Origin of the sequence: Pseudescherichia sp. (genome assembly GCF_032052675.1) — a bacterium.
GTDB lineage: Bacteria > Pseudomonadota > Gammaproteobacteria > Enterobacterales > Enterobacteriaceae > Pseudescherichia.
The window spans coordinates 1-56,190 of sequence record NZ_DAMBWA010000019.1; the positions used below are offsets into that span (position 1 = coordinate 1).

Consider the following 56,190-nt stretch of genomic DNA (forward strand, 5'->3'; position numbering starts at 1 on the left):
ACGACCTTGCCAAGGTCGGGGTCGCGAGTTCGAGTCTCGTTTCCCGCTCCAAATTTTCTCTTCTGAATTAATTATCCACAGCGCAAACGCCTGCTGGCATCGTTTTATTTCGATGTTGTCATATTCTTGTAAACAGAGTTATCCACAAGGCTACCGCTATCTCCCCCTGCGCTTAAATGTTAACAATGTAAATAATATATTTATAACTATATGAATTTTATAGATAAAACTTTATTTCAAAATGTTAATGCGATCGCTTGACGAATTTTTCCGTATTGAATCGCAATAGATTTTTATTTTTATGCACACCCTGTGGAAAGCTTAGGCGTCCCACGGTAGCCCCTTTTCGATCACCCTGACCAGCCTTAACTTCTGCGGGAGCTGTACCTCCACCACGCAGGCGTTACGCTTCTCAATCTGCTGCGCAATCGCCCACTCTATGTGCTCATCAAGAAGTGGGTGCTCACCTCGGCGTTGCTCAAGGGCCTGGATATTGGCCTCGTCCCAGGGCGCGTTACCCAGCGCTACCGCAACGTTTCGTAGCCAGCGTAGATGACCGATACGGCGAATGGCCGACCCCTCCGTGACCTTCAGGAAATGCGCCTCGCTCCAGCCAAACAGCGCGATCAGCTCCGGGGCGTGCAGCGCCTTACGCGGGCTAAAATCCTCTTCGTCAGTGAGCTGCGAAAAGCGGTTCCACGGGCAGATCAGCTGGCAGTCATCGCAGCCGTAGATGCGGTTGCCAATCAGCGGCCGGAACTCGGGAGGAATCGATCCCTCCAGCTCAATCGTCAGGTAGGAGATGCAGCGTCGGGCATCAACGGTATAGGGCTCAACAATGGCCCCGGTCGGACAGATCGTCATGCAGGCGACGCACTTCCCGCAGTTCTCCTCGACCGGTTTGTCGACCGGTAAGGGGAGGTCAATCAGCAGCTCGCCGAGGAAAAAGAATGAGCCCGCCTCGCGGTTGAGGATAAGTGAGTGCTTACCTGTCCACCCCAGGCCCGCTTTTTCTGCCAGCGGGCGCTCAAGCAGCGGCGCGGAGTCGACAAAGGGTCTAAAATTCAGCGAAACGCAGTGCTGCTGGATAGTTTCACCCAGTTTTTTGAGGCGATTGCGCAGGAGCTTGTGGTAGTCACGGCCCAGCGCGTAACGGCTAACGTAACCGAGCGCAGGATTTTTTAGCGTGCTGGCAAAGGCGGCATTGGCTGGCAGGTAGTTCATGCGCACGCTAATCACCCGCAGCGTGCCGGGTAACAGCTCATGCGGCCGGGCGCGCATCATGCCGTGACGCGCCATCCATGCCATTTCGCCATGATACTGCTTATCCAGCCATGCCTGGAGTTTGGGTTCACTGGCGCTGAGATCGGTATCGGTAATGCCGACCTGTTGAAACCCCAGTTCGGTGCCCCACTGCTTAATGTTTTGCGCTAGCTGATTGAGATCGAGGGGCTGTGACATGACGGACCATACGTTGAAAAGTAGACTGAATAAAAACCGTACCACTATACCACACTCTGTGTGGCCTGCGCAGGCGCTGCGCGAGGCTGAAAAAGAGGCGGCGGATAGCCTGGGTATTACGCTGTTTGAGCTGATGCAGCGCGCCGGGGAGGCGGCGTTTAGCGTAGCGCGCGCGGCGTATCCCCAGTCTCGCCGCTGGCTGATCCTCTGCGGCCACGGTAATAACGGTGGCGACGGCTACGTGGTGGCGCGGCTGGCGAAGGCGGCGGGCATTGAGGTGACGCTTCTCGCGCTGGAGAGCGATAAGCCGCTGCCGGAGGAGGCCGAACAGGCGCGTAACGGCTGGCTGGACGCCGCTGGGGAGATCCATGCTGCGGACAGCGCCTGGCCTGAGGAGATCGATCTGATTATCGATGGCCTGCTGGGCACCGGCCTGACCGACGCCCCGCGTGAGCCAGCCGCGAGCCTTATTGCGCATGCCAATGCGCATGCCGCGCCGGTTATCGCTCTGGATATCCCCTCCGGGCTGAATGCCCAGACCGGCGCGACGCCTGGTGCGGTAATCAATGCCACGCATACGGTGACCTTTATCGCCCTCAAGCCTGGCCTGCTTACCGGCAAAGCCCGGGACGTCACCGGCACGCTTCACCATAACGCGCTGGGGCTGGAGGGGTGGCTGGCGGCACAGGAGACGGCGATCCACCGCCTGGAGGCATCACAGCTTGCGCAGTGGCTGCCGCCGCGTCGTCCCACATCCCATAAAGGTGATAACGGGCGGCTGGTGATTGTCGGCGGCGATCACGGTACCGCCGGGGCTATCCGCATGACCGGCGAAGCGGCGCTGCGTTCAGGCGCTGGGCTGGTACGCGTGCTGACGCGCGTTGAGAATATCGCCCCGCTGATCGCCGCCCGTCCCGAGCTGATGGTGCACGAGCTCACGGAAAAGCTATTGGAAGAGAGCCTTGCGTGGGCGGACGTGGTGGTGATCGGTCCCGGCCTCGGCCAGCAGCCGTGGGGCAAAAAGGCGCTGCAAAAAATTGAGAATTTTCGTAAACCCATGCTGTGGGATGCAGACGCGCTGAACCTTCTGGCAATCAATCCCGATAAACGTCACAATCGCGTTATCACTCCGCACCCTGGTGAAGCTGCACGTCTGCTTAACTGTAGCGTGGCAGAAATTGAAAGCGATCGCTTACTTTCTGCTCAGCGTCTGGTAAAACGTTATGGTGGCGTGGTCGTACTGAAAGGCTCAGGTACTATCGTCGCCAGCGCCGACGATGACATCGGCATCGTGGATGCCGGCAACGCCGGGATGGGCAGCGGAGGGATGGGAGATGTGCTCTCTGGCATTATTGGTGCCATGCTGGGGCAGAAGTTCTCTCTGTATGAGGCCGCCTGCGTGGGCTGTGTGGCGCACGGTGCGGCAGCTGACTACCGTGCGGCGCGTTACGGCACCCGCGGGATGCTGGCAACCGATCTTTTTTCCGCGCTGATGCGTGTTATTAACCCGGATGTGATTGACGTAGACCATGATTAATCGAGTGATCCCTCTGCCCGACGAGCAGGCAACCTTAACGCTGGGCGAGCGCGTCGCGCAGGCCTGTAACGGCACAACCGTCATCTACCTGTACGGTGATTTAGGCGCGGGTAAAACAACACTGAGCCGGGGCTTCCTGCAGGCGCTGGGCCACCAGGGGAACGTAAAAAGTCCAACCTATACGCTGGTTGAACCCTATACCCTCGATAAGCTGATGGTGTACCACTTTGATCTCTATCGCCTTGCCGATCCTGAAGAGCTGGAATTTATGGGCATTCGTGACTATTTTGCCAACGATGCCATCTGCCTCGTCGAGTGGCCGCAGCAGGGTTCGGGCGTGCTGCCCGATCCGGATATCGAAATCCATTTAGAATACCAGGCCCAGGGGCGAGAGGCGCGCATTGCGGCCGTCTCCTCTGCGGGTGAGTCTTTACTGACGCGTTTGTAACTATGCATTTGTAACTACATATTTGTAACTACAGGATGACGGGATGATCAGTCGCGTAAAATGCTGGGCCCTGGCCGCGCTGGTCGCGCTAAGCGCGCAGGCCACCGCCGCAAGTCTGTCGGATATTCAGGTCTCCAATGGCGATGACCAGGCCCGTATCACGCTGAGTTTTATGGGCGATCCGGAGTATGCGTTTACCCAGGAGGGCAAACGCAGCGTGGCGCTGGATATCAAACAGACCGGCGTGATTCAGGGCCTGCCGCTGCAGTTCAGCGGCAACAATCTGGTAAAAACCATTCGTTCCGGGACGCCGAAAGATAACCAGTCGCTGCGGCTGGTGGTCGATCTCACCGAAAACGGCAAAGCCCGGGCGGTAAAACAGCAGAACGGCGCCAACTATACGGTGGTGTTTACTATTGATGCCGATGCGCCGCCACCGCCGCCGCCGGTTGTAGCGAAACGCGTCGAAACCCCGGTTGTCGCGCCGCGGCCAGCAGAGCCTGCCCGTAACCCGTTTAAGAACGAAAATGACCGGGTGACCAGCGTCACCAGCAGCAATACCGTGACGCGTCCGGCCATGCGTGCCAGCACCGCATCGGGCGACAAGGTGATTATTGCCATTGATGCCGGGCACGGCGGTCAGGATCCGGGCGCTATCGGCCCCGGCGGCACGCGTGAGAAAAACATTACTCTCTCCGTAGCGCGCAAGCTGCGCAAGCTGTTGAACAGCGACCCGATGTTTAAGGGGGTGCTGACCCGTGACGGCGACTACTTTATCTCGGTGATGGGCCGCTCGGACGTGGCGCGGAAACAAAACGCCAATTTCCTTGTCTCTATCCACGCCGACGCCGCGCCAAACCGTGACGCCACCGGCGCCTCGGTGTGGGTGCTCTCTAACCGCCGGGCTAACAGCGAGATGGCGAGCTGGCTGGAGCAGCATGAGAAGCAGTCTGAGCTGCTGGGCGGAGCGGGTGACGTGCTGGCGAACAGCCAGTCCGATCCCTACCTAAGCCAGGCGGTTCTCGATTTGCAGTTCGGCCATTCCCAGCGCGTCGGGTATGATGTAGCGACCAATATGCTCAGCCAGCTGTCGCGCATCGGTTCACTGCATAAGCGCCGCCCGGAGCACGCCAGCCTTGGCGTGCTGCGTTCGCCGGATATCCCGTCGGTGCTGGTGGAGACCGGGTTTATCAGCAACCGCAGCGAAGAGCGCCTGCTGGACAGCGACGACTATCAGCAGCAGCTGGCGGAAGCCATTTATAACGGGCTGAAGAGCTACTTCGAGGCGCATCCAATGCAGTCAGCGCCGCAGGGCGGGGCCGCCCAGACCGCCAGCGCCGGCTCGCCGGGGAGCAGTTTTATTAACTAAGGAGATTTCATGCCGATTCAGGTCTTGCCGCCGCAGCTAGCGAACCAGATCGCCGCTGGCGAAGTGGTGGAGCGCCCTGCGTCGGTGGTGAAAGAGCTGGTTGAAAACAGCCTTGATGCGGGCGCGACCCGCATTGATATCGACATTGAGCGCGGCGGGGCGAAGCTGATCCGCATCCGGGATAACGGCAGCGGCATCGGTAAAGATGAGCTGGCATTGGCCCTCGCGCGTCATGCCACCAGCAAGATCGCCTCGCTGGACGATCTGGAAGCCATTGTCAGCCTGGGCTTTCGCGGCGAGGCGCTGGCCAGTATCAGCTCGGTATCCCGGCTGACGCTAACCTCCCGCACCGCCGACCAGCCTGAGGCCTGGCAGGCCTATGCCGAAGGGCGGGAGATGGCGGTGACGGTGAAGCCCGCCGCTCATCCGCCTGGCACGACGCTTGAAGTGCTCGATCTCTTCTATAACACCCCTGCGCGCCGCAAGTTTATGCGCACTGAAAAGACCGAATTCGGCCATATCGATGAGGTGATCCGCCGCATCGCGCTGGCGCGCTTCGACGTCACGATCACCCTGAACCACAACGGTAAGATGGTGCGCCAGTACCGGGCCGTACCGCCGGGTGGGCAACGTGAACGCCGTCTGGGGGCGATCTGCGGCCTGCCGTTTATGGAGCAGGCGCTGGCGATTGAGTGGCAGCACGGCGATTTAGCCATGCGCGGCTGGGTCGCCGATCCGCAAGCCACTACGGCGGCGCTGGCTGAGATCCAGTACAGCTATGTTAACGGCCGCATGATGCGCGACCGACTGATCAACCATGCTATCCGCCAGGCCTGTGAAGACAAGCTGGGGGCGGACCAGCAGCCCGCGTTTGTGCTCTATCTGGAGATCGATCCGCATCAGGTTGACGTTAACGTTCATCCCGCCAAGCACGAGGTGCGCTTCCACCAGTCACGGCTGGTGCATGACTTTATCTACCAGGGCGTAGCCAGAGTATTGCAGCAGCAGCTCGCTGCGCCGCTGGCGCTGGCGGACGAACCCGCACCGCGCCAGGTGCCGGAGAACCGCGTCGCCGCCGGTAAAAACCAGTTTGCGCAGCCGCCGGTGGCGCGTGAGCCCGCCGCGCCGCGCTCCGCCGAGCCTGGCACCGCGCCGCGCAGCCACGGCGGAGGCGCGTCGAGCAGCGCGGGCGGGGCAGGCTGGCCGAACGCCCAGCCGGGGTATCAAAAGCAGCAGGGGGCGCTCTACCGCAAGCTGCTGGAGACGCCGGAGGCCACGCCCGCGCCCGCTGCGCCAAAAGCCGCAGCGCCGCTGCCCACCGCCCGTAGCCAGAGCTTTGGCCGGGTGCTGACCATCGTCAATGACGACTGTGCCCTGCTGGACCGCGAAGGCCAGCTCTGTCTCCTGTCGCTTGCGGTGGCCGAACGCTGGCTTAAGCAGGCGCAGCTGGTACCGGTGGAGGGCACGCCGTGCAGCCAGCCGCTGCTGATCCCGGTGCGGCTGAAAGTCTCGACTGAAGAGCGGGCCGTGTTGACGCGGGCGGCCACTATGCTGAGTGAAATGGGCATTGAGTTTCAGTCAGATGCGCATCATGTGACCATTCGCGCAGTGCCTTTACCCTTACGGCAACAAAATTTACAAATCTTGATTCCTGAACTGATAGGCTACCTGGCGCAGCAGACGACCTTCAGCGTAGCAGAGAGCGCCCAGTGGATTGCCCGCCGGCTGGCCAGCGAACGTCCCCAGTGGAATATCGCCCAGGCCGTGGCGCTGTTAGCTGACGTTGAGCGGCTTTGCCCGCATCTGGTAAACGCGCCGCCGGGCGGTTTGTTACAATGTGTTGATATCACCCCGGCGATGAAAGCCCTGAAAGATGACTGACGTAAGTACTGATATAGCTAAGGCGAGCCTGCCTAAGGCAATTTTTTTAATGGGGCCAACCGCCTCCGGGAAGACGGCGCTGGCCATCGCGCTGCGTAAAGTTTTGCCAGTAGAGTTGATTAGCGTCGATTCTGCCCTTATCTATCAGGGGATGGATATTGGTACGGCGAAGCCGGACGCGCAGGAGCAGGCGGCGGCGCCCCATCGGTTACTGGATATTCTCGATCCGGCGCAGGCTTACTCCGCGGCTGATTTTCGCCGCGACGCGCTGGCCGAGATGGCGGAGATTACCGCCGCAGGCCGGATCCCCCTGCTGGTGGGGGGAACCATGCTCTACTTTAAGGCGCTGTTGGAGGGCTTATCGCCATTGCCCTCCGCGGATCCCGCAGTAAGAGCTAAAATTGAACAGATGGCGGCAGAGCAGGGGTGGGAAGCGCTGCACAAGCGGCTGGCAGAGGTAGATCCGCTAGCGAGTGCACGAATTCATCCGAACGACCCGCAAAGGCTTTCCCGGGCACTGGAAGTTTTTTTCATTTCGGGTAAAACTTTAACGGAACTGACGCAAACGTCAGGAGAAGCTCTGCCGTATCAGGTGCATCAGTTCGCCATCGCCCCGGCGAGCCGTGAACTGCTCCATCAACGAATTGAGCAGCGTTTTCATCAGATGTTGGCTTCAGGTTTTGAAGCAGAAGTGCGGGCGCTTTTTGCTCGTGGAGATTTGCATACGGACATGCCTTCCGTTCGTTGTGTGGGATACCGCCAGATGTGGTCATACCTTGAAGGCGAGATCTCATATGAGGAAATGGTTTATCGAGGTGTTTGCGCGACGAGACAGTTAGCGAAACGCCAGATAACCTGGCTTCGCGGTTGGGAGGGCGTTCACTGGTTAGACAGTGAAAAGCCGGAACAGGCGCGAAATGAAGTATTACAGGTTATTGGTGCTAACGCAGACTGAATGTGTACAATTACATCGGATCGTGCGCAAAATTTTACGCAGTTTTCAGGGCCTTCGGGTTCAAAGTACAAAACAAGCATATAAGGAAAAGATAGAATGGCTAAGGGGCAATCTTTACAAGACCCGTTTCTGAACGCGCTGCGTCGGGAACGCGTTCCGGTTTCTATTTATTTGGTGAATGGTATTAAGCTGCAAGGTCAAATTGAGTCTTTCGATCAGTTCGTGATCCTGTTGAAAAACACGGTCAGCCAGATGGTCTATAAGCACGCAATTTCTACTGTTGTCCCGTCGCGTCCGGTTTCTCATCACAGCAACAACACCGGTGGCGGCACCAGTAACTATCACCATAGCAGCAACGCGCAGGGTTCTTCTGCATCACAACAGGACAGCGAAGAGACCGAATAAGGTTTTTTGCTGTTTTCCATGTCGGGGAGCCAGGTGTTCCCCGCTGGTATTCTAAGAGGGTTTACGCTTGTTTGACCGTTATGATGCCGGTGAGCAGGCGGTGCTGGTACACATCTATTTTTCGCAAGACAAAGATATGGAAGATCTCCAGGAGTTTGAATCCCTGGTCTCTTCAGCTGGCGTCGACGCAATGCAGGTGATTACCGGTAGCCGTAAAGCACCGCACCCAAAATATTTTGTTGGTGAAGGTAAGGCAGTTGAAATAGCGGACGCCGTAAAAGCATCGGGTGCATCGGTCGTGCTCTTTGATCATGCCCTAACCCCAGCCCAGGAACGCAACCTGGAGAGACTGTGCGAGTGTCGTGTTATCGATCGCACCGGTCTGATTTTAGACATTTTTGCGCAACGTGCACGTACCCACGAGGGGAAACTGCAGGTTGAGCTGGCGCAGCTGCGCCATCTGGCCACGCGACTGGTGCGCGGCTGGACCCACCTTGAGCGTCAGAAGGGCGGGATTGGTTTGCGTGGTCCGGGTGAAACCCAGCTCGAAACCGACCGTCGTTTACTGCGTAACCGTATCACTCTGATCCTCTCGCGCCTTGAGCGCGTTAGCAAACAGCGCGAGCAGGGGCGTCGGTCGCGCGCGAAAGCGGATATCCCCACGGTATCGCTGGTAGGCTACACCAACGCCGGTAAATCGACGCTGTTTAACCAGATCACCGAAGCGCAGGTCTACGCTGCGGACCAGCTGTTTGCCACCTTGGATCCGACCCTGCGCCGTATTGACGTCGCTGACGTTGGCGAGACGGTGCTGGCAGATACGGTAGGGTTTATCCGCCATCTGCCGCACGATCTGGTTGCTGCCTTTAAGGCGACCCTGCAGGAGACGCGCCAGGCCACGCTGCTGCTGCACGTGATTGACGCCGCCGATCTCCGCGTCCAGGAAAACATTGAGGCGGTGAATACCGTTCTCGAAGAGATTGACGCGCACGAGATCCCGACCCTGCTGGTCATGAACAAGATCGATATGCTGGACGAGTTCGAGCCGCGTATCGACAGGGACGATGAAAACAGACCGATCCGGGTTTGGCTGTCAGCGCAAACCGGGGTGGGTGTACCACTGTTATTTCAGGCGCTAACCGAGCGTCTCTCCGGGGAGGTAGCCCAGCATACGCTGCATCTGCCTCCGCAGGAGGGGCGGCTAAGAAGCCGATTTTATCAGCTTCAGGCGATAGAAAAAGAGTGGACGGAGGAGGATGGCAGCCTGGGTCTGCAAGTTCGTTTGCCGATCGTTGAGTGGCGTCGCCTCTGTAAACAAGAACCTGCATTGGTTGACTACGTAGTCTGACCTGGCGGCTGGCCTGAAGACATTTCCCCTCCAGGGGATAACGAATAACAAATATGGAGCACATACATGGCGTGGAACCAGCCCGGTAATAACGGACAAGACCGCGACCCGTGGGGAAGCAGCAATAATCAAGGCGGCAACTCTGGGGGAAATGGAAATAAAGGCGGTCGCGATCAGGGGCCTCCTGATTTAGATGATATCTTCCGCAAGCTGAGCAAGAAACTGGGCGGCTTTGGCGGTGGAAAGGGAACCGGATCGGGCGGCGGCGGTGCCGCTCCCGGCCCGCGCAGCCGCATGGGTGGCCGCATTGTCACCATCGTGGCGGCAGCGGTAGTCATTATCTGGGCAGCCAGCGGTTTCTACACCATTAAAGAGGCGGAGCGCGGCGTCGTAACCCGTTTTGGCAAATTTAGCCATCTGGTGGAGCCAGGCCTGAACTGGAAACCGACCTTTATTGATAGCGTTACAGCGGTCAACGTGGAGTCCGTTCGTGAACTGGCGGCCTCCGGTGTGATGCTGACCTCCGACGAGAACGTGGTGCGCGTTGAGATGAACGTCCAGTACCGCGTCACCGATCCTGAGCGCTACCTGTTTAGCGTGACCAGCGCCGACGACAGTCTGCGTCAGGCTACCGACAGCGCCCTGCGCGGCGTGATCGGTAAATACACGATGGACCGTATTCTGACCGAAGGCCGTACCGTTATTCGTAGCGATACCCAGCGCGAGCTGGAAGAGACGATCCGTCCTTACAACATGGGTATTACCCTGCTGGACGTCAACTTCCAGGCTGCCCGTCCGCCGGAAGCGGTACAGGCCGCGTTTGACGATGCCATTGCCGCCCGTGAGAACGAGCAGCAGTCCATTCGTGAAGCAGAAGCCTACGCTAACGAAGTTCAGCCGCGTGCTAACGGCCAGGCGCAGCGTATCCTTGAGGAGGCGCGTGCTTACCGTACCCAGACTATCCTGGAAGCGCAGGGTGAAGTGGCGCGCTTTGCCAAGCTCCTGCCGGAGTATAAAGCGGCCCCGGAAATTACCCGCGAGCGTCTCTATATCGAAACGATGGAAAAAGTGCTGAGCCACACCCGTAAGGTGCTGGTTAACGATAAGGGCGGCAACCTGATGGTTCTGCCGTTAGATCAGATGCTGAAAGGCGGCGCGCCTGCGGCAAAGAGCGATACCAGCGGGGCGAATAACCTGCTGCGCCTGCCGCCTGCGTCAAGCACCACCAACAGCACCAGTAACGCACCGTCTGCTGGCCAGGGTGACATCATGGACCAACGCCGTGCTAACGCACAGCGTAACGACTACCAGCGTCAGGGGGAATAACGATGCGTAAGTCTGTAATTGCGATAATTATCATCGTGCTGGTAGTACTCTACACCTCAATTTTTGTGGTGAAAGAGGGCGAGCGCGGTATTACGCTGCGCTTCGGCAAAGTGCTGCGTGACGACGAGAACAAACCGCTGGTCTTCACGCCAGGCCTGCACTTTAAGCTGCCGTTTATTGAGACCGTCAAAACCCTGGATGCGCGTATCCAGACAATGGACAACCAGGCCGATCGCTTTGTGACCAAAGAGAAGAAAGACCTGATCGTTGACTCCTATATCAAGTGGCGCATCAGCGACTTCAGCCGCTACTACCTGGCAACCGGCGGCGGTGACGTCTCCCAGGCCGAAGTGCTGCTGAAACGTAAGTTCTCTGACCGTCTGCGTTCTGAAATCGGCCGTCTCGACGTGAAAGACATCGTCACCGACTCCCGTGGTCGTCTGACCCTGGAAGTCCGCGATGCGCTGAACTCCGGCTCTGCTGGCACGGAAGATGAAGTGGCAACGCCTGCGGCGGATGATGAAATCGCTAAAGCGGCCAAGCGCGTCACGGCGGAGACGAACGGCAAGGTGCCGGTCGTGAACCCGAACAGTATGGCCGCGCTGGGTATCGAAGTGGTGGATGTGCGGATCAAGCAGATCAACCTGCCGAGCGAAGTCTCTGAAGCGATCTACAACCGTATGCGCGCCGAGCGTGAGGCGGTTGCCCGTCGTCACCGTTCACAGGGCCAGGAAGCCGCAGAAAAACTGCGTGCAACGTCCGATTACGAAGTGACGAAAACGCTGGCGGAAGCCGAGCGTGAAGGGCGCATCCTTCGTGGTGAGGGCGATGCGGAAGCGGCTAAGCTGTTTGCCGACGCATTTAGCCAAGATCCGGACTTCTACGCCTTTATCCGTAGCCTGCGCGCCTATGAGAGCAGCTTCCAGAGCAATCAGGATGTGATGGTGCTCAGCCCGGACAGCGACTTCTTCCGCTACATGAAGACGCCGGGAACGGCCACACGCTAAGTTCGCAGCAATTAATACTTTACTCAAACCACCGTCATCCTCAGGAGACGGTGGTTTTCTTTTGAAGGAAGCATAATGAACTCCACCATTTGGCTGGCGCTGGCATTAGTTTTGGTGCTGGAAGGGCTGGGTCCCATGCTCTATCCGCGCCTGTGGCGACGTATGATCGCCTCTCTTGCGCTGCTGCCGGATACCATTTTGCGCCGTTTTGGCGGGGGATTAGTGGTTGCCGGGGTCGTGATCTACTATATGTTGAGGAAAACGATTGGCTAGAGAAATAGCATGCAGATTGGCCGAAATTTGCCGACAAAAAGTGCTGATTATCAGAAAAAGCGATGGTAGAATCCTTTTTTAAGCAAACGGTGATTTTGAAAAATGGGTAACAACGTCGTCGTACTGGGCACCCAATGGGGTGACGAAGGCAAAGGTAAGATCGTCGATCTCCTTACTGAACGTGCTAAATATGTGGTTCGCTATCAGGGCGGTCACAATGCAGGCCACACTCTCGTAATCAACGGTGAAAAAACCGTCCTCCATCTTATTCCATCAGGCATTCTGCGTGACAATGTGACCAGCATCATCGGTAACGGTGTGGTGCTCTCTCCTGCTGCGCTGATGAAAGAGATGAAAGGCCTGGAAGAGCGTGGTATTCCGGTACGCGAACGTCTGCTGCTCTCCGAAGCTTGCCCGCTGATCCTCGACTATCACGTGGCGCTGGACGTAGCGCGTGAAAAAGCGCGCGGCGCGAAAGCGATCGGCACCACCGGCCGTGGTATCGGCCCGGCTTATGAAGATAAAGTGGCCCGTCGCGGCCTGCGCGTTGGCGATCTGTTCGACAAAGAGACCTTTGCTACTAAGCTGAAGGAAGTGATGGAATATCACAACTTCCAGCTGGTGAACTTCTACAAGGCCGACGCCGTTGACTACCAGAAAGTGCTGGACGATGTGATGGCGGTTGCCGACATCCTGACCGGCATGGTGGTGGACGTTTCCGATCTGCTGGACCAGGCGCGCAAGCGTGGCGATTTCGTCATGTTCGAAGGTGCGCAGGGTACGCTGCTGGATATCGACCACGGTACCTATCCGTATGTGACCTCCTCCAACACCACCGCCGGTGGCGTGGCGACCGGCTCCGGCCTGGGTCCGCGTTACGTGGACTACGTGCTGGGGATCATCAAAGCCTACTCTACTCGTGTAGGCGCGGGCCCGTTCCCGACTGAGCTGTTCGATGAAACCGGCGAGTTCCTCTGCAAGCAGGGTAACGAGTTTGGCGCGACCACCGGTCGTCGTCGTCGTACCGGCTGGCTGGATGCGGTTGCCGTACGTCGTGCGGTGCAGATCAACTCCCTGTCCGGCTTCTGCCTGACCAAGCTGGACGTGCTGGACGGCCTGAAAGAGGTGAAGATCTGCGTAGCTTACCGTCTGCCGGACGGCCGCGAAGTGACTACCACGCCGCTGGCTGCTGATGACTGGGAAGGTATCGAGCCGATCTACGAAACCATGCCGGGCTGGTCTGAAACCACCTTCGGCGTGAAAGAGCGCAGCGGTCTGCCGCAGGCGGCGCTGGACTACATCAAGCGTATCGAAGAGCTGACCGAAGTGCCGATTGATATTATCTCTACCGGCCCTGACCGCACCGAAACCATGATCCTGCGCGATCCGTTTGACGCGTAATATCAGTGTAGTACCGTAATACTGCCCGGCGGCACTCTGCTTGCCGGGCCTACTTGCCCTCTTTTCACTTCTTCTATTCAAATAAATTAGCTGCTTACTCTCTGGCTGGTTTATCATCAATAGTGTTAATACCAACTGGTATCCCGCGTTTTTCCCTTTATCCTGAGGTTGATGTGCAGTTAACGAGTTTCACCGATTACGGATTGCGTGCCCTGATCTATATGGCGTCGCTACCGGAAGGGCGAATGACCAATATCTCTGAAGTAACGGCAGTGTACGGGGTCTCCCGCAACCACATGGTCAAAATAATCAACCAGCTCAGCCGGGCGGGCTACGTCGCGGCTGTCCGAGGGAAAAACGGCGGTATTCGCCTGGGCAGGCCTGCTAATACCATCCGCATTGGTGACGTCGTGCGCGAGCTGGAACCGCTTGCGCTAGTGAACTGCAGCAGCGCATTTTGCCACATTACTCCCGCCTGCCGCCTGAAGCAGGCACTCTCCAAGGCCGTGAACAGTTTTCTGATGGAACTTGATCACTACACGCTGGCCGATTTGGTTGAAGAGAATCAACCGCTGTATAAATTATTACTGGTGGAGTAAGAGAACGCTCTGCCAGAGCTGACAACGGAGGAACCGCTATGTCACAAGATCCTTTCCAGGAGCGCGAAGCTGAGAAGTACGCGAACCCAATTCCCAGCCGCGAGTTCATTCTCGATCATTTATCAAAACGCGAAAAACCGGCTAATCGCGAAGAACTGGCGCAGGAACTCAATATTGAGGGTGAAGAGCAGCTGGAAGGGCTGCGACGCCGCCTGCGCGCGATGGAGCGCGACGGGCAGCTGGTCTTTACCCGCCGCCAGTGCTATGCCCTGCCGGAGCGTCTCGACCTGCTTAAAGGCGTCGTCATTGGCCACCGCGACGGCTACGGCTTCCTGCGCGTTGAAGGCCGCAAAGACGACCTCTATCTCTCCAGCGAGCAGATGAAAACCTGCATTCACGGCGATCAGGTGCTGGCCCAGCCGCTCGGCTCCGATCGTAAAGGGCGTCGCGAAGCGCGCATCGTGCGCGTGCTGGTGCCAAAAACCGGCCAGATTGTCGGGCGCTACTTTACCGACGCAGGCGTGGGCTTTGTGGTGCCGGACGACAGCCGCATGAGCTTCGATATTCTTATTCCGCCGGAAGAGATTATGGGCGCGCGGATGGGCTTCGTGGTGGTGGTTGAACTCACCCAGCGCCCGACCCGACGCACCAAAGCCATCGGTAAAATCGTTGAGGTACTTGGCGATAATATGGGCACGAGCATGGCGGTCGATATGGCCCTGCGTACCCATGAGATCCCCTACGTCTGGCCGCCTGCCGTTGAGCATGAGGTGAGCAGCCTGAAAGAGCAGGTGCCGGAGGAGGCGAAAGCCGGGCGTGTCGATCTGCGTAACCTGCCGCTGGTCACTATCGATGGCGAAGACGCCCGTGACTTTGACGATGCGGTCTACTGCGAGAAAAAACGCGGCGGCGGCTGGCGTCTGTGGGTAGCCATTGCCGACGTAAGCTACTACGTTCGTCCGGGCACCGCCCTGGATGACGAAGCGCGCAGCCGTGGCACCTCGGTCTACTTCCCGTCGCAGGTGGTACCGATGCTGCCGGAAGTGCTCTCCAACGGCCTCTGCTCCCTCAACCCGCAGGTTGACCGCCTCTGTATGGTCTGCGAGATGACTATCTCGGCGAAAGGGCGCTTAACCGGCTACAAATTCTACGAAGCGGTGATGAGCTCCCACGCACGCCTGACCTATACCAAGGTGTGGCATATGCTGGAGGGCGATCAAGAGCTGCGTGAACAGTATGCGCCGCTGGTAAAACATATCGAAGAGTTGCATACCCTCTACAAAACGCTAAACCAGGCGCGGGAAGAGCGCGGCGGTATCTCCTTTGAGAGCGAAGAGGCGAAGTTTATCTTCAACGCCGAGCGCCGCATTGAGCGCATCGAGCTGACCGAGCGTAACGACGCTCACAAGCTGATTGAAGAGTGCATGATCCTCGCTAACATCTCCGCCGCCCGCTTTGTCGAGAAGGCAGAAGAGCCCGCGCTGTTCCGTATTCACGACCGTCCGACCACCGAGGCTATTACCTCATTCCGCTCGGTATTGGCCGAGCTGGGTCTGGAGCTGCCCGGCGGCAACAAGCCGGAGCCGCGGGACTACGCCGCGCTGCTGGAGTCCATCGTCGATCGTCCTGACCATGAGATGCTGCAGACCATGCTGCTGCGCTCCATGAAGCAGGCGATCTACGATCCGGAGAACCGGGGCCACTTCGGCCTCGCGCTGCAGTCGTACGCCCACTTTACCTCGCCGATCCGTCGCTACCCGGATCTCTCTCTGCACCGGGCCATCAAATATCTCGTTGCGAAAGAGCAGGGGCTTAAGGGTAACAGCACGCCGTCGGGCGGCTGGCACTATCCGATGGAGGCGGTCCTGCAGCTGGGCCAGCACTGTTCGATGGCCGAACGCCGCGCCGACGAAGCGACACGCGACGTTGCCGACTGGCTGAAGTGCGACTTCATGCAGGATCACGTGGGTAGCAACTTCCAGGGCGTCATCGCCAGCGTCACCGGCTTTGGCTTCTTTGTGCGCCTGAACGAGCTGTTTATTGACGGCCTGGTTCACGTCTCCTCGCTGGATAACGACTACTACCGTTTCGACCAGGTCGGTCAGCGTCTGATTGGCGAATCCAGCGGCCAGACCTATCGGCTGGGCGATCGCGTTGAAGTGCGTGTCGAAGCGGTGAACATGGACGATCGCAAGATCGACTTTACGCTCATCTCCAGCGAGCGTGCCCCGCGCAACGTCGGCAAGACCGAACGCGAGCGGGCTAAAAAAGGCGCGCCGGGTAAACCCAGCGGCCGCCGTCGCCAGGTCGGTAAAAAAGGTAACTTTGAGCCGGACAGCGAATTTCGCCGGGAGAAGGGCAAAGGTAAAAGAAAAGGCGCAGACAGCGCACAGCCGAAGGTGAAGAAAGAGAAAGCGCCATCGGCGAAGACGCAAAAAATTGCCGCTGCGACCAAAGCAAAGCGCGCGGCAAAAAAGAGAACCGCTGAGTAATCTTATAAATCCCCTTTATTCGTAAAGGGGATTTTTTATTTCTGTCGTTAGCTAATTTCCGGCAATCGATATTTTTTATTTGTCCTTAGCCCAAAAGCCCGCCTGTGTATAGTAGCTGCATAATTGTTAAATATCTGATGCGTTAATTCGCAAGGAGCTATTATGCATCTGGCACGTTTTCCCCGCCTTTCTCTGGGCCATTTCCCGACGCCGCTTGAACCTTTAGAAAATCTCTCAGCCTTGCTGGGCGGGCCGAAAATATGGATTAAGCGCGACGATGCAACCGGCCTTGCGACCGGCGGAAATAAGACCCGAAAGCTTGAATTCCTGCTGGCCGATGCGCAGCAGCAGGGGGCTGACGTCATCATTACCCAGGGCGCTACCCAGTCTAACCATGTGCGCCAGACCATCGCCGGGGCGGCGAAGCTCGGCCTGCCGGCCAAAGTGCTGCTGGAGAAGCGCGTCACCGACTTTGGCGAAGATTATCAGCGCTCCGGCAACGTGCTGCTGGATGAGCTGCTCGGCGGCGAGATCGTTGCTCATCTGCCGGGCGGTACCGACATGCAGCAGGCGATGGATATCTACGCCAGCGAGCTGCGCGAGAAGGGCCATCGCCCTTACGTTATCCCCGGCGGCGGCTCTAACCCCATCGGCGCGCTGGGCTACGTTGCCTGCGCCGAAGAGCTTCTCTACCAATCTTCCCAGCTGCGTCTGCGTATCGATCACGTGGTCCACGCCACCGGCAGCACCGGCACCCAGGCCGGACTGATCGCGGGCTTCCACGCTACCCACAGCCACGTTCCGGTGCTGGGCATCAGCGTACGTGCGCCAAAGGTGAAGCAGGAGGAGAACGTCTGGAATCTGGCCTCCCGCACCCTTGAGCTGCTGGGCGTGCCGGGCGAGCTGGCGCGTGAGGCCGTGGTCGCTAACAGCGACTACGTCGGCGAAGGCTATGGCCTGCCGACCGAAGGCATGCTGGAGGCGCTGCGTCTGCTGGCGCGCCACGAAGGTATCCTGCTGGATCCGGTTTACTCCGGTAAAGGCTTTGCCGGGCTGGTGGATCTGATCCGCAAAGGTCACTTCCGCAAGGATGAGAACGTGGTGTTTATCCACACCGGCGGCGCCGCCGGGCTGTTTGGCTATCGCCAGGTGCTGGAAGGATGAAACCGTTTTTGTTAGGCGTTCTCGGCGGCATGGGGCCGCTGGCGACAGTCGATTTTATGGCGAAGCTGCTGACCGCGACGCCTGCGGCCCGCGATCAGCAGCAGATCCCGGTTGTCGCCTGGAACGTCCCGCAGATTGCCGATCGGCAGAAGGCGTTGGCCGGGCTTGGCCCGTCGCCGCTGCCGCAGCTGCTGAACGGTATCGAAAAGCTCAACGCTGCCGGAGCGAGCCATATTGCCATCCCCTGCAACACGGCTCACCACTGGTATGACGCCCTGAGCCGCGCCAGCGATGCGCCGATCCTGCACATCGTTGAGGCGACGCTTGCGCGTATTGCCGAACGTGCGCCAACGCGTGTCGGGGTTATCGCGACCCACGGCACGCTGGCGGCGGGCTGGTTTCAGCAGGGTCTGGAGCGCCTTAACGTTACGTCGGTACTGCCCACCGAGCAGGAGCTGGAGAGCTGGTTTGTTCCCGGCTGCTACGCGGTCAAGCGCGGCGCGCTGCGCGAGGGGGGCGAGCTGCTCTCTTTGCAGGCCCAGGCGCTGGTTGAGCGGGGCGCGGAAACGCTGATCCTTGCCTGCACCGAAGTCCCGGTGGCGCTGGACGCCATCGACTCCCCCTTTCTTGTCCACGCCATCGATCCTGCCCAGGCGCTGGCGGAGCGATGTTCGGCCCTCTGGCAGGAATATCGTTAATCTCTTCACTCTTTAACAGGAAAAATAAAATGAAAAAAAGTCTCTGCTTATTACTGGCAGCGGGTAGCTTGTGGACAAATATGACCTGGGCTGCCTCACCGGAAGAAGTGCGTGTCGCCTACAGCGGCGGTTCACAGGTATTAATGCTGGCGAAAGCCGACGGCTCGCTGGATAAAGCGTTAAACAGCAAAGTGAAGTGGGTGCAATTTGCCTCCGGTGCGGATGCGCTGAGCTATTTCGCCAGCAACGCCATCGATATTGCTAATTTTGGATCCAGTCCGGCCACCGCAGGCGTAGTGCGTAAATTACCGGTAGAGATTATTGGCGTCTCCGGCGTGATTGCCAGCTACGAGCGCCTAATTGGTAAAGAGGGCATTACTAACATTAAGGATATCGAAGGGAAACGCGTGGCCTATCCGCCAAACTCTACCGCGCAGTACGCGCTGGAGGCGGCGATTAGCGTCAATAAACTCGACCGCAGCAAAATTACCCTGCTGCCGCTGCGCCCGGCTGAGATGGTCGCCGCGTGGAAGCGGGGCGATATTGATGCAGGCTATGTCTGGGCCCCGTTTGCCCAGGAGCTGGAGTCCTCCGGCGGCCACCAGGTCTTTGCCACCAAGGATCTGCAGAAAGATGGCTACCTGATCTACAACAACTACGTGGTGCGTAAAGCCTTCGCCGAGCAGTATCCGGATACCGTCAGCGCCTTCCTGCGCGTGCATCAGGAGAAGGTCGACGAGTTCAAGAAGGATCCTGAACGCGCGGCAGCCATTGTGGCAAAAGAGGTGGGCGCCCCGGTAATGACCGCGGCTAACACCCTCGGCGGCCTGGAGTACCCGACCCTGGCCGAGCAGGGTACCGCCGCCTGGCTGGGCAACGGCACCCAGACCACCGACAGCGGGATCGGCAAGGCGCTGAGCAAAACCTCCAGCTTCCTCGCCGGCATCGGTGAGATCCGCAAGCGTGATATTCCCGCTAACTGGGATCAGGCCATCAACTCCGAATACATTCGTAAAGCGGCGGTAGCTACGCAATGAGATTGAGTCAGCACATCGCCATCAGCGTTGCATCGGTGGCGATCTTTTTTGTGATTTGGCAGGTGGCGGCCACCCGGCAGTGGGTGGATCCGCTTCTGCTGCCGTCGTTAACCGATATCGGTTTAACCACGGAAGAGCTGCTGGCAGACGGCTACCGCCAGGTGCCGCTCTGGGAGCATGTGATGGTGAGCCTGGCCAGAGCGCTGAGCGCCTTCGCGGTGGCGATTGTGGTGGGTATCCCGCTCGGGCTGCTGATGGGCCTCTCCAACGGCCTGTCGGCGGTGCTGAACCCCTTCGTCCAATTTCTGCGCCCGCTGCCGAAGATTGCTCTGATCCCGCTGGCGGTAGTATGGCTGGGCATCGGCGAAGCGTCGAAGTTCTTCCTGATCTTCATCGCTACCTTCCTGAGCGTGGTGGTGGGAGCCAGCGCGGCGGTGGAGCGTATCGGCCGATCACGCATCCGCGTCGCCCAGACGCTGGGCGCGACGAAAGGGCAGATCTTTCTGCGCGTGGTGCTGCCGGACGCGCTGCCCGATCTGTTCACTACCGTCAGGCTGTCGATAGGCATTGGCTGGACCTCGCTTATCGCGGCGGAGATGGTGGCTGCCAGCTCGGGCCTGGGCTGGATGGTAATCAACGCCAGCTCCTACCTGCGCACCGACATTGTGATGCTGGGCATTCTGCTGCTCGGTGGGATTGGTTATCTACTGGATCTCCTTCTTTTAGGCCTGCAACGCCTGTTTGTGCCCTGGGCGGGGAAAGAATAATGGCTGTACAGATTGCGCTGGAGAACGTCTCTCTCCAGTTTGCGGCAAAACCGCACCCTTTTACCGTGCTGGAAGATATTTCGCTTGCCCTGGATAAGGGTGAGTTTGTGGTACTGCTGGGGCCGTCGGGCTGCGGCAAATCCACCATCCTCAACCTGGTGGCGGGCTTTAACCAGCCCGACAGCGGGCGCGTGCTGTGCGGCGGAGAGCCGGTGCGCCAGCCCGGCCCGTCGCGGGGAATGATCTTCCAGCAGCCGAACCTGTTTCCGTGGCTGTCGGTGCTGGATAACGTCACCTTTGGTCCGCGCCTTGGCAAGCATAACCGCAACGAGGTTAACGCCCAGGCGCGGGAGTGGCTGGCGCGCGTCGGGCTGAGAGGCTTCGAGAATCACGCTCCCTGGCAGCTTTCCGGCGGCATGAAGCAGCGCGTGGCGCTGGCCCGCGCCTGGCTGCCTGGCCCAGAGGTGCTGCTGCTTGACGAGCCGTTTGGTGCGCTTGATGCCCAGACGCGCCTGATGATGCAGGAGCTGCTGCGCAACGCCTGGCTGGCAACCGAGACCACGCTGCTCTTCGTCACTCACGACGTGGAGGAGGCGCTGTTCCTCGCCGATCGTATTCTGATCATGTCAGCAAAACCGGGAAAAATCGTCGAAGAGGTGACCCTGCCGTTTGGCCGTGAGCGTGATATCGAAAACCTGGCGGCGCACCCGCTGTATGGCGAAATCAAGCAGCACGTTCTGCATCGCGTTCGCCAGGAGGCAAAGCGCCATTTTTAGTGGATCCGTGGTTCCCGGTGTCGGGAATGAATCGACTGTCATCAACACAAGGTGGAAGCAATGAGCATTAGCGAATTAAAAGCCCGGCTGGAACAGAGTATTCACCAACACCGCGACGAATATATTGCGATCTCGAAAGATATTCATGCCCATCCGGAGACCGGGAATAACGAGTACTACGCCAACGGCCTGCTGACGGCGCTGCTGGCTAAAAACGGCTTCGAGGTTACCTCGAACGTGGCCGGACACGAAACGGCTTTCTATGCGGTGAAAGAGAGCGGTAAACCGGGCCCGACCATCGCCTACCTGGCCGAGTATGATGCCCTGATCGATATCGGTCACGCCTGCGGACATAACATCATTGGCGTGACCAGCATCGCCGCGGCGATCGCCCTGAGCGAGACCCTCGACCAGACCGGCGGCAAGGTGGTGGTGCTGGGCACCCCTGCCGAAGAGGGCGGCCTGCGCGGCAAGGGTGGGCCAAACGGCAACGTCAAGGCCCGCTTCGTTGAGCACGGCTTTCTGAAGGACGTTGACGCGGCGATGATGGTGCATCCCGGCGGCAAAACCCAGCTAACCGGGCCGTTCTTAGCCAACAACCACCTCTATTTCCACTTCTACGGCAAGCCCTCCCATGCGGGCAGCTCGCCGCACAAAGGGGTTAACGCCCTGGATGCGCTGGTGCTGCTCTATAACGGCATCAGCGTGCTGCGTCAGCAACTGCCGGACGGCGTACGCGTGCACGGCATTATCACCAACGGCGGCCAGGCCCCGAACGTGATCCCGGAGTACGCCTCCGCGCACTACTACATTCGGGCGGAAACACGCGAGGCGGTGGAGGCCCTGGAGCCGCGCCTGCGCGCCATTGCAGAGGGCGTCGCCATCGCCACCGGCACCACGGTAAGAATCGAGCACCAGGTTGGCCCGCGCGACTTCAATATTAACCATACGCTGAACAACCTCTTCCTCGAAGAGTTTACCGCCGTGGGTGAACAGGTCGATCTGCGTCAGAAAGAGGGCAAAGGCTCCACCGACGTGGGCGATATCAGCCACGCCGTACCGACCGCGCATCCGTCGATCAAGATTGGTCCTGACGATCTGATTGGTCACACCGTCGCCTTCCGCGAAGCCGCTAACTCTGAGCAGGGCTATGAGGCGCTGGTGACCGGCGCGCTGGTGCTGGCGAACGCGGGCCTGCGTTTGCTGACCGAGCCTGCGCTGCTGCAGGAGGCGAAAGACGAATTTGCCGGGCGCAAAGCCAGCCCACACGCCGACAGAACCCTGACCGGAGCCGCCGCTGAATGAAAATGATGTTCTCTGCCGCCGCACTGTTGCTGGCGGCCTCTTTACCCTGGGGAAGTGCACAGGCTGAAGCCGTGAACCGCAACGCCACGCTGAATATCGCCTATGGCAATCGGCCCGGTACGCTGGATCCTTACTTAACCACCAACAACGCTACCTCGGATGTGGATCGCCACATCTTTGAAGAGCTGTTCACCATCAACGATAAGTTTGAGCCGGTGCCGGACCTGGTGGCATCGTATACCCTGAGCGACGATCGCAAGAGCTACACCTTTGTGCTGCGCGACGGCGTCCGTTTCCATGACGGGCAGCCGCTGACGGCGGATGACGTGGTCGCCTCCATGAGCCGCTGGCTGGCGGTCTCTACCCAGGGGAAAGCCAACCTCCCCGGTGCGGTCTTCAGCAAGGTCGACGATAAGACCGTGCGGCTCGTCCTTCCCGAGCCGTCGCTGATTACGCTTAACGTACTGGCCGACGTGAAGAACATTGCGGCGATCATGCCTAAACGCCTGATTGATGAAGCGAATAGCAGCAAAAAACCGGTGAGCGAGCTAATCGGTACCGGGCCGTATAAGCTGGCAGAGTTTAAGCAGGGCGAGTACCTGCATCTGACCCGGTACGACGGCTATAGCGCCCGCAGTGAGCCGGCCAGCGGCCTCTCCGGGCAGAAGCAGGCCAACGTGAAGGATATCTGGTTCCGCTACATTACCGATGAGTCAACGCGGCTGGCGGGGGCAATGACCGGCGAGTACGACATCGTCTTCAACCTGCCGAAGGACAATATCGACGCCCTGAGCAGCGCCCCGGACCTCACTCTGGCCCAGCCCGAGAGCGGCGGGTCGCTGATCACCTATCTCTTCAACAAGCAGCAGGGACCCTTTGCCAACGTTAAGCTGCGCCAGGCGTTTAACCTGGCCCTCGACGTTCACCAGACGCTGCTGGCAGGCTACAGCGATCCGCGCTTCTTTAAAGAGGATCCCTCTCTGGGCTTCCCTAACCAGGTCGACTGGTACAGCGAAGCGGGCAAGCCGTTCTGGAATCAGCACAAGCTCGACGAGGCCCGCCAGCTGGTGAAGGATTCCGGCTATAAGGGTGAGGAGGTGGTGATTATCGCCACCAAAGAGTATGCCGAGCTCTATAACCTCGCGATTGTCGCCCAACAGGTGCTGAAGCAGATCGGCGTTAAGTCGCGCCTCGACGTCTACGACTGGCCCACCGTACTGCAGCGCCGTCAGGATCCGAAAAACTTCGATCTCTGCGCGCTGGAGTTCTCGATGCGCCAGGTGCTGCACCAGTATCCGTTCCTCGACTCGCGGGCCAAATTCCCGGGCCTGAGCAACAGCCCGGAGATTGACGGCGTGCTGGATGCGATCAAGCAGGCTCCGTCGCTAAAAGAGGCGAAGCCGCTGGTGGACAAGCTCAACGTGCTGAGCTGGCAGTATCTGCCGGTGATTGTGCTGGGCCACACTACGCCGGAGCCGGTTGCTATCAAGAAAAACGTGAAGGGGTACCACGACCTGATCGGTCCGGTACTGTGGAACGTGACCGTTAGCCAGCCCTGAATGGAGTAACAGCCGATGAAGTGGTTTCTGTTTCACCGGATCATGGCGCTGCTGCCGGTGCTGTTCGTCGTCTCGCTGGTGGTGTTCTGCCTGGTGCATCTCGCGCCGGGCGATCCGGTGATGGTGATCCTCGGCAACGACGCCAGCCCGCAGGATATCGCCACCCTGCGCCAGCAGATGGGCCTCGACCGGCCGCTGCTGGTGCAGTTTGTCCGCTGGTTCGGCGCGGTACTCTCCGGCGATCTGGGCCACTCGCTGTTTCTTAACGCCAGCGTCAGCGAGCTGTTTTTGCAGCATCTGGCCCCGACGCTGGCGCTGGCGCTCTATGCCCAGGCGATTGCGCTGGTGCTCGGCCTGGCGAGCGGGGTCATCAGCGCCTGGCAGCACGGGCGCTTTGCCGATCGGGCGATCCGCGCTCTGGCAACCTTTGGCATGTCGGTACCCGGCTTTCTGCTCGGCCTGTTTCTGATCTTCTTTTTCGCCGTGCAGCTGCGCTGGTTCCCGGTGGTGGGCTACCGCTCCACCAATGACGACTGGCTGCAAAACGTCTGGTATCTGACGTTGCCCGCCATCGCGCTGGGGTTTCGCATTGCGGCGCTCATCTCCCGCATGACCCGCGCCGTGATGCTCGACGTGTTGCAGGAGAACTTCATCAACACCGCCCGGGCAAAAGGGGTGCCGGAGCGCACGGTGCTGCTGCGCCATACCCTGAAGAACGCCCTGATCCCGGTCCTGACCATCTGCGGAGAGTCCTTTGCCTCGCTGGTGACCGGGACCATCGTCATTGAGAGCGTGTTTGGTATTCCCGGCGTCGGCTCGCTGATCGTCGACTCCATCGAGCGGCGTGACTTCACCGTGATCCAGGGCGTCGTGCTGCTGATCACCGTCTGCTACGTGCTGATTAACCTGGCGGTGGACGTGCTGAGCTACGTGGTCGATCCGCGCCTGTCCGTCGAGGGAGGGGAAGGTGTATGAAAAATCGTAAGCTGCTGCTGTGGTGCGGCGTGCTGGCCGCCATTGTGCTGCTCTCGTTCTGCAGCAGCCTGTTTAGCCCGTGGGATGCCTACAGCATCGATCCGCTGAGCCGCCTGAAAGCGCCCAGCGCCGCCCACTGGTTCGGCACGGATAACTTTGGCCGGGATCTCTTCGTGCGCGTGGCGCTGGCGGTGCGCGTCTCGCTGAGCGTCGGCGCGGCGGTGGCGCTGATTGCCGGGGCTGTCGGCATGGTTATCGGCCTGCTGTGCGCCTGGTATCGGCCGCTGGACCGCATCCTGATGCGCGTCTGCGACGGGCTGTTTGCCTTTCCGTCACTGCTGCTGGCGATTGCCATCGTCGGCGTGCTCGGCCCCAACGTGGCGAACGTGGTGCTGGCCCTGTCGCTGGTCTACGTCCCGTCCATCGCCCGGGTGATCCGCGGCGCGGCGATGGTAGTGAAAGAGAAAAACTTTATCGAAGCGCTGCGCGCCCAGGGGGCGACGTCAGGACGCATCGTCTGGCTGCATCTGCTGCCCAACGTCATCTCCCCGCTGATTGTGCAGGTGACGTGGGTCTTTTCGGTAGCCATTCTGACCGAGGCGGCGCTGAGCTTTCTCGGCTCTGGCGTGCCTGCCCCGACGCCGAGCCTCGGCAACCTGCTGCTGGAGGGAAAAGCAGTGATCTTTACCGCCTGGTGGATGACCTTCTTCCCTGGCATCGCCATCGTGCTACTGATTCTGGCCCTCAATATTGTCGGTGACGATCTGCGCGACAGCGCCGAGCCGGGCCTCAGACCGCTGCCCAGGCGCGTGCTGCGCCTGTTGAAAAAGGGAGAAGAGCATGGTTAATCCACCGCCATTGCTTAGCGTGAATAATCTGCGGGTCAACTTTGCCACGCCGCAGGGCGTGGTCTCCCCGGTGCGCGGGGTCTCCTTTACGCTTCATCAGCAGGAGACGCTGGGCATTATCGGCGAATCCGGCTGCGGTAAAAGCGTGACCGCCCAGGCGCTGATGGGCCTGCTCTCTCCGCGTACCAGCCGCACCGACGGCGAGGTAACCCTCAACGGCGCGCGGCTGGATACGCTCTCCACAAGAGCGAAGCGCCAGCGCTGCGGGCGCGATATGGCGATGATCTTTCAGGATCCGCTCTCCAGCCTGAACCCGGTCTTTACCATTGGTTTTCAGATCGACGAAAGCCTGAAGCTGCATACGTCGCTGGATCGTTCCGCACGGCGGGAGAAGATCCTTAGCCTGCTGGCACAGGTGGGGATCGCCGATCCGGCGCGCTGCGTGAACGCTTATCCCCACGAGCTCTCCGGCGGCATGCGCCAGCGGGTGATGATCGCCATCGCTATCGCCAGCGCCCCCTCGCTGCTGATTGCCGATGAGCCGACTACCGCTCTCGACGCCACGATCCAGGCGCAAATTCTGCGCCTGCTGGAGGCGATCAAGCAGCAGTCGGCGATGGGGATCGTGATTATTACCCACGATCTCAGCGTCGTGGCACAGCTGTGCCAGCGAGTGGTGGTGCTCTACGCCGGAGAGGTGGTAGAGGAGTGCGACGTCAGCACGCTGTTCCATCGCCCGCGTCACCCCTATACCCAGGCGCTGCTGGCCGCGCGACCGTCGCAGGATCGCGCCCCGAAAACCCGGCTGGCGGAGATCCGCGGCAGCGTGCCGCCCCTTAACGCGCTGCCGGTGGGCTGCACCTTTGCCGATCGCTGCCCGCTGGCGACGGAGGCCTGCCGCAGCCAGCCGCCCGCGCTGCGCGCTATCGACAGCCGCACGCACCAGGTGCGCTGCTGGCGGGCCGAAGAGACGGGAGTCAATGTATGAGCCAGCCCCTGTTAACCGTAGAGCATCTGTCGAAAACCTTTTCCCGTCGCGGGCACACCGTCCAGGCGGTGCAGGATGTGAGTTTTACCCTCAACGCCGGTGAGACCTACGCCCTCGTAGGCGAGTCCGGTAGCGGTAAGAGCACCACCGGCCGCGCGATTCTGGGCTTGACTCCGGCCTCCGGCGGGCGGGTAGAGTTTGCCGGACATTCGCTGCTCGACCTCAATCCCCGCCGGTGGCGGGAGATGCGCAGATCGATCCAGATGATTTTTCAGGATCCGCTCTCGACGCTGGATCCCAAGCGCACGGTGGGTTACTCCATTGAGGAGCCGCTGATCATTCACGGGGAAAAGGATGCGGCGCTGCGCAAAAAGGCGGTTGCCGCGATGCTGACGCAGGTGGGGCTAGGGGCGCACGACGCCGGACGTTATCCCCACGAGTTTTCCGGCGGCCAGCGCCAGCGCATCGGCATTGCCCGGGCGCTGATCCTGCGGCCAAAGCTGATTATCTGCGACGAGCCGGTATCGGCCCTGGATGTCTCTATCCAGTCGCAGATCCTCAACCTGCTGATGGATCTGCAACGTGAGTATGGTCTGGCCTACCTGTTCATCTCCCACGATCTTAATGTCGTGCGCCACATCGCCGATCGGGTGGGGGTGATGTATCAGGGTCGCATCGTGGAGGAGGGACCCTGTCTGGATCTCTTCGCCCGCCCGCAGCACGCGTATACCCGCTATCTGCTGGACGCCATTCTGCCCGCCCATCCGCCGGAAAAAAGCGCGCTGGTCACGGCCAGGACGTAACGGGAAGGGACGCTGAGGGGCGTCGTGGGGTATAATGGCCCGGACAGACCCTTTTAACCTCGACCGAGTACCCTTCATGAGTGAAATGATTTATGGCATCCACGCGGTGCAGGCACTGCTGGAACGCGCCCCGGAGCGTTTTCAGGACGTTTATATTCTGAAAGGACGTGAAGATAAACGTCTGATGCCGCTGATCCATGCCCTGGAAGCCCAGGGCGTGACTATCCAGGTGGCGAGCCGCCAGTTTATGGATGAAAAAAGCGAAGGCGCGGTGCACCAGGGGATCATTGCACGGGTGAAACCGGGGCGTCAGTATCAGGAGAACGATCTGCCGGATCTGATCGCCAGCCTCGATCGCCCCTTCTTCCTGATCCTCGACGGCGTAACCGATCCGCATAACCTCGGGGCCTGCCTGCGCAGCGCCGACGCCGCTGGCGTCCATGCGGTGATCGTCCCGAAAGATCGTTCGGCCCAGCTTAACGCTACCGCGAAAAAAGTGGCCAGCGGCGCCGCAGAGAACGTGCCGCTGATCCGCGTGACCAACCTGGCGCGTACCATGCGTCTGCTGCAGGAAGAGAACATCTGGATTGTCGGCACCGCGGGCGAAGCGGATCACACCCTGTTCCAGAGCAAAATGACCGGCCCGATGGCGCTGGTGATGGGCGCAGAGGGCGAAGGCATGCGTCGCCTGACCCGCGAGCACTGCGACGAGCTGATCAGCATCCCGATGGCGGGCAGCGTCTCCTCGCTAAACGTCTCCGTTGCAACGGGCATCTGCCTGTTTGAAGCCGTCCGCCAGCGCGGCTAATTCGGCTTGCAGTTTACTGCCGCTATGTCGGGTGGCGCTTTGCTTACCCGACCTACGGGATCGTGCCTGGTCTTTAACCTAACCACCCTGCGGGGTGGTTTTTTGTGACCGCGTCTGCGGCTGAAAAATTCTCCCTGTGCATACTTAGGACATTGCCATTGAACAAGGGAGAGAGTATGCGCTGGCAAACCCACACCGTCTTCAATCAACCCATTCCGCTCAACAACAGCAACCTATTTCTTTCCGATGCCTCGCTGCGCGACGCCGTTGCCCGTGAAGGGGCCAGTTGGGACGCCGAGCTGCTGGCCAGCATCGGACAACAGCTTGGTACGGCAGAGTCGCTGGAGCTGGGGCGGCTGGCGAATGCCAATCCTCCGGAGCTGTTGCGCTACGATCCCACCGGCGAGCGGCTGGACGACGTGCGCTTCCATCCGGCGTGGCATCTGCTGATGCAGGGGCTGTGCGCCAACCGCGTTCACAACCTCGCCTGGGAGGAGGAGGCCCGCGCCGGGGCGTTTGTCGCCCGCGCGGCGCGCTTTGTCCTCCACGCCCAGGTCGAGGCGGGCACCCTTTGTCCCGTCACCATGACCTTTGCCGCCACGCCGCTGCTTCAGCAGGCGCTGCCCGCCACGTTTCAGGAGTGGTTCAAACCGCTGCTCAGCGATCGCTATGACGCCCATCTGGCCCCCGGCGGGCAGAAGCGTGGCCTGCTGATCGGCATGGGGATGACGGAGAAGCAGGGCGGTTCGGATGTGCTCAGCAACACCACCCGGGCAGAGCCGCTGGAACGCAAAGGCAGCGGCGAGGCCTATCGGCTGGTGGGTCACAAGTGGTTTTTCTCCGTGCCGCAGAGCGATGCCCATCTGGTACTGGCTCAGGCAAAAGGCGGACTCTCCTGCTTCTTTGTGCCGCGCTTTCTGCCCGACGGCACGCGCAACGCCCTGCGCCTTGAGCGCCTGAAAGATAAGCTCGGCAACCGCTCCAACGCCAGCAGCGAGGTGGAGTTTTTAGACGCCACCGGTTGGCTGCTGGGGGAGGAGGGGGACGGTATTCGGCAGATCCTGAAGATGGGCGGCCTGACGCGTCTCGACTGTGCCCTGGGCAGCCACGGCCTGATGCGCCGGGCCTTCTCCGTTGCGCTCTACCATGCTCATCAGCGGCAGGCGTTTGGCAAACATCTGGTCGATCAGCCTCTGATGCGTGACGTGCTCTCCCGCATGGCGCTGCAGTTAGAGGGGCAGACGGCGTTTCTGTTCCGCCTGGCGCGAGCGTGGGAGAGCCGGGAGAGCGTGCAGGAGACGCTGTGGGCGCGCCTGTTTACGCCGGTGGCGAAGTACGCGGTGTGCAAGGCAGGCACGCCTTTTGTTGCCGAGGCGATGGAGGTGCTGGGCGGCACGGGCTACTGTGAGGATAACGAGCTGCCGCGCCTCTATCGGGAGATGCCGGTCAACAGCATCTGGGAGGGATCGGGCAATATTATGTGCTTAGACGTGATGCGAGTGCTGGGCAAGCAGCCCGGCGTGATGGATCTGCTGAGCGATACCTTTGGCGAGGTGAAAGGCCAGGATCGTCATCTCGATCGCGCCTGGCGACGGCTTCAGCAGCGGTTGCACCGCCCGCAAGAGGCGCAGGCCCGGGAGATTACCCAGCAGCTCTACCTGCTGGCGGCCGGAGCGGAGATGCTGCGCCACGCCTCACCCCCAATTGCCCAGGCCTGGTGTCAGACCATGCTGGATACCCGCGGCGGCGCGCTGCTTAGCGCTCAGGTACAAAATGACCTGCTGCTGCGCGCCACGGGCGGGATGGGTTAAAGGCGGAACAGGCTGACCAGCTGCTTCAGGTGCGCGCCTTTTTCCCGTAGGGTCTGGGCCGTCTCTTCGCTGCGGGAGACGCGTTCGGCGTTGACGTGCGTCGCATCGCCAATGTGGGTCATCGCCAGGTTCACCTGGTTAATCCCTGCCGACTGCTCGCGGGAGGCGTGGTTAATCTCCGTCACCAGCTGGTTGATGTTGTCCATGTGGTCAATGATTGACGTCATGGCCTGACGCGTCTGCTCAGAGAGCGTGTGCCCTTCGGTGACCTTTTGCAGGGTATCGTCGATGAGCGCCTCAATCTCTTTCACGGCGTTGGCGCTGCGGGCGGCAAGGGCGCGAACCTCCTGGGCCACCACGGCAAAGCCCTTGCCATGCTCACCGGCGCGGGCAGCCTCAACCGCGGCGTTAAGGGCGAGAATATTGGTCTGGAAGGCAATGGATTCAATCACCTGAGTGATATCTGCAATGCGCTGGGAGGCGCTGCGGATATCGCTCATGGTCGCTACCGCACGTCCTACCGTCTGCCCGCCGCTCTGCACCGCCTGCGAGGTTTCGTTCACCAGATGTTGCGTCTGCTCCATGCTGGCGGCGTTTTGCTGCACGGTGGCGGCCAGCTGCTCCATGCTGGCAGAGGTCTCCTCCACGCTGCTCGCCTGCTTGTTGATCTGATCGCTGATTTCGCTGCTGTCTGCCGCCAGCGCGTTGGTGGCGAAGTGGATATCGCCCGCCGCCTCGCGAACCTGATGCACCATGTTCTGCAGGCCGTTGCCGATACCGTTGATAGCGTGGATCAGCTGGCCTACCTCATCCTGGCGCGTCGAGGTGAGAGAGGCGCGTAGATCCCCGGAGGCGTAGGTCTGGGCAAGGGCTGTGACCTCGCGCAGCGGGCGGGTCAGCCAGAGGCGGGTGATGATGACAAACAGCGCGGCAAAGAGCAGGGAGACCAGCGCGCCGGCAATCAGAAACTGGTTGCGCAGACGGGTCACATCCTGCAGCAGCACGGCTTTGTCCACCTCGCCAACAATCGTCCAGTTCCAGCCCGGCAGGGCGGTCCAGGAGACCAGCAGCGTACGGCCATCCTGAGTTTTACGCTCCAGCGTGCCGGAGGCCAGGGTCAACAGCTGCTGTTCAGCCTCTTCGCCCCACTGCGGACGCTGGCCCTCTTCGCGGGAGTGGAACAGCCAGGTACCGTAGCTTTTACCGGCGCTGCGGTTCAGAACGAAGAAGTGTCCGCTCTCGCCCAGTCGACGCTGGAGGATCTTGTCACGCATGATGTCCCAGGAGCGGGTGATATCTACGCCAACAAAGAGGATGGCGATGGTTTTACCGCTGGCGTCCTTCACCGGCTGATACTGGGTGATATAGCGCTTGCCAAACAGCAGCGCGAGTCCGCGATAGATATCGCCGCGCAGCACGGGTGCCAGCGCCGGGCTGGCGCTGTCCAGCTGGGTACCGATGGCGCGCTCGCCGTTCTCCTTGCGCAGGGAGGTTGCTACACGCACAAAGCTGTCGCCATTGCGCACGAACAGCGTGGCAATCGAGCCGGTGCGCTGGAAGAAGTCGTCCGGTATCGCGTTATTTTCGTGCAGCTCTGTCTCGCCGCCCTTCAGTAGGGGAACGGTGAGGCCGTTGATGGTACGGGTCTGTGTCCCGTCGAGAGAGACTGGCTGGGGAATAAAGGTGTTGAACTGGCGGGTATAGCGCTCGACCTCGTCGCTGAGGCTGCTGCTAAACATTTCGACCATATCGGCCACGCCGGTAGCCTGGTTATGCAGATCTTCAATCGCCAGCGCTTCAAGCTGCTGGCTTGCCTTGTGGCTCATCAGAGAAGTAAACAGCAGGAAAAGTGCCGCGACGCTGATACCTGTCAGCAACGAAAGCTTTGTGCCTAAACCAGCACGTTGAATAAGAGCGTTCATAGAGTGTCCGTTGCCCGAGAAGTGTGGCTCGTTCAACGGCAGTTACGCGCTAATATTTAGCAAATCTGTGTAACAAAATGTTACGAAAATGTATTGGCACACTTACATTATGGTAATTAAAACGCAACAGAAAAGGTAGCCACCGTTTTTAGGGGGCGCAGCACAGAATGTAGCCAGGGCCAACCACCTCAGGCGTAGAGGATCGCCTGTGCCTGCCAACTATTAGCGCTCTGTACCTCATCCATTTTGATGATGCGGTACCAGGAGGCACCCTGTTCGTCGGCTTTCAGGGCAATGGCACGCTCTACATCCTGTACGCTGCCGGAGACATTGCTCACGGAAATAAGGCCAATCTCATTCAGACCCGTCACGCAGTCAGCGCTGGCAAACTCCGCAGATTGCGCGGTGGTGCTCACCAGACCAACGGAGAGCAGCAGTGAAGTTAAAGCAAGAGATCGTTTCATAAATCCGCTCCTTTTACATGTTCCTGACCGACCCTGAATGATTGTAAGTGGGAAAAAGTCTACGGACGCAAAGCAGTGTAAATATCCTTTAAAAAACAATGCATCGTTACTGACGATAGAGAATAGCCTGTCCATATCGCTGGCCAGGAACGATGGTTTCGTCATCCAAAAGGATGAGATAGTAATCAGCCTTCATGGCCGCTGCTTTGGCTTTAATTTCCGACTCGACGTCCATCGGCGATCCACGCACCATGACGCTAATCGTTTGCATCTTTTGCAGACCCGCCGTCTGGTTGCGGCTGATCTCCTGCGGCTGGTCGCTCACTGGCGGCGCGGGATGCGGCGTACTTTGCAGCATGCTACAGCCGCTGAGGCTCAGCGCTAAAAAAAGCGGTGTGAATCGATGCATAGCGTTTCTCTTATTTCCCGATAGCCCTGGCCCGTTAGCCATAGTGTAGTGCTTCCTTTAATAACCTTATGGAGAATGTTCCCATTTTGCTAGCTCTCGCGCTATTTTCCGCTGTAAATAATGCGAAAGCGTAATGTACTTCTCACTGTTTTCTTGTACGCGTAACGGCAGCGGCTTGCGTAGTGCAGGGGGACGTGGCATACCAAAGGCTTTATCAGGAGATCGTCATGATTGAACTTGAGACGCGCCAGCTGGCAGGCATTGAGATCCTGCACGCGACACCCGCCGGAAAATGTGCCGTGCCCCTGCCCACCGTGATCTTTTACCACGGCTTTGGATCATCAAAGCTGGTCTACAGCTACTTCGCTGTTGCGCTGGCACAGGCAGGTTTTCGGGTCGTGATGCCCGACGCCCGCGCCCACGGATCGCGCTTTAACGGTGACGAGCAGGCGCGGCTGGGCCAGTTCTGGCAGATTTTGAAGAGCAACTTTCTTGAGTTTCCGGCCCTGCGGGATGCGCTGGTGAGCGAGGGCTGGGTTGCGCAAGGACGTCTGGCGGTGGGCGGCGCATCGATGGGGGGCATGACGGCACTTGGCCTGATGACGCATCATCCGGAACTGGTCTGCGTCGCCAGCCTGATGGGCTCGGGCTACTTTACCTCGCTTTCCCGGACGCTGTTCCCACCGCAGGCAGAGACGGCCGCTGAGCTGAACGAAATTATCGCCCCGCTGGCGGAATGGGACGTAGAAGGACATCTGGCGCAGCTTGCCTCCCGCCCGCTGCTGCTCTGGCACGGTGAAGAGGATGACGTCGTCCCGGCGGCAGAATCGCACCGCCTGCATAGCGCGCTACAGGATGCCGACCTGCATCAGCATCTTACCTGCCGCTGGGAGGCGGGGGTTCGCCATCGGATCACCCCGGCGGCGCTGGAAGCGGCGGTGGCGTTCTTTAACGCGCATCTTTAAACGCGCATTACCTTAACGCCCTGCGCCTCAAGCTGCTTAACGATCTCCGGGCTGGCCTGTTTGCCGGTGATCACGATATCGATCTGGTCAGCGCGGCTAAAGAGCATCCCGGCGCGCTCGCCGACCTTGCTGCTATCCACCAGCACGACCAGCTTGCCAACCACGTTAAGCATCTTCTGCTCTGCCATCGCCGTCAGCATGTCGGTTTTATAGAGGCCGTCGGCGGTCAGGCCGATGCCGCTGGTAAACATCCAGTGCCCGGCGTAGAGGCTGTTTTCACTGCCCTGTGGGCTGAGAGTAATGGACTGGCTCTTATTATACTGCCCGCCTATTATCACTACGCTCTCATGCTCCTGATCGATCAGGTAGTTCGCCAGCGGCAGATAGTTAGTGATGATCTGCACCGGCCTGCCGCATATCTCACGGCCCAGCAAAAAGGCCGTTGAGCCGCAGTTGATCACCACGCTTTCGCCAGGGTTGACCAGCAGCGCGGCCGCTTTGGCAATACGCACCTTCTCATCCAGATGCTGTGCCTGGTGGATGTTCATTGGCGACCAGCGCGGCCGCTGCTGGCTGATCGCCTCCGCGCCGTTGCGCACCTTTTTCAGCCTGCCGCTCTCATCAAGCTTGTTAATGTCGCGACGCGCCGTGGCGGGGGAGACGCCAAGCCGGTCGATGACCTGCTCCACGGTCACAAATCCGGTCTGGGCCAGCTGCTCGAGTAAAATTTGATGTCGTTGCGCTTCCGTCATGAGCTATGCCGATTAAACATGATTTTTTACGATACTATTTGAAATAGCCGTGAATTACTAAGAGTACAGGTAAAAAGTGCCGGCCTGACCGGCACGCTCTGCACTTTACAGGAAGGATTTAAACGGCAGATCCGGCTCGCAGGTAAAGCAGTCGTCAAACCCACGCGGGAAGTGAAACTCCAGGTTGTCCTTGTCCAGCGGCCAGGTGAACTTGCCGCCCGGCTGCCAGATAAACGGCTTAAAGCCATACTTCAGGCGATCTTTTTTCATCTCCCACAGAACGCGGATCTCCTGCGGGTCGGCCTGGAAGTTTGACCAGATATCGTGATGGAATGGAATGACCACGTTGGTATTCAGCGCCTCCGCCATGCGCAGGATATCGGCGCTGGTCATTTTATCGGTAATGCCGCGTGGGTTCTCGCCGTAGGATCCCAGCGCCACGTCTATCTGATACTCATTGCCGTGCTTCGCATAGTAGTTGGAGTAGTGCGAGTCGCCGCTGTGGTACAGGGAGCCGCCGGGCGTTTTGAACAGATAGTTTACGGCGCGCAGATCCATCCCGTCCGGCAGCACGCCCGCGGCTTTTTGATCCGCCGGCAGGGTGATCAACGCCGTGCGGTCGAAGGCGTCCAGGGCGTGGATCTCGATATCCTTCACCGTCACTACGTCACCGGGCTTCACGACGATGCAGCGCTCGCGCGGTACGCCCCAGCCGACCCACAGATCGACGCAGGTCTGCGGCCCAATAAAGGGCACGTCGCTGGCGCAGTTCTGCATCACGGCGGCGGCAACGTTAACGTCAATATGATCGTTGTGATCGTGGGTGGCCAGCACGGCGTCGATCTCGCGGATCGCAAAAGGATCGAGCACAAACGGGGTGGTGCGCAGGTTGGGCTGGAGCTTTTTCACCCCCGCCATGCGCTGCATCTGGTGGCCGGTTTTCATCAGCGGGTTGCCGTGGCTCTGCTTGCCCGTGCCGCACCAGAGATCGACGCAGACGTTGGTACCCCCCTCTGATTTGAGCCAGATCCCGGTGCAGCCCAGCCACCACATGGCAAAGGTGCCGGGGGCGACGCGCTCCTGTTCAATCTCTTCATTCAGCCAGCTTCCCCACTCCGGAAAGGTACTCAGGATCCAGGATTCACGGGTAATGGTCTCCACTTTACTCATCGCGCTGCTCCTTACAGGTAGTCAATATAAATCATAATGTGATTACTTTTGATTTATGCTGTCACCGTTTTATCAGTAATGCAATGGGGAAATGTGGGTTAAGCGATACGTTAGCAAAGATAGAGACAGCCCTTACCTTGCTGGACATAAAGTTATTTTTATTTAATTTATTGATAATAATCCACTTTAATTACATACATCTATTACCGTATGTAATGTAGGGAAATAAATTGCGCGACGCATCACAAATAATCATATTCAATCTTTTTGTGATTATTTTTGATGGTTAGAGTAGTGGGCACATCCTGTGGCGGGTCGTAAGGCCCGAGGCACTCATTTATGGAGAGCGTTATGGAGACCCTCTACACCATCTTTACCGTGTTCTTTAACCAGGTCATGACCAACGCACCGCTGCTGCTGGGCATTGTGACATGCCTTGGGTATATCCTGTTGCGTAAGAGTGTGAGCGTTATCGTCAAGGGCACGATCAAGACGATCATCGGCTTTATGCTGTTACAGGCTGGATCCGGGATCCTCACCGGCACCTTTAAGCCGGTGGTGGCCAAAATGTCAGAAGTCTACGGCATCAACGGCGCTATCTCTGATACCTACGCCTCCATGATGGCGACCATCGATCGCATGGGGGATGCCTACAGCTGGGTGGGCTATGCGGTGCTGCTGGCGCTGGCGCTGAATATTGTTTACGTCCTGCTGCGGCGCATCACCGGTATCCGCACCATCATGCTTACTGGCCACATCATGTTTCAGCAGGCGGGCCTGATCGCGGTGTTCTTCTATATCCTCGGCTACCCGATGTGGACCACTATTATCTGTACCGCCGTGCTGGTCTCTCTCTATTGGGGGATCACCTCCAACATGATGTTCAAACCCACTCAGGAAGTGACTGAAAACAGCGGCTTTTCAATTGGTCACCAGCAGCAGTTTGCCTCCTGGATCGCTTATAAGCTTGCGCCATACCTTGGAAAAAAAGAGGAGAGCGTAGAGGAGCTAAACCTCCCCGGCTGGCTGAATATCTTTCATGACAACATCGTCTCGACGGCGATTGTGATGACGGTTTTCTTTGGGGCCATCCTCGTCTCCTTCGGCCTCGATACCGTGCAGGCGATGGCAGGTAAAACCCACTGGACCATCTATATCCTGCAGACCGGCTTCCAGTTCGCCGTCGCCATTTTCATCATCGTGCAGGGTGTGCGTATGTTCGTCGCCGAGCTGTCAGAAGCCTTTAACGGCATCTCCCAGCGGCTGATCCCCGGCGCGGTGCTGGCTATCGACTGCGCAGCTATCTACAGCTTTGCCCCCAACGCCGTGGTCTGGGGCTTTATGTGGGGCACGGTTGGCCAGCTGCTGGCGGTAGGGATCCTCATCGCCTGCGGCTCCTCCATCCTGATTATTCCCGGTTTTATCCCGATGTTCTTCTCCAACGCCACCATTGGCGTATTTGCTAACCACTTCGGCGGCTGGCGTGCGGCGCTCAAGATCTGCCTGGTGATGGGGATGATTGAGATCTTTGGCTGCGTCTGGGCCATCAAGCTCACCGGCATGAGTGCCTGGATGGGAATGGCGGACTGGTCGATTCTGGCCCCACCGATGATGCAGGGCATGACGCTGGGGCTGTGGTTTATGGGCGTTATCATCCTGATTGCGCTGGTCTATATGGTCTTCGCCGGGCGCACGCTGCGCGCGGAAGAGGATGCGGAAAACGAGCTGGCAGAGCGTTCTGCCCATTAAGAGGAGTGAAGTTATGACCGTACGTATTCTGGCAGTGTGTGGCTGCGGGCAAGGCAGCTCAATGATTATGAAAATGAAAGTCGATCAGTTTCTTACCCAGCAGGGGATCGCGCATACCGTCAACAGCTGCGCCGTTGGCGAGTACAAAAGCGAGCTGAACGGCGCCGATATCATCATCGCCTCCACGCATGTCGCCAGCGAAATTACGGTAACAGGCAACAAGTACGTGGTGGGCGTACGCAATATGCTCTCGGCAGCAGACTTTGGTCCCAAGCTACTGGAGGTGATCCAGGCCCATTTTCCGCAGGATATGAAGCAAGGATAAGCCATGAAACTACGTGATTCGCTGGCGCAGAACCACTCTGTTCGCCTGCAGGCGGAGGCCGAAACCTGGCAGGAGGCCGTGAAAATTGGCGTCGATCTGCTGGTGGAAGCGGATGTGGTCGAGCCGCGCTACTACCAGGCCATTCTCGACGGCGTTGAAAAATTTGGCCCCTACTTTGTGCTCGCACCGGGGCTGGCGATGCCCCACGGCCGTCCGGAAGAGGGCGTTAAAAAAACCGGTTTTGCGCTGGTGACGCTGAAGACGCCGCTGGCGTTCAACCATGAAGATAACGATCCGGTCGACATTCTGATCACCCTGGCGGCGGTGGATGCCCACACTCATCAGGAGGTCGGCATTATGCAGATCGTTAACCTGTTTGAAGATGAAGCCAATTTTGATCGCCTCCGCGCCTGCCGTAGTGAGCAGGAGGTTCTTGATTTAATTGATAACGCCACTGCGGCGGCTATGTAAAAGGAATACGACGATGCCATTACCTATGCTCCAGGTCGCGCTGGATAACCAAACCCTTGCCGATGCCTACGCCACTACGCGGCTGATTGCCGAAGAGGTGGACATTATTGAGGTGGGTACCATCCTCTGCGTGGGGGAAGGGGTGCGCGCGGTGCGCGATCTCAAGGCGCTCTATCCGCATAAAATCGTGCTGGCCGACGCCAAAATTGCCGATGCCGGGAAGATCCTCTCCCGCATGTGCTTTGAGGCCAATGCCGACTGGGTCACCGTGATCTGCTGCGCGGATATCAACACCGCCAGGGGCGCGCTCGACGTCGCCCACGAGTTTAACGGCGACGTGCAAATCGAACTGACCGGATTCTGGACGTGGGAGCAGGCCCAGGCCTGGCGAGACGCAGGGATTCAGCAGGTGGTCTACCACCGCAGCCGCGATGCGCAGGCGGCGGGCGTTGCCTGGGGCGAAGCGGATATTAGCGCGATCAAACGCCTGGCGAACATGGGCTTTAAGGTCACCGTCACCGGCGGGCTGGCGCTGGAGGATCTCCCGCTATTCAAAGGTATTCCCATCCACGTGTTTATCGCCGGGCGCAGCATCCGCGATGCCGCCGATCCGGTGCAGGCCGCGCGGCAGTTTAAACGCGCTATCGACCAGCTGTGGAGCTAAGGAGCCGCTATGCTGTCGAAAACCGTGCCGCTTGGCATCTATGAAAAAGCGCTCCCTGCCGGGGAGTGCTGGTATGAGCGTCTTGCTCTGGCAAAAACGCTGGGCTTCGACTTTGTTGAGATGTCGATCGACGAAACCGACGCCCGGCTAGCCCGGCTGGCGTGGAGCCGTGACGAGCGGCTGGCGCTGGTGAAGGCAGTAGCCGACACCGGGGTGCGGGTTCCTTCCATGTGCCTGAGCGCCCACCGTCGCTTTCCGCTGGGCAGCGAAGATGACGCGGTGCGCGCCGAGGGGCTGGAGATCATGCGTCGTGCTATTCAGCTGGCACAGGACGTCGGTATCCGCGTGATCCAGCTGGCTGGCTACGACGTTTACTATCAGCAGGCCAACGACGAGACGCGCCGCCGCTTTCGCGATGGGCTGAAGGAGAGCGTCGAGATGGCCAGCCGGGCGCAGGTGACGCTGGCGATGGAGATCATGGACTATCCGCTGATGAACTCCATCAGCAAAGCGCTTGGCTATACCCACTACCTGAATAATCCGTGGTTCCAGCTCTACCCGGACATCGGCAACCTCTCGGCGTGGGACAACGACGTGCAGATGGAGCTGCGGGCGGGCAGCGGGCATATCGTGGCGGTGCACGTGAAGGATACGCAGCCCGGTGTCTTTAAAAACGTTCCCTTCGGCACTGGCGTAGTGGACTTTGAACGCTGCTTCCGCACGCTGAAAGAGAGCGGCTACTGCGGGCCTTACCTGATCGAGATGTGGAGTGAGACGGCGGCCGATCCGCTGCAGGAGGTGGCGAAGGCGCGGGCGTGGGTTTGTGAGCGCATGGCGCGGGCCGGACTGCTGGAGGATACTCATGCAGCAGCTTAAACAGCAGGTTTTAGAGGCCAATTTAGATCTGCCGCGCTACGGCCTGGTGACCTTTACCTGGGGCAACGTCAGCGCCATCGACAGGGCGCGTGGGCTGGTGGCCATCAAGCCCAGCGGCGTGGCCTATGACGCGCTGAAGGCGGACGACATCGTGATAGTGGATCTGCAGGGTGAGGTCGTGGAGGGCACACTGCGACCCTCCTCCGATACCGCCACCCATCTGGCGCTCTATCGCCGCTATCCCTCCCTCGGCGGGGTGGTGCATACCCACTCCACGCACGCCACCGCCTGGGCGCAGGCCGGGCGGGCTATCCCGGCGCTGGGCACTACCCATGCGGACTACTTCCTCGGGGATATTCCCTGCACGCGGGCATTAACCGAGGAGGAGGTGCAGGGCGAGTATGAGCTAAATACCGGCAGGGTGATCATCGAAACGCTAAAGGATGGCGAGCCGCTGCATACCCCGGGTGTGGTAGTGTATCAGCACGGCCCCTTTGCCTGGGGTAAAGACGCGCACGATGCGGTGCACAACGCGGTAGTCATGGAGGAGGTGGCGCGAATGGCGTGGATCGCGCGCGGCATTAATCCGGGTCTGAAGCCCATTGATGGCTACCTGATGGATAAGCACTTTATGCGCAAGCACGGCGCACACGCTTACTACGGACAGAAGTAAACCCAGGCCGAAGTAAAAGTGCTTAATGCTGCTGGTATGCCGCAGGCGTGAATCGCATACCCAGCAGCGTAATTACGCAGATAACCGCCCCGGCATAGAAGGTCGAGGCAGCGCCCAACGTCTCCCATAGAATGCCCGTGCCGGTGCTGGCCAGCAGCATCGCGATACCGCTAATGAGATTGAACATGCCGAAGGCGGTTCCGCGCAGCGCCGACGGGGCGGTATGGGCGATCATGGCGGCCAGCAAGCCCTGGGTCATGCCCATATGGATCCCCCAGAGGCCGACGCCAAGCAGCAGCGTGCTCCAGTGCTGGCTGAGCGCCAGGGCGATATCGGCGGCGATCAGCACCAGCAGCCCGGCTTGTAATAGGCCGCTATGGCTCATGCGGTCTGAGAGTTTGCCAAACGGATAGGCCGTCACGCTGTAGACCAGGTTCATGGCGACCATCACCAGCGGGATGGCAAACAGCGGGATCCCCATCTGGTTGGCGCGCAGGACAAGAAACGCCTCGCTAAAGCGGGCCAGGGTAAAGATGGCGCCTAAGCCCACGACCCACCAGTAGGCAGCGCTGAGCTTCTTTAGGCTCTCCCGGCGCAGCGGGTTGGTGCGCTTATGGGCAACGGGGGTTTTCGGCTCGTGCAGACCAAACCAGAGCAGGGCGATAGACATCACGCCTGGAATGACGGCTACCCAGAAGATAGCCTGAAAATCGTTGTGCCAGAGAAACATCAGCGCCACCGCCAGCAGCGGCCCGAGAAAGGCGCCAACGGTATCCAGCGACTGACGTAGCCCGTAGGCCGCGCCGCGGATCTCAGGCGGCGTGACGTCGGCCACCAGTGCATCCCGCGGCGCGCCGCGAATGCCCTTGCCAACGCGGTCGATCATGCGCGCGGTAAGTACCATGCCCGAGGAGCCAGCAAGGGCAAAGAGCGGCTTGCTCAGTGCGCCAAGGCCGTAGCCGAGCATGGCCAGACCCTTGCGTTTGCCAAGGTAGTCGCTGAGGACGCCCGAGAAAACTTTGATAATCAGGGCGGTGGCTTCGGCTAGCCCCTCGATGATACCAATAATAATAACGCTGGCACCGAGGGTGGTCGCCATAAACAGCGGCAGCAGGCTGTGGATCATCTCCGATGAGACATCCATAAGCAGGCTAACGCCGCCGAGAACCCAGACGCCGCGCGGGATACGACTTAGCGTCGTGGCATGTTCGGTGTTAGTACTTTGCAGCGTGTGCCTCGCTCTCTTGCTTGGGGGGCTGGCCAGCTTCACTGTCAGTGGCGTGATTGTGGTTTATATATACTACGCCTAAGCTCATCACGTCATCCATATTCCGTTCGGGATGGGGATCGAGATAAATTGCCGCCGTTGCGCTGGTGCTCAGCAGCAACGCTGTCAGCAATGGAATAGTGATTCTTTTCATCATGTTGCACCCCAACTCACTCATCAACGGCTCACTGATGCGCGATCGTAGAGGAGCGGCTCCTCACTCGCGTTCGGGCTTATATAAAGTGTACTCTCTGGCGGGCAACCTCACCGCGATCGTTTCTGCTGCAGTTGTACAAAAATTTACCGCAATGCGGATTGACCAAGCTTAGACCCGCCGAAAAAGCGCACTTCACGCTTTGTGCGAATTATTTGCGCAATCACCTTGAGTTCGTCTGGCTTCGCAAGTATGATTACGCGTCAATTTTTCAGCCGCCTTTCAAACACGTTCCTTGCTTCCATGGGCCGCGGCTGACCCTGACAGGAGGCTGAATAATCCGTAAGGAGCAATTCGATGCGTCATTACGAAATCGTTTTTATGGTCCATCCTGACCAGAGCGAACAGGTTCCGGGCATGATCGAGCGTTACACTGGTGCTATCACTGCAGCAGAAGGCACGATCCACCGTCTGGAAGACTGGGGCCGCCGTCAGCTGGCTTATCCGATCAACAAACTGCACAAAGCACACTACGTTCTGCTGAACGTTGAAGCGCCGCAGGAAGCGATCGATGAGCTGGAAACTAACTTCCGCTTCAACGATGCCGTTATCCGCAGCATGGTTATGCGTACCAAAAACGCTGTTACTGAAGCATCTCCGATGGTTAAAGCGAAAGACGAGCGCCGTGAGCGTCGCGATGATTTCGCTAACGAAACCGCAGATGCTGAAGATGCTGGGGATTCTGAAGAGTAATTTCTGATGACCAACCGTCTGGTGTTGTCCGGCACCGTGTGCAGGATGCCCCTTCGTAAGGTCAGCCCATCAGGGATCCCTCACTGCCAGTTCGTGCTTGAGCATCGTTCTGTGCAGGAGGAGGCCGGTTTTCACCGGCAGGCGTGGTGTCAAATGCCTGTAATAATCAGCGGGCAAGAGAACCAGGCCATTACTCACAGTATAACGGTCGGTAGCGCAGTTACCGTGCAGGGGTTCATTAGCTGCCATAAGGCAAAGAATGGCCTGAGCAAACTGGTTCTGCATGCCGAGCAGATTGAATTGATAGATTCTGGAGACTAGCCAAATGGCACGTTATTTCCGTCGTCGCAAGTTCTGCCGTTTCACCGCGGAAGGCGTTCAAGAGATCGACTATAAAGATATCGCAACGCTGAAAAACTACATCACCGAAAGCGGTAAGATTGTCCCAAGCCGTATCACCGGTACCCGTGCAAAATACCAGCGTCAGCTGGCTCGCGCTATCAAACGCGCTCGCTACCTGTCCCTGCTGCCGTACACTGATCGTCATCAGTAATCGGGCACGGTCCATTAATACGACTTTGAGAGGATAAGGTAATGCAAGTTATTCTGCTTGATAAAGTAGCAAACCTCGGTAGCCTGGGCGACCAGGTTAACGTTAAAGCGGGCTACGCTCGTAACTTCCTGGTACCGCAGGGCAAAGCTGTTCCTGCTACCAAGAAAAACGTTGAATTCTTCGAAGCACGCCGTGCTGAACTGGAAGCTAAACTGGCTGACGTTCTGACCGCTGCTGAAGCTCGCGCTGAGAAAATCAACGCACTGGGCACCGTTACCATCGCGTCTAAAGCAGGCGACGAAGGTAAACTGTTCGGTTCCATCGGTACTCGCGACATCGCTGACGCTGTAACTGCAGCTGGCGTTGACGTGGCTAAGAGCGAAGTTCGTCTGCCGAACGGCGTTCTGCGTACCACTGGTGAGCACGAAGTGGACTTCCAGGTTCACAGCGAAGTGTTCGCTAAAGTTATCATCAACGTGGTTGCTGAGTAATCTGCGACTCTCGTTTGAGATAACACTGAAACGCCTGCCTTGTGCAGGCGTTTTGCTTTTTGCGACCCCGTCGACACTCCCAACGGTGTCGGGTATCAATTCCTCACCCCTTCCCCGATAATAAATTAAAACGCGATTTTAATTTTGGTGAGGAAATGGAAACAGTCTCTTCAGTACCGGCTTTTGCCCGTCGAAACGTCGCCTATGCCGGGGCTACGCTCTGCTGCCTGCTCTGGGGGAGCTCCTATCCCGCCATTAAGAGCGGCTATGAACTCTTTGCTATCGCCACCGACGATATCCCCTCGAAGATCGTCTTTGCTGGCTACCGCTTCCTGTTTGCCGGTCTTCTGCTGCTGCTGTTTGCGATGGCGCAGCGTAAACCCATCGCCCGGCTCAGCCCGCGCCAGTATGGCCAGATCGCGTTCCTGGGCCTGACGCAGACCTCGATTCAGTACATCTTCTTCTATATCGGCCTCGCCTTTACCACCGGGGTGAAGGGCTCGATCATGAACGCCACGGGCACCTTCTTCAGCGTGCTGCTGGCCCACCTGATCTATAAAAACGACAGGCTCAGCTACAACAAGAGCATCGGCTGCGTGCTGGGCTTTGCCGGGGTGATGCTGGTGAACGTCAACCATTCACTGCTGGATTTCAGCTTTAGCATGATGGGAGACGGCTTTGTGGTACTGGCGGCGTTTATCCTTTCGGCCTCAATGCTGTATGGCAAACGCATCTCGCAAACCGTCGATCCAACGGTGATGACCGGCTGGCAGCTGGCGTTTGGCGGTGGGGTATTGGTGCTGGGGGGCTATCTTACCGGCGGCACGCTGGCGGTGCATAGCGTGAAGGCGGCGGCGCTGCTCGGCTATCTGACGCTGCTCTCATCCATTGCCTTTGCCCTGTGGAGCGTGCTGCTCAAGTACAACCGCGTCAGCATGATTGCGCCGTTTAACTTTGTCATCCCGGTCGCGGGCACGGTGCTGTCGGCGATCTTCCTTGGGGAGAATATCCTTGAGATGAAATACGCCATTGCGCTGGTGCTGGTCTGCTCGGGCATCTGGTGGGTTAACAAACCTAAAGTATGAATCGGGAAAACGCCGGATGGCGTTTCGCTTATCCGGCCGACAAGAGACGTGGCCCCGGTGAGCGTTAGCGCCACCGGGGAAGCGTGGATACGTTAGCGGGCGCGAATAAAGCTGCCATCCGCCTGGCGGGTAAACAGCACCTCACCCTCGCCGGTTTCAATTGTCAGGCCGGTGACCACGCCGCTGGCGTTCTGGCGGATCTTCACCACCTGGCCGGTTTGCAGCGTGCTAAGCGGTTTGCCGTTGCCTTCCACCTGGGCCATCGCGTAAACATCCGTTGCCGGCAGGTTGTGATCGCGAAAGAGCTGCGCCAGGGTCTGGCCCGATGCCACGCGGTAGGTCCGCCACTGCTGATCGATACCCCCTGACTCCTGGAAGGGCTGCACGACGTTATTCTGTGCGGCGTTGGTCTGCGTATCTTCCGGCTGCTCCTGGATCGGCTCTGGGGTCACCGGTGCAACCTGCTGGGGATCGCTTACCGTTGGCGCGAGCTGAGGCTGGGCGGTGGGCGCAGGCTGGGAAGGGGCGATATCCAGCTGCGCGTCGCGCCTGACGGGCGCATTGTCGCCGTTGTCCCCTGAAGGCAATAAAAAGCCGATGATAATCAGCAGGGCCGCAATAATGATGCCGCGACGGTGCGCAGGGGGCAGCGGATCCATAATGCGAAAATTGTCCGGCGCGTACCAGATTTTCGCCAGAGTCGGTTTCAGTGCAAATCGCCCGGGCATGGCTTTCCTCCTGCTCCGCGTCGTTATTTTCCTGTATCACTGAGTATAGATTGCTAACTGCCTGACTCGCGTAGTAAAGCGCTCTTTCGTGACCTGGGATCGGGAATAATCTTACCCTCTCTATTGTTTCTTTTTCGCTGCGATTTGTCACCCTCCCTGCGACAAAGTTTTACCCGGTGCGGCGCGGCTGCTATGCTGCCCGCTACTTTTAATACGATGAAAGGAAAACCCATGACAACCCCGACGTTTGACACTATCGAAGCACAGGCAAGTTACGGTATCGGCCTGCAGGTAGGCCAGCAGCTGAGCGAGTCTGGCCTCCAGGGCCTGCTGCCGGAAGCGCTGGTTGCCGGTATTGCCGACGCGCTGGCAGGAAAACAGCCTGCTGTGCCGGTGGATGTTGTTCATCGTGCGCTGCGTGAAATTCACGAGCGTGCCGATGCGGTGCGTCGCGAGCGCTTTGCCGCGATGGCTGAAGAGGGCGTGAAGTATCTGGACGAGAACCGCGAGCGTGAAGGCGTGAACAGCACCGAGTCCGGCCTGCAGTTCCGCGTAATCAAGCAGGGCGAGGGCGCTATTCCGGCACGTACCGACCGCGTGCGCGTGCACTACACCGGTAAGCTGACGGACGGTTCAGTCTTCGACAGCTCCGTAGCCCGTGGCGAGCCGGCAGAGTTCCCGGTTAACGGCGTGATCCCAGGCTGGATCGAAGCGCTGACCCTGATGCCGGTAGGCTCTAAGTGGGAGCTGACCATTCCGCAGAACCTGGCCTACGGTGAGCGTGGCGCGGGCGCATCGATTCCGCCATTCAGCACCCTGGTGTTTGAAGTCGAGCTGCTGGAAATCCTGTAACGCTGCTAAACGATTCCTCTCCCTAAATGGGGAGAGGAAGCGATACCTCCGCATATCCTCCACTCTTTACATAAATGTCGATACTTAATCTTGCAAATGCTTTTTTTGCGTGTATTTTTGTGAGCCAAATCAAGGTAGGGGTGTGATATCACACTCATTTTTAACATAAGTGTAACATTGCCTATAAATCGCAGTATTCATCCCTCCGATTCTTACCTAATATCGATGAGTCCACATTCAGGCGCCCTGCGGCGTCAGCGATGAAAGGCCAGAAGAGCCTCAACAACACAGACAGGTACAGGAAATAAACACATGGTAGATCAGATCAAAGTCGCTACCGACGAGCAGGCTCCGGCCGAGCAGTCGCTACGGCGTCATCTCACTAACCGTCATATTCAGCTTATTGCCATTGGAGGTGCCATCGGTACCGGGCTGTTTATGGGATCGGGTAAAACAATCAGTCTTGCCGGCCCGTCGATCATATTTGTCTATATGATCATCGGCTTTATGCTCTTTTTCGTTATGCGCGCGATGGGCGAGCTACTGCTGTCCAACCTCGAGTACAAGTCGTTTAGCGACTTTGCCGCCGATCTGCTCGGCCCGTGGGCAGGCTACTTTACCGGCTGGACCTACTGGTTCTGCTGGGTGGTGACCGGCATGGCGGACGTGGTGGCCATCACCGCTTACGCCCAATTCTGGTTCCCCGGACTGTCGGACTGGGTGGCCTCGCTGGCGGTGATCCTGCTGCTGCTGAGCCTTAACCTGGCGACGGTGAAGCTGTTTGGCGAGATGGAGTTCTGGTTTGCGATGATTAAAATCGTCGCCATCGTGTCGCTGATTGTCGTAGGCGTGGTGATGGTGCTGATGAACTTCCAGTCGCCGACCGGCGTTCAGGCCTCCTTTACCCACCTGTGGGATGACGGCGGCTGGTTCCCGAAAGGGCTGAGCGGCTTCTTTGCTGGTTTCCAGATTGCGGTCTTTGCCTTTGTCGGTATTGAGCTGGTAGGCACCACGGCGGCGGAAACCAAAGATCCGGAGAAATCACTGCCGCGGGCGATTAACTCTATCCCTATCCGCATCATTATGTTCTACGTCTTCGCGCTGATTGTGATCATGTCCGTGACGCCGTGGAGCTCCGTGGTACCGAACAAAAGCCCGTTCGTTGAGCTGTTTGTGCTGGTGGGCCTGCCGGCGGCGGCGAGCATTATCAACTTTGTGGTGCTGACCTCGGCTGCCTCCTCGGCGAACAGCGGCGTCTTCTCCACCAGCCGAATGCTGTTTGGCCTGGCGCAGGACGGCGTGGCGCCGAAGAGCTTCGGCAAGCTGTCGAAGCGCGCCGTACCGGCAACCGGCCTGACCTTCTCCTGCATCTGCCTGCTGGGCGGCGTGGTGATCCTCTACGTTAACCCAAGCGTAATTGAAGCGTTCACCATGATCACCACCGTGTCGGCGATCCTGTTTATGTTCGTCTGGACCATTATCCTCTGCTCGTACCTGGTCTACCGTAAGCGTCGTCCGGAGCTGCACGCGAAGTCGATCTACAAGATGCCGCTGGGCAAGGTAATGTGCTGGGTGTGCATGGCGTTCTTCGCCTTTGTGCTGGTGCTGCTGACCCTGGAAGAGGATACCCGTCAGGCGCTGATCGTCACGCCGCTGTGGTTTGTGGTGCTGGGCGCGTTCTGGCTGCTGGTGGGCAAGAAGCGCGTAGAGAGTTTCCGTAAGTAAGACAGTCTCCAGGCCCGGCAAGCGTAGCGCTGCCGGGCCTTTTTGTTTACTCCCCAGCTAAGGCGCGCGGGAAGAGCACGTTATTCTCCAGGCTGATGTGCTCCATCAGATCGTCAATCAGCTCGTTAATCCCGTTATACATCGCCTTCCACGTCGTGCAGGCCTCCGGCGGCGGCGTCACGTTATGGGTGGTGTGCTTGATGACCTCCAGCAGCTCGCCCGCCTCATCGTGCTCACTCTCCATCACGCTTACCGGTCCCGCCGCATGGCTGCCCTGGCCCTGCTTGATCATCGGGAAGAGGATCCGCTCCTCCTTCATCATGTGATTGGTCAACTCCTCATGCAGCAGAGTCAGGTATTTGGTCAACCCGCGCGGCACGTTCGGTTTATCGGCATGAACGCGCTCAACCTTGGTGGCCTGCAGGATCAGCTCCGGCAGCTGCTCGCGGTGCCTGTCGTGATAGCGCACAATGATGTGATCGATAATCTCGGCCAGCGGGGCCACGCGCCACTCTTTGTCTACCGGCTGCTCGGCCAGCTTCGCCAGCGCCGCCTCAATTTCCTCAACGTTCAGCGCTTTACGCTGCGCTGCACGAGCCAGCGTCTGCTTACCGCCGCAGCAGTAGTCCATATCGTACTGACGGAACAGGGCCGAGGCCCGGGGGATAGAGAGCGCCAGCTCACCTAAAGATTGGTCGCGAAAGGCCATAGCAGTTACCTCAATGTGGATATAATAAGATGCATTTTAAATGCATCTTTAAAAAGAGGCTATAACCCTTTAGCGGCAGGGGTAAAAATGAGATGTGCTTCACAATTATGTTCAAGAAGCCGCCATACCTGCCGATAGATACAGGCCAGACAATATCCTGCATCCTAAAAGGCAATACATGTTTAAACGTATGAAAGTCATTACCCTGCTGATTTCAGTCCTGTTGGCGCTTGGCGTCATGCAGGTGATTTCAGCGAGCGTGTTCATCACCGCGCTTAATAACGATAAAGATAATTTCAATGTCTCCCAGCTCTCCAGCCAGAACGTCGCTGAATTTACCGACGCCTGGATTAGCCTGAACCAGGCCCGCGTGACCCTGAACCGGGGCATGCTGCGTCTGCAAAGCAGCGAGGCGAGCCAGATCAACGGCGGGCAGCTCAGCGAGCTGGTTACCATAGCCAAAAACCTGCTGGCAGACGCCCAGCGTCATTACGATATCTACTATGCGCTGCCGGAAACGCCCGGGATGGACGAGCATATGGCTGACCGTCTGGAAGAGCAGTATCGCAACTACTCTACAACCCTGGCCCAGATGAACACCCTGTTAGCGCAGGGCGATCTGGCGGGGATGTTCAAGCAGAACGCCGAGCAGAAGCAGAAGGCGATGCAGGCGGTCTACCGTGAATGGCGCACGACGCAGGCGGACCTGGCCAGCCGGGGCGTTAAAGATAACGAGAACGACTACAAACGTATCCTGTGGATCCTCTCAGCGATCATGCTGGTGGTGATCGCCGTGATTATTATCAGCTGGATTGCGATGCGCCGTGTGCTGCTGCAGCCGCTGGATGAGGTGCTCGGCCATATCCGCGCTATCGCCGCGGGCGATCTGACCCGGTCGATTGCCGCCGAGGGCAAAAACGAAATGGCGCTGCTGGCACGTAACGTGAAGGAGATGCAGGCGGCGCTGGCAAATACGGTTGGTGTGGTACGTGACGGGGCCGACGTAATCTATACCGGGGCGAGCGAAATCTCCGCGGGCAGCAACGATCTCTCCTCCCGTACCGAGCAGCAGGCCGCTTCCCTGGAAGAGACGGCGGCCAGCATGGAGCAGCTGACGGCTACCGTGAAGCAGAATGCCGACAACGCCCGCCAGGCCTCCCGTCTGGCGCTGGATGCCTCTTCTACCGCGAAGAAAGGTGGCAGCGTGGTAGCGAGCGTGGTGCGGACAATGGATGAGATCGCCACCAGCTCCAACAAGATTGCTCAGATCACCAACGTGATTGACGGGATCGCCTTCCAGACCAACATTCTGGCGCTGAACGCGGCGGTAGAAGCGGCGCGTGCCGGCGAGCAGGGCCGGGGCTTTGCCGTGGTTGCCGGGGAGGTACGTACGCTTGCCCAGCGCAGCGCTCAGGCAGCGAAAGAGATCAAAGGCCTGATTGATGACTCTGGCGACCGGGTCGACGCAGGCTCGGCGCTGGTGAATCAGGCCGGTGAGACGATGGCCGAGATCGTTAACGCCGTCACCCGCGTGACCGACATCATGGGTGAAATTGCGTCCGCTTCGGATGAGCAGAGCCGCGGCATCGATCAGGTCGGCCAGGCGGTAGCGGAGATGGATCGCGTGACTCAGCAGAACGCCTCGCTGGTGCAGGAGTCTGCGGCGGCGGCCGCGGCGCTGGAAGAGCAGTCCGCTCGCCTGAGCGAGGCGGTCGCGGTATTTAAAACTACCCGTCGCCAGGCAGATATGGCTAACGCTTAACCGATAAACCGCCGGGCGGCACGGCGTTTGCCCGGCCTACATTGGGCACGGAGTGGTTTGTAGGCCCGGTAAGCGTAGCGCCACCGGGCGTTATTGTGTTGAGGCTATAATGCCGGGCGGCACGCCGTTTGCCCGGCCTACTGAACCGGTTTTCCCCTCACGGCCAGGGTCACACCCACGACCAGCAGCAGAATACCGGATGCGGTCAGCACGGGCGGCAGGCTCTGGCGCAGCAGGAAGGTATAGAGCAGTCCCGCCAGGGTTTCAAAGACAATCAGCGGACCTAAGATCACCGTCGGCAGCTTCTGGCTGGCAACGTTCCAGCACAGTGCGCCTACCCACGAACAGAGCACGGCGATCGCCACGATTAATCCCACAAAAACCCAGGGCCGAGGTCCAAACGGTAGCGCAAATTCAGGCTGATCCAGCCTTAACCAGCCGCATACCGCGACGTAGCCAATCAGCGAGACGGGCAGGGTAACCAGCGCCTGCGCGGTGGCCCACATCATTGGATTTTTGTCCGGATTCTCTCGCAGCCAGCAGGCATTACGCAAGGCATACCAGGCCCAGCACACCACGGCGATGATGGCCAGCAGAATACCGGAGACGTAGCGCCATCCATCCACATTCGCCACACCGTGACGCAGTTCAGCAATATTCACACACGCCAGGCCGACAGCGATACACACCAGGGCGGGAACCATCTTCGACCAGGCCAGCTTGCCGTCGCGATGGCTGTAGAGCAGGTTGGCGAAAACCGGGATCACCACGGGCAGCGTGCCGATAATCATAGTTGATACGGGTGCGCCGGTACGCTGAATGGCGCTTGCCAGGCAGGCGTAGTAGATCAGGTTACCCATCATGGTCAGCTCCAGCGCGGAGAGCCAGTCCCGGCGGCTCAGCTTTTTCAAACGCTGACGGCCCAGCCACGCCAGCGGCAGAGCGATAAGCCCCAGCGCCAGGTAGCGCCCCATCGACAGCAACAGCGCCGGGTACTCCGGCACAATTAATGGCCCGACAAAAATCAGTCCCCACATTAAACCTGCAAGCAGGGCATACAACACACCGCTAATCATTTGTTCCATCCATTTATTTAAATCTGCATCTAGTGTAGGAAGGGAGCAGGCGGGCGTATTGTATGAGATTGCGCATTAGCGCCGGACCACCTGTTTCTGGTAGCGCACCGGCGTAATGCCATAGCGGCGGGTGAAAGCGCGGGTGAGGTGCGACTGATCGGTCAGCCCGGTGGTGGCGGCAACGTCGGCGGCGGGCATGCCTTGGGTGAGAAAATGTTTCGCCCGCCACAGGCGGATCGCCATCAGCATCTGGTGCGGCGTGACGTGAAAATGGGCTTTGAACTGGCGCTGGAAGTGATAGGGACTCAACGAGACCACCTGCGCCAGCTCATCAAGGGTCAGGGTGTGCATATAGTTGTCGTGCAGGTAGTCGCGTACGCGCTCGAAGCGGTGCGCTCCCTCTACCGGCACCGGCGCGTGGTGCGCCAGCGGCCTGAAGGCGTCAATGAGATCCAGCAGCAGACCTTGCTGAGCGAGGGGATCGTCGCTCTGCCAGAGATGGTGGATAAGCGTAAAAATCTGCCGGGAGCGGAGCGGATCGTAGCGGGTAGCCTCAGCGAACCACCAGTGGCGGATCCCGGTTATCTGCTCAAGCCGATCCGGCTCAATATAGATCATCCGGTAGCGCCAGCCGTCAGCAGTGGCTGCCTCGCCGGTATGCAGCTCCTCGGGGTTCATGGTGACCACCGAACAGGCAGGGGCAACGTGCTGCGCGCCGCGATAGCGAAAGCGCTCCGCACCCGCCTCTATCGTACCGATGCCGAAAGCTTCATGGGTATGCGGCTCAAAGACGTAGCGGGAGATATGCGCGTGATACAGTTCGACGCCCGGAAACTGTGCCAGATGGCGAAAGCGGGCGCTGTCTTTTTTATCGCTGAACTGTTCCGGTACACCTTGCACTGGTTCTCTCCACGCGGGTCATCGCTTCATTATCAGGAATGACCCGCTGGGATGCTACAAAAATTAACGTTGCTGTAAGGTCAGACGATCTCGCGAATGCTGTCACGAATCGGCGTGGTCGGACGGCCAATCAGCGTGCTTAGCGTGCGGCTGTCATCAAACAGGCCGCCTTTTGCGGCACCCACGTCTGAGTCTGCCAGCAGGTTAGCGAACGCCTCTGGCAGGCCCGCGCCTTTTAGCGCTTCCGCAAAATCAGCCTCGCTGAGATTCTGATAAACCACCGGTTTGCCGCTCTGCTTGCTTAACTCTGCCGCCAGATCGCTGAGGGTCCAGGCCTCATCGCCCGCCAGCTCGTACACCTTGCCCGCATGGCCTTCACTGCTTATCACCTTAGCTGCTGCCGCCGCATAGTTAGCCCGAGTGGCGGAGGCGATTTTACCTTCCCCGGCGGAGCCGATAAATACACCGTGCGCTAACGCTGCCGGGGCGCTGGCTAGATAGTTTTCGCTATACCAGCCGTTGCGGAGCAGGGCGTAGGGGATGCCGGAGGCCGCCAGATACTGTTCGGTCTCCACGTGTTCAACGTGCAGGCCCAGCGGGGAGCGATCGGCGTGCAGCAGGCTGGTGTAGGCGATGAATTTTACACCCGCGGACTTCGCTGCATTAATGACGTTACGGTGCTGAATCGCGCGCTGGCCCACTTCGCTGGAGGAGATCAGCAGCAGCTTCTCAACGCCCTCAAGGGCGGCGGTGAGCGCGGCCTGGTCGCCATACTCAGCCTGACGCACGGTGACGCCCTGCTGGGCCAGGGCTTCGGCTTTCGCCGGATTACGCACAATGGCCACCAGCTGGCTGGCGGGAACGGTTTTCAGCAGTTCGGTAAGGGTAAGCTGGCCCAGGTGGCCGGTGGCGCCGGTAATTGCGATCATGTGATTCTCCTTCTTGTCGGTAGTGAGTTATGGCACACTAGCACCCTAACTAACTTTTAGTAAGTACGTACAAAAAGGTAAGTATGAAAATAACTAACGCACCCCAAACGCTAAGCGAACGGCTGCGTGAAGGCAACCTGTTCGCCGAGCAGTGCCCCTCCCGCGACGTGCTTAAACATCTCACCAGCCGCTGGGGCGTGCTGGTGATGGTGGCCCTGCGCGACGGTACGCATCGCTTTAGCGATCTGCGCCGCAAGATGGGCGGCGTCAGCGAGAAGATGCTGGCGCAAACCTTACAGTGGCTGGAGCAGGACGGCTTTATCAACCGGGTGGCGTATCCAGTGGTGCCGCCACACGTTGAGTACAGCCTGACGCCGCTGGGTGAGGAGGTAAGCGAGAAAGTCGCCGCACTCGCCGACTGGATTGAGCTAAACCTGCCGGAGGTGCTGGCGAGGCGCGACGAGCGGGCGGCGTAGATATAGAGGGGAAAACGCCCGGCGGCGCTCACGCTTGCCGGGCCTGCGGGTTACTTCGCGTTTAGATTAACTTTGTAAATGGCGAACCCGATATCATCGCTACCGACCTGGCTCATCGGGTATTGGGCCTTCTCTTTGATAAACGCCGCCGCTTTAGCGGAGGGGGAGCTCTCAAAGCGAATATCCAGCGGCGTATCGCTGTGGATCGGCGCAAGACGCCAGTTGTTGTCTGCCGCCGGGTGGATGGCCCCCGCGCGGGCTGACTCGGCGCTTATCCACGCCGCCAGCACGGAGCGGTTCTCGTCCGGCGAGGCAAAAGCGATGTGGCTCTCCCCCGTCCCGGCAAACTTGCCGCCGTAGGCGCGATAGTTGTTGGTCGCTACCAGGAAGGTGGCGTTGGGATCGATCGGCTTGCCGTTAAAGGTCAGGTTTTTAATGCGCTCCGCCTGCGGATTCAGGCTCTGACATTCGCCGTCATAGCGGGCAGGCTGGGTGACATCCACCTGATAACTGACGCCGTCAATCACGTCGAAGTTATAGGTGCGGAAGGTATCCCAGTTAATCAGCGACTGCGGCTTGCTGCTGTGGGGATCGATCTGGTTAAACTGCCCGGCGGAGCACTCCAGCCACTCTTTTACCTCTTTCCCGCTCGCTTTTACCACCACCAGCGTATTGGGGTAGAGGTAGAGATCGGCGGCGTTACGGAAGGTCAGCTGTCCCTTCTCCACCTCAACGAAGCTGGCCGGATCGTTCTTGCGACCGCCCGCTTTGAATGGTGCGGCGGCGGAGAGCACCGGCAGCGAGGCGAGATCCGGATCGCCCTGAATATAGCGCTCCACGTAGGCCTTCTGCGCCATGTTGACCACCTGCACGGTGGGATCGTCCTGCACCAGCGACAGATAGCTGTACATGTTATCGGCGGACTTCCCGATAGGTTTGCTGACAAACTCCCGAGTGGCGTCATGGGAGTCTTTGAGGACCGAAACCAGCTTGCTGTCTTCTGCCGCCAGCGACCTCTTCGCCGCCGCATCGTAGATGGGGCGTGCCTCGGCGCGGGAGTGCGTCACCTGCCATTTGCCGCTATCGTTATTCAGCACTAAATCCACCACGCCAAGATGATCGCCCCACATACCCGGCATCACCGCCGGCACGCCGTTAAGGGTACCGTTAGCGATATCCGCGCCTTTAATATCGGCAAAGTCTTTACCAGGGAAGACCGCATGGGCGTGACCAAAGAGGATGGCATCAACGCCGGGTACCTCGCTGAGGTAGTAGACCGAGTTCTCTGCCAGCGCCTTGTACGGCTCCGCTGAAAGCCCGGAGTGAGCGATTACTACCACAACGTCCGCCCCTTTGCTGCGCATCTCCGGAACGTACTTACGCGCGGTCTCGGTAATGTCGTTAACCGTTACCTTACCGCTGAGGTTGGCTTTATCCCAGGTCATGATCTGCGGCGGTACAAAGCCGATATAGCCAATGCGCAGGGTCTGGGTTTTGCCCTCTTTATCCTTAACCGTGGTCTCTTTGATCAGATAGGGCGTGAACAATGGCTGTTGCGTTTTCGCATCGATGATATTGGCATTAACGTAGGGGAACTTCGCCCCTGACAGGGCGCGGTGCAGGTAATCCAGGCCATAGTTGAATTCATGGTTGCCGAGGTTGCCTACCGCGTAGTCGAGGGTATTCATCGCCTTATAGACCGGATGTACCTCGTTCTGGGTTAACCCCTTGGCCGCCATATAGTCCCCCAGCGGACTGCCCTGAATCACGTCACCGTTATCCACCAGCACACTATTAGCAACCTCCTGGCGGGCGGCATTAATTAGCGTTGCGGTGCGCACCAGGCCGAACTTTTCCGTGGGCGTATCTTTGTAGTAGTCAAAGTCCATCATGTTGCTGTGCAGATCGGTGGTTTCCAGCAGGCGAAGATCCACAGTGGCGGCCTGGGCGCCGACCGCCGTCAGCATGGCCAGAAACGTTGCACTAAACTTAATCATCAGAGCGTCCTTTTAGATCTAATCCACAAAAGAGAATGTATTTACATTAGGTTGCTTACGAATTTGTGAATCTTGCCATAAAAGTGAGCAATAAAACCGCAGGTGTGCTCACAGATGGTAGTTCTGGTCATGATACGGTATAACTAAAACAACGAGTTAAAACCACTGACACAGAGAGGTGGAGAATGTTAGAAGCCATTTGTCAGCTCGCGCGGGAAGCGGGCGAAGCCATCATGCAGGTTTACGACGGGA

At 59.0% G+C, this 56,190-nt stretch carries 57 protein-coding genes (1 of these 57 only partly in view); 43 read left to right on the top strand and 14 right to left on the bottom strand.

Annotated features, from left to right (window positions below):
- Positions 1-321: 321 nt before the first annotated feature.
- A complete protein-coding gene (gene queG, locus RTX96_RS19240; protein ID WP_312671818.1) occupies positions 322-1,461 on the bottom strand; it encodes a tRNA epoxyqueuosine(34) reductase QueG in 1,140 nt (379 codons plus the stop codon).
- Here queG and nnr point away from each other — a divergent pair.
- The 26 genes from nnr (at position 1,460) to RTX96_RS19370 (ending at position 30,041) form a co-directional block, all read left to right on the top strand.
- A complete protein-coding gene (gene nnr, locus RTX96_RS19245) occupies positions 1,460-2,998 on the top strand; it encodes a bifunctional ADP-dependent NAD(P)H-hydrate dehydratase/NAD(P)H-hydrate epimerase (RefSeq protein WP_312671819.1) in 1,539 nt (512 codons plus the stop codon). The genes queG and nnr overlap by 2 nt on opposite strands.
- Positions 2,991-3,446, top strand: coding sequence for a tRNA (adenosine(37)-N6)-threonylcarbamoyltransferase complex ATPase subunit type 1 TsaE (tsaE, locus tag RTX96_RS19250; protein ID WP_312671820.1), 456 nt, complete (start codon positions 2,991-2,993; stop codon positions 3,444-3,446). The genes nnr and tsaE overlap by 8 nt, the downstream gene beginning before the upstream one ends.
- Before the next feature lie 43 nt (positions 3,447-3,489).
- Positions 3,490-4,815 carry an N-acetylmuramoyl-L-alanine amidase AmiB gene (amiB, locus tag RTX96_RS19255; protein ID WP_312671821.1) on the top strand — a complete coding sequence of 442 codons (1,326 nt, stop codon included), beginning with the start codon at positions 3,490-3,492 and terminating at the stop codon, positions 4,813-4,815.
- A gap of 9 nt (positions 4,816-4,824) precedes the next feature.
- Complete coding sequence (gene mutL / locus RTX96_RS19260) at positions 4,825-6,696, top strand: DNA mismatch repair endonuclease MutL (protein WP_312671822.1); 1,872 nt, start codon at positions 4,825-4,827, stop codon at positions 6,694-6,696.
- Positions 6,689-7,651, top strand: a complete 963-nt coding sequence (miaA, locus tag RTX96_RS19265; protein ID WP_103818645.1) for a tRNA (adenosine(37)-N6)-dimethylallyltransferase MiaA — start codon at positions 6,689-6,691, stop codon at positions 7,649-7,651. Before mutL ends, miaA begins: the two co-directional genes overlap by 8 nt.
- A 96-nt stretch (positions 7,652-7,747) precedes the next feature.
- The gene (gene hfq / locus RTX96_RS19270) at positions 7,748-8,056 is read left to right on the top strand and encodes an RNA chaperone Hfq (RefSeq protein ID WP_042388550.1); all 309 of its coding nucleotides are present in this window, start codon (positions 7,748-7,750) and stop codon (positions 8,054-8,056) included.
- 67 nt (positions 8,057-8,123) lie between these two features.
- Positions 8,124-9,404 carry a ribosome rescue GTPase HflX gene (hflX, locus tag RTX96_RS19275; protein ID WP_103818644.1) on the top strand — a complete coding sequence of 427 codons (1,281 nt, stop codon included), beginning with the start codon at positions 8,124-8,126 and terminating at the stop codon, positions 9,402-9,404.
- 66 nt (positions 9,405-9,470) lie between these two features.
- Complete coding sequence (gene hflK / locus RTX96_RS19280) at positions 9,471-10,730, top strand: FtsH protease activity modulator HflK (protein ID WP_103818643.1); 1,260 nt, start codon at positions 9,471-9,473, stop codon at positions 10,728-10,730.
- A 2-nt stretch (positions 10,731-10,732) separates the two neighbouring features.
- On the top strand, positions 10,733-11,737 hold the full coding sequence (gene hflC / locus RTX96_RS19285; RefSeq protein ID WP_103818642.1) for a protease modulator HflC: 1,005 nt from the start codon (positions 10,733-10,735) through the stop codon (positions 11,735-11,737).
- 75 nt (positions 11,738-11,812) lie between these two features.
- Complete coding sequence (locus RTX96_RS19290; protein ID WP_103818641.1) at positions 11,813-12,010, top strand: DUF2065 family protein; 198 nt, start codon at positions 11,813-11,815, stop codon at positions 12,008-12,010.
- A 102-nt stretch (positions 12,011-12,112) separates the two neighbouring features.
- Positions 12,113-13,411 (top strand): adenylosuccinate synthase, encoded by a 1,299-nt coding sequence (locus RTX96_RS19295; RefSeq protein ID WP_103818640.1) that lies wholly within the window; start codon positions 12,113-12,115, stop codon positions 13,409-13,411.
- 173 nt (positions 13,412-13,584) lie between these two features.
- Positions 13,585-14,010, top strand: coding sequence for a nitric oxide-sensing transcriptional repressor NsrR (nsrR, locus tag RTX96_RS19300; protein WP_103818639.1), 426 nt, complete (start codon positions 13,585-13,587; stop codon positions 14,008-14,010).
- Positions 14,011-14,048: 38 nt separating this feature from the next.
- Positions 14,049-16,502, top strand: a complete 2,454-nt coding sequence (rnr, locus tag RTX96_RS19305; protein ID WP_312671823.1) for a ribonuclease R — start codon at positions 14,049-14,051, stop codon at positions 16,500-16,502.
- Positions 16,503-16,664: 162 nt separating this feature from the next.
- Positions 16,665-17,666: a D-cysteine desulfhydrase gene (locus RTX96_RS19310; protein WP_312671824.1), complete on the top strand. Its 1,002-nt coding sequence runs from the start codon at positions 16,665-16,667 to the stop codon at positions 17,664-17,666.
- Positions 17,663-18,364, top strand: coding sequence for an amino acid racemase (locus RTX96_RS19315; RefSeq protein WP_312671825.1), 702 nt, complete (start codon positions 17,663-17,665; stop codon positions 18,362-18,364). Before RTX96_RS19310 ends, RTX96_RS19315 begins: the two co-directional genes overlap by 4 nt.
- A 29-nt stretch (positions 18,365-18,393) precedes the next feature.
- Positions 18,394-19,401, top strand: coding sequence for a glycine betaine ABC transporter substrate-binding protein (locus RTX96_RS19320; RefSeq protein WP_312671826.1), 1,008 nt, complete (start codon positions 18,394-18,396; stop codon positions 19,399-19,401).
- On the top strand, positions 19,398-20,168 hold the full coding sequence (locus RTX96_RS19325; protein ID WP_103818634.1) for an ABC transporter permease: 771 nt from the start codon (positions 19,398-19,400) through the stop codon (positions 20,166-20,168). Before RTX96_RS19320 ends, RTX96_RS19325 begins: the two co-directional genes overlap by 4 nt.
- Positions 20,168-20,944 carry an ABC transporter ATP-binding protein gene (locus tag RTX96_RS19330; protein WP_312671827.1) on the top strand — a complete coding sequence of 259 codons (777 nt, stop codon included), beginning with the start codon at positions 20,168-20,170 and terminating at the stop codon, positions 20,942-20,944. Before RTX96_RS19325 ends, RTX96_RS19330 begins: the two co-directional genes overlap by 1 nt.
- A 60-nt stretch (positions 20,945-21,004) precedes the next feature.
- Positions 21,005-22,249, top strand: a complete 1,245-nt coding sequence (locus RTX96_RS19335; RefSeq protein ID WP_312671828.1) for a M20 family metallopeptidase — start codon at positions 21,005-21,007, stop codon at positions 22,247-22,249.
- Positions 22,246-23,808 carry an ABC transporter substrate-binding protein gene (locus RTX96_RS19340; protein WP_312671829.1) on the top strand — a complete coding sequence of 521 codons (1,563 nt, stop codon included), beginning with the start codon at positions 22,246-22,248 and terminating at the stop codon, positions 23,806-23,808. Before RTX96_RS19335 ends, RTX96_RS19340 begins: the two co-directional genes overlap by 4 nt.
- Positions 23,809-23,823: 15 nt before the next feature.
- Positions 23,824-24,783 carry an ABC transporter permease gene (locus RTX96_RS19345; RefSeq protein ID WP_312671830.1) on the top strand — a complete coding sequence of 320 codons (960 nt, stop codon included), beginning with the start codon at positions 23,824-23,826 and terminating at the stop codon, positions 24,781-24,783.
- Positions 24,780-25,631 carry an ABC transporter permease gene (locus RTX96_RS19350; protein WP_312671831.1) on the top strand — a complete coding sequence of 284 codons (852 nt, stop codon included), beginning with the start codon at positions 24,780-24,782 and terminating at the stop codon, positions 25,629-25,631. The genes RTX96_RS19345 and RTX96_RS19350 overlap by 4 nt, the downstream gene beginning before the upstream one ends.
- Entirely contained in the window at positions 25,624-26,619 is a 996-nt protein-coding gene (locus tag RTX96_RS19355) for an ABC transporter ATP-binding protein (protein ID WP_312671832.1), read from the top strand. The genes RTX96_RS19350 and RTX96_RS19355 overlap by 8 nt, the downstream gene beginning before the upstream one ends.
- Entirely contained in the window at positions 26,616-27,422 is an 807-nt protein-coding gene (locus RTX96_RS19360) for an ATP-binding cassette domain-containing protein (protein ID WP_312671833.1), read from the top strand. Before RTX96_RS19355 ends, RTX96_RS19360 begins: the two co-directional genes overlap by 4 nt.
- A gap of 85 nt (positions 27,423-27,507) precedes the next feature.
- Positions 27,508-28,230, top strand: coding sequence for a 23S rRNA (guanosine(2251)-2'-O)-methyltransferase RlmB (gene rlmB, locus RTX96_RS19365; RefSeq protein ID WP_268109384.1), 723 nt, complete (start codon positions 27,508-27,510; stop codon positions 28,228-28,230).
- Positions 28,231-28,406: 176 nt separating this feature from the next.
- Complete coding sequence (locus RTX96_RS19370; protein ID WP_312671834.1) at positions 28,407-30,041, top strand: isovaleryl-CoA dehydrogenase; 1,635 nt, start codon at positions 28,407-28,409, stop codon at positions 30,039-30,041.
- Here the strand turns inward: RTX96_RS19370 and RTX96_RS19375 are convergent.
- The 3 genes from RTX96_RS19375 to bsmA all read right to left on the bottom strand — a co-directional run bounded on the left by RTX96_RS19375 (position 30,038) and on the right by bsmA (position 32,836).
- Complete coding sequence (locus RTX96_RS19375; RefSeq protein WP_312671835.1) at positions 30,038-31,963, bottom strand: Cache 3/Cache 2 fusion domain-containing protein; 1,926 nt, start codon at positions 31,961-31,963, stop codon at positions 30,038-30,040. The genes RTX96_RS19370 and RTX96_RS19375 overlap by 4 nt on opposite strands.
- Before the next feature lie 188 nt (positions 31,964-32,151).
- Positions 32,152-32,427 carry a DUF1471 family protease activator YjfN gene (yjfN, locus tag RTX96_RS19380; RefSeq protein WP_042388511.1) on the bottom strand — a complete coding sequence of 92 codons (276 nt, stop codon included), beginning with the start codon at positions 32,425-32,427 and terminating at the stop codon, positions 32,152-32,154.
- A 106-nt stretch (positions 32,428-32,533) separates the two neighbouring features.
- Positions 32,534-32,836 (bottom strand): biofilm peroxide resistance protein BsmA, encoded by a 303-nt coding sequence (gene bsmA / locus RTX96_RS19385; RefSeq protein WP_103818622.1) that lies wholly within the window; start codon positions 32,834-32,836, stop codon positions 32,534-32,536.
- A 227-nt stretch (positions 32,837-33,063) separates the two neighbouring features.
- Here bsmA and yjfP point away from each other — a divergent pair, with 227 nt between their 5' ends.
- On the top strand, positions 33,064-33,801 hold the full coding sequence (gene yjfP, locus RTX96_RS19390) for an esterase (protein ID WP_312671836.1): 738 nt from the start codon (positions 33,064-33,066) through the stop codon (positions 33,799-33,801).
- Here yjfP and ulaR read toward each other — a convergent pair.
- Positions 33,798-34,553 carry an HTH-type transcriptional regulator UlaR gene (ulaR, locus tag RTX96_RS19395; protein WP_312671837.1) on the bottom strand — a complete coding sequence of 252 codons (756 nt, stop codon included), beginning with the start codon at positions 34,551-34,553 and terminating at the stop codon, positions 33,798-33,800. The two genes, yjfP and ulaR, sit on opposite strands and share 4 nt — an antisense overlap.
- A gap of 105 nt (positions 34,554-34,658) precedes the next feature.
- Complete coding sequence (gene ulaG, locus RTX96_RS19400; protein ID WP_103818619.1) at positions 34,659-35,723, bottom strand: L-ascorbate 6-phosphate lactonase; 1,065 nt, start codon at positions 35,721-35,723, stop codon at positions 34,659-34,661.
- 351 nt (positions 35,724-36,074) lie between these two features.
- Between ulaG and ulaA the strand changes: the two genes are divergently transcribed.
- The 6 genes from ulaA to RTX96_RS19430 are packed head-to-tail and all read left to right on the top strand — an operon-like array spanning position 36,075 to position 40,481.
- On the top strand, positions 36,075-37,472 hold the full coding sequence (gene ulaA / locus RTX96_RS19405; RefSeq protein WP_103818618.1) for a PTS ascorbate transporter subunit IIC: 1,398 nt from the start codon (positions 36,075-36,077) through the stop codon (positions 37,470-37,472).
- 13 nt (positions 37,473-37,485) lie between these two features.
- Entirely contained in the window at positions 37,486-37,797 is a 312-nt protein-coding gene (ulaB, locus tag RTX96_RS19410) for a PTS ascorbate transporter subunit IIB (protein WP_312229511.1), read from the top strand.
- A 3-nt stretch (positions 37,798-37,800) separates the two neighbouring features.
- Positions 37,801-38,268 (top strand): PTS ascorbate transporter subunit IIA, encoded by a 468-nt coding sequence (gene ulaC, locus RTX96_RS19415; RefSeq protein ID WP_103818616.1) that lies wholly within the window; start codon positions 37,801-37,803, stop codon positions 38,266-38,268.
- Between the two features lie 13 nt (positions 38,269-38,281).
- Entirely contained in the window at positions 38,282-38,932 is a 651-nt protein-coding gene (locus RTX96_RS19420; RefSeq protein ID WP_312671838.1) for a 3-keto-L-gulonate-6-phosphate decarboxylase UlaD, read from the top strand.
- Between the two features lie 9 nt (positions 38,933-38,941).
- Positions 38,942-39,808 carry an L-ribulose-5-phosphate 3-epimerase gene (locus tag RTX96_RS19425; protein WP_103818614.1) on the top strand — a complete coding sequence of 289 codons (867 nt, stop codon included), beginning with the start codon at positions 38,942-38,944 and terminating at the stop codon, positions 39,806-39,808.
- The gene (locus tag RTX96_RS19430; protein WP_103818613.1) at positions 39,795-40,481 is read left to right on the top strand and encodes an L-ribulose-5-phosphate 4-epimerase; all 687 of its coding nucleotides are present in this window, start codon (positions 39,795-39,797) and stop codon (positions 40,479-40,481) included. Before RTX96_RS19425 ends, RTX96_RS19430 begins: the two co-directional genes overlap by 14 nt.
- Positions 40,482-40,503: 22 nt before the next feature.
- Here the strand turns inward: RTX96_RS19430 and RTX96_RS19435 are convergent, their stop codons facing one another.
- Together RTX96_RS19435 and RTX96_RS19440 are read right to left on the bottom strand one after the other, a co-directional pair.
- Positions 40,504-41,625: an MFS transporter gene (locus tag RTX96_RS19435; RefSeq protein ID WP_409418575.1), complete on the bottom strand. Its 1,122-nt coding sequence runs from the start codon at positions 41,623-41,625 to the stop codon at positions 40,504-40,506.
- 70 nt (positions 41,626-41,695) lie between these two features.
- Complete coding sequence (locus tag RTX96_RS19440) at positions 41,696-41,905, bottom strand: hypothetical protein (protein ID WP_141092911.1); 210 nt, start codon at positions 41,903-41,905, stop codon at positions 41,696-41,698.
- A 354-nt stretch (positions 41,906-42,259) separates the two neighbouring features.
- Here RTX96_RS19440 and rpsF point away from each other — a divergent pair, with 354 nt between their 5' ends.
- The 5 genes from rpsF to RTX96_RS19465 all read left to right on the top strand — a co-directional run bounded on the left by rpsF (position 42,260) and on the right by RTX96_RS19465 (position 44,784).
- Positions 42,260-42,655, top strand: a complete 396-nt coding sequence (gene rpsF / locus RTX96_RS19445) for a 30S ribosomal protein S6 (protein WP_042388484.1) — start codon at positions 42,260-42,262, stop codon at positions 42,653-42,655.
- A gap of 6 nt (positions 42,656-42,661) precedes the next feature.
- Positions 42,662-42,976, top strand: coding sequence for a primosomal replication protein N (priB, locus tag RTX96_RS19450; protein ID WP_042388482.1), 315 nt, complete (start codon positions 42,662-42,664; stop codon positions 42,974-42,976).
- 4 nt (positions 42,977-42,980) lie between these two features.
- A complete protein-coding gene (rpsR, locus tag RTX96_RS19455) occupies positions 42,981-43,208 on the top strand; it encodes a 30S ribosomal protein S18 (protein ID WP_000135199.1) in 228 nt (75 codons plus the stop codon).
- A 41-nt stretch (positions 43,209-43,249) separates the two neighbouring features.
- Positions 43,250-43,699, top strand: coding sequence for a 50S ribosomal protein L9 (gene rplI / locus RTX96_RS19460; RefSeq protein ID WP_042388480.1), 450 nt, complete (start codon positions 43,250-43,252; stop codon positions 43,697-43,699).
- Positions 43,700-43,854: 155 nt separating this feature from the next.
- Positions 43,855-44,784, top strand: a complete 930-nt coding sequence (locus tag RTX96_RS19465; protein ID WP_312671839.1) for a DMT family transporter — start codon at positions 43,855-43,857, stop codon at positions 44,782-44,784.
- A 92-nt stretch (positions 44,785-44,876) separates the two neighbouring features.
- Here RTX96_RS19465 and RTX96_RS19470 read toward each other — a convergent pair whose 3' ends face one another.
- Positions 44,877-45,512: a LysM-like peptidoglycan-binding domain-containing protein gene (locus tag RTX96_RS19470; protein ID WP_312671840.1), complete on the bottom strand. Its 636-nt coding sequence runs from the start codon at positions 45,510-45,512 to the stop codon at positions 44,877-44,879.
- A 231-nt stretch (positions 45,513-45,743) separates the two neighbouring features.
- On the opposite strand from RTX96_RS19470, the gene fklB reads away from it, so the two are divergent.
- Complete coding sequence (fklB, locus tag RTX96_RS19475) at positions 45,744-46,364, top strand: FKBP-type peptidyl-prolyl cis-trans isomerase (RefSeq protein WP_042388474.1); 621 nt, start codon at positions 45,744-45,746, stop codon at positions 46,362-46,364.
- A gap of 312 nt (positions 46,365-46,676) precedes the next feature.
- Positions 46,677-48,089 (top strand): D-serine/D-alanine/glycine transporter, encoded by a 1,413-nt coding sequence (gene cycA / locus RTX96_RS19480; protein ID WP_103818610.1) that lies wholly within the window; start codon positions 46,677-46,679, stop codon positions 48,087-48,089.
- A 46-nt stretch (positions 48,090-48,135) separates the two neighbouring features.
- Here the strand turns inward: cycA and ytfE are convergent, their stop codons facing one another.
- Positions 48,136-48,798, bottom strand: coding sequence for an iron-sulfur cluster repair protein YtfE (ytfE, locus tag RTX96_RS19485; RefSeq protein WP_103818609.1), 663 nt, complete (start codon positions 48,796-48,798; stop codon positions 48,136-48,138).
- Positions 48,799-48,976: 178 nt separating this feature from the next.
- On the opposite strand from ytfE, the gene RTX96_RS19490 reads away from it, so the two are divergent.
- The gene (locus RTX96_RS19490) at positions 48,977-50,560 is read left to right on the top strand and encodes a methyl-accepting chemotaxis protein (RefSeq protein WP_312671841.1); all 1,584 of its coding nucleotides are present in this window, start codon (positions 48,977-48,979) and stop codon (positions 50,558-50,560) included.
- A 137-nt stretch (positions 50,561-50,697) separates the two neighbouring features.
- Here RTX96_RS19490 and RTX96_RS19495 read toward each other — a convergent pair whose 3' ends face one another.
- From RTX96_RS19495 to RTX96_RS19505, 3 genes are all read right to left on the bottom strand, one after another.
- On the bottom strand, positions 50,698-51,636 hold the full coding sequence (locus RTX96_RS19495) for a DMT family transporter (protein ID WP_103818607.1): 939 nt from the start codon (positions 51,634-51,636) through the stop codon (positions 50,698-50,700).
- Positions 51,637-51,711: 75 nt separating this feature from the next.
- A complete protein-coding gene (locus RTX96_RS19500) occupies positions 51,712-52,536 on the bottom strand; it encodes an AraC family transcriptional regulator (protein WP_312671842.1) in 825 nt (274 codons plus the stop codon).
- 80 nt (positions 52,537-52,616) lie between these two features.
- Positions 52,617-53,465: an SDR family oxidoreductase gene (locus RTX96_RS19505; RefSeq protein ID WP_312671843.1), complete on the bottom strand. Its 849-nt coding sequence runs from the start codon at positions 53,463-53,465 to the stop codon at positions 52,617-52,619.
- A gap of 83 nt (positions 53,466-53,548) precedes the next feature.
- Here RTX96_RS19505 and RTX96_RS19510 point away from each other — a divergent pair, with 83 nt between their 5' ends.
- On the top strand, positions 53,549-53,941 hold the full coding sequence (locus tag RTX96_RS19510; RefSeq protein WP_103818604.1) for a helix-turn-helix domain-containing protein: 393 nt from the start codon (positions 53,549-53,551) through the stop codon (positions 53,939-53,941).
- 50 nt (positions 53,942-53,991) lie between these two features.
- Here the strand turns inward: RTX96_RS19510 and RTX96_RS19515 are convergent, their stop codons facing one another.
- Entirely contained in the window at positions 53,992-55,938 is a 1,947-nt protein-coding gene (locus RTX96_RS19515; protein WP_312671844.1) for a bifunctional 2',3'-cyclic-nucleotide 2'-phosphodiesterase/3'-nucleotidase, read from the bottom strand.
- Between the two features lie 185 nt (positions 55,939-56,123).
- On the opposite strand from RTX96_RS19515, the gene cysQ reads away from it, so the two are divergent.
- A protein-coding gene (gene cysQ / locus RTX96_RS19520) for a 3'(2'),5'-bisphosphate nucleotidase CysQ (protein ID WP_103818602.1) crosses the window boundary here: on the top strand, positions 56,124-56,190 show its 5' portion. It continues 680 nt past the right edge of the window; only the first 67 of its 747 coding nucleotides appear in the window; it begins with the start codon at positions 56,124-56,126; its stop codon lies off the right edge, out of view.

Coding starts and splice junctions, on each gene's coding strand:
- nnr (WP_312671819.1), top strand. CDS start 1,460: ATGACGGACCATACGTTGAAAAGTAGACTGAATAAAAACCGTACCACT.
- queG (WP_312671818.1), bottom strand. CDS start 1,461: ATGTCACAGCCCCTCGATCTCAATCAGCTAGCGCAAAACATTAAGCAG.
- tsaE (WP_312671820.1), top strand. CDS start 2,991: ATGATTAATCGAGTGATCCCTCTGCCCGACGAGCAGGCAACCTTAACG.
- amiB (WP_312671821.1), top strand. CDS start 3,490: ATGATCAGTCGCGTAAAATGCTGGGCCCTGGCCGCGCTGGTCGCGCTA.
- mutL (WP_312671822.1), top strand. CDS start 4,825: ATGCCGATTCAGGTCTTGCCGCCGCAGCTAGCGAACCAGATCGCCGCT.
- miaA (WP_103818645.1), top strand. CDS start 6,689: ATGACTGACGTAAGTACTGATATAGCTAAGGCGAGCCTGCCTAAGGCA.
- hfq (WP_042388550.1), top strand. CDS start 7,748: ATGGCTAAGGGGCAATCTTTACAAGACCCGTTTCTGAACGCGCTGCGT.
- hflK (WP_103818643.1), top strand. CDS start 9,471: ATGGCGTGGAACCAGCCCGGTAATAACGGACAAGACCGCGACCCGTGG.
- hflC (WP_103818642.1), top strand. CDS start 10,733: ATGCGTAAGTCTGTAATTGCGATAATTATCATCGTGCTGGTAGTACTC.
- RTX96_RS19290 (WP_103818641.1), top strand. CDS start 11,813: ATGAACTCCACCATTTGGCTGGCGCTGGCATTAGTTTTGGTGCTGGAA.
- RTX96_RS19295 (WP_103818640.1), top strand. CDS start 12,113: ATGGGTAACAACGTCGTCGTACTGGGCACCCAATGGGGTGACGAAGGC.
- rnr (WP_312671823.1), top strand. CDS start 14,049: ATGTCACAAGATCCTTTCCAGGAGCGCGAAGCTGAGAAGTACGCGAAC.
- RTX96_RS19310 (WP_312671824.1), top strand. CDS start 16,665: ATGCATCTGGCACGTTTTCCCCGCCTTTCTCTGGGCCATTTCCCGACG.
- RTX96_RS19315 (WP_312671825.1), top strand. CDS start 17,663: ATGAAACCGTTTTTGTTAGGCGTTCTCGGCGGCATGGGGCCGCTGGCG.
- RTX96_RS19320 (WP_312671826.1), top strand. CDS start 18,394: ATGAAAAAAAGTCTCTGCTTATTACTGGCAGCGGGTAGCTTGTGGACA.
- RTX96_RS19325 (WP_103818634.1), top strand. CDS start 19,398: ATGAGATTGAGTCAGCACATCGCCATCAGCGTTGCATCGGTGGCGATC.
- RTX96_RS19330 (WP_312671827.1), top strand. CDS start 20,168: ATGGCTGTACAGATTGCGCTGGAGAACGTCTCTCTCCAGTTTGCGGCA.
- RTX96_RS19335 (WP_312671828.1), top strand. CDS start 21,005: ATGAGCATTAGCGAATTAAAAGCCCGGCTGGAACAGAGTATTCACCAA.
- RTX96_RS19340 (WP_312671829.1), top strand. CDS start 22,246: ATGAAAATGATGTTCTCTGCCGCCGCACTGTTGCTGGCGGCCTCTTTA.
- RTX96_RS19345 (WP_312671830.1), top strand. CDS start 23,824: ATGAAGTGGTTTCTGTTTCACCGGATCATGGCGCTGCTGCCGGTGCTG.
- RTX96_RS19350 (WP_312671831.1), top strand. CDS start 24,780: ATGAAAAATCGTAAGCTGCTGCTGTGGTGCGGCGTGCTGGCCGCCATT.
- RTX96_RS19355 (WP_312671832.1), top strand. CDS start 25,624: ATGGTTAATCCACCGCCATTGCTTAGCGTGAATAATCTGCGGGTCAAC.
- RTX96_RS19360 (WP_312671833.1), top strand. CDS start 26,616: ATGAGCCAGCCCCTGTTAACCGTAGAGCATCTGTCGAAAACCTTTTCC.
- rlmB (WP_268109384.1), top strand. CDS start 27,508: ATGATTTATGGCATCCACGCGGTGCAGGCACTGCTGGAACGCGCCCCG.
- RTX96_RS19370 (WP_312671834.1), top strand. CDS start 28,407: ATGCGCTGGCAAACCCACACCGTCTTCAATCAACCCATTCCGCTCAAC.
- RTX96_RS19375 (WP_312671835.1), bottom strand. CDS start 31,963: ATGAACGCTCTTATTCAACGTGCTGGTTTAGGCACAAAGCTTTCGTTG.
- yjfN (WP_042388511.1), bottom strand. CDS start 32,427: ATGAAACGATCTCTTGCTTTAACTTCACTGCTGCTCTCCGTTGGTCTG.
- bsmA (WP_103818622.1), bottom strand. CDS start 32,836: ATGCATCGATTCACACCGCTTTTTTTAGCGCTGAGCCTCAGCGGCTGT.
- yjfP (WP_312671836.1), top strand. CDS start 33,064: ATGATTGAACTTGAGACGCGCCAGCTGGCAGGCATTGAGATCCTGCAC.
- ulaR (WP_312671837.1), bottom strand. CDS start 34,553: ATGACGGAAGCGCAACGACATCAAATTTTACTCGAGCAGCTGGCCCAG.
- ulaG (WP_103818619.1), bottom strand. CDS start 35,723: ATGAGTAAAGTGGAGACCATTACCCGTGAATCCTGGATCCTGAGTACC.
- ulaA (WP_103818618.1), top strand. CDS start 36,075: ATGGAGACCCTCTACACCATCTTTACCGTGTTCTTTAACCAGGTCATG.
- ulaB (WP_312229511.1), top strand. CDS start 37,486: ATGACCGTACGTATTCTGGCAGTGTGTGGCTGCGGGCAAGGCAGCTCA.
- ulaC (WP_103818616.1), top strand. CDS start 37,801: ATGAAACTACGTGATTCGCTGGCGCAGAACCACTCTGTTCGCCTGCAG.
- RTX96_RS19420 (WP_312671838.1), top strand. CDS start 38,282: ATGCCATTACCTATGCTCCAGGTCGCGCTGGATAACCAAACCCTTGCC.
- RTX96_RS19425 (WP_103818614.1), top strand. CDS start 38,942: ATGCTGTCGAAAACCGTGCCGCTTGGCATCTATGAAAAAGCGCTCCCT.
- RTX96_RS19430 (WP_103818613.1), top strand. CDS start 39,795: ATGCAGCAGCTTAAACAGCAGGTTTTAGAGGCCAATTTAGATCTGCCG.
- RTX96_RS19435 (WP_409418575.1), bottom strand. CDS start 41,625: ATGGATGTCTCATCGGAGATGATCCACAGCCTGCTGCCGCTGTTTATG.
- RTX96_RS19440 (WP_141092911.1), bottom strand. CDS start 41,905: ATGATGAAAAGAATCACTATTCCATTGCTGACAGCGTTGCTGCTGAGC.
- rpsF (WP_042388484.1), top strand. CDS start 42,260: ATGCGTCATTACGAAATCGTTTTTATGGTCCATCCTGACCAGAGCGAA.
- priB (WP_042388482.1), top strand. CDS start 42,662: ATGACCAACCGTCTGGTGTTGTCCGGCACCGTGTGCAGGATGCCCCTT.
- rpsR (WP_000135199.1), top strand. CDS start 42,981: ATGGCACGTTATTTCCGTCGTCGCAAGTTCTGCCGTTTCACCGCGGAA.
- rplI (WP_042388480.1), top strand. CDS start 43,250: ATGCAAGTTATTCTGCTTGATAAAGTAGCAAACCTCGGTAGCCTGGGC.
- RTX96_RS19465 (WP_312671839.1), top strand. CDS start 43,855: ATGGAAACAGTCTCTTCAGTACCGGCTTTTGCCCGTCGAAACGTCGCC.
- RTX96_RS19470 (WP_312671840.1), bottom strand. CDS start 45,512: ATGCCCGGGCGATTTGCACTGAAACCGACTCTGGCGAAAATCTGGTAC.
- fklB (WP_042388474.1), top strand. CDS start 45,744: ATGACAACCCCGACGTTTGACACTATCGAAGCACAGGCAAGTTACGGT.
- cycA (WP_103818610.1), top strand. CDS start 46,677: ATGGTAGATCAGATCAAAGTCGCTACCGACGAGCAGGCTCCGGCCGAG.
- ytfE (WP_103818609.1), bottom strand. CDS start 48,798: ATGGCCTTTCGCGACCAATCTTTAGGTGAGCTGGCGCTCTCTATCCCC.
- RTX96_RS19490 (WP_312671841.1), top strand. CDS start 48,977: ATGTTTAAACGTATGAAAGTCATTACCCTGCTGATTTCAGTCCTGTTG.
- RTX96_RS19495 (WP_103818607.1), bottom strand. CDS start 51,636: ATGATTAGCGGTGTGTTGTATGCCCTGCTTGCAGGTTTAATGTGGGGA.
- RTX96_RS19505 (WP_312671843.1), bottom strand. CDS start 53,465: ATGATCGCAATTACCGGCGCCACCGGCCACCTGGGCCAGCTTACCCTT.
- RTX96_RS19510 (WP_103818604.1), top strand. CDS start 53,549: ATGAAAATAACTAACGCACCCCAAACGCTAAGCGAACGGCTGCGTGAA.
- RTX96_RS19515 (WP_312671844.1), bottom strand. CDS start 55,938: ATGATTAAGTTTAGTGCAACGTTTCTGGCCATGCTGACGGCGGTCGGC.